The sequence below is a fragment of the Pseudanabaena biceps PCC 7429 genome (genome assembly GCF_000332215.1).
Taxonomy (GTDB): domain Bacteria; phylum Cyanobacteriota; class Cyanobacteriia; order Pseudanabaenales; family Pseudanabaenaceae; genus Pseudanabaena; species Pseudanabaena biceps.
In genome coordinates this window covers 1-42,340 of the sequence record NZ_ALWB01000013.1, presented here as the reverse complement: position 1 = coordinate 42,340, position 42,340 = coordinate 1, and the positions used below count along the sequence as shown (strand labels likewise).

41 protein-coding genes and 2 pseudogenes are annotated in these 42,340 nt (G+C 43.3%); 13 read left to right on the top strand and 30 right to left on the bottom strand.

What is annotated here, in order from left to right; translation table 11 throughout:
- Window positions 1-64 precede the first annotated feature (64 nt).
- Together PSE7429_RS02995 and cysE are read right to left on the bottom strand one after the other, a co-directional pair.
- A complete protein-coding gene (locus PSE7429_RS02995) occupies window positions 65-1,792 on the bottom strand; it encodes an iron uptake porin (protein WP_009625571.1) in 1,728 nt (575 codons plus the stop codon).
- A gap of 277 nt (window positions 1,793-2,069) precedes the next feature.
- The gene (gene cysE, locus PSE7429_RS02990) at window positions 2,070-2,867 is read right to left on the bottom strand and encodes a serine O-acetyltransferase (protein WP_009625570.1); all 798 of its coding nucleotides are present in this window, start codon (window positions 2,865-2,867) and stop codon (window positions 2,070-2,072) included.
- Window positions 2,868-3,450: 583 nt separating this feature from the next.
- On the opposite strand from cysE, the gene PSE7429_RS02985 reads away from it, so the two are divergent.
- Entirely contained in the window at window positions 3,451-4,722 is a 1,272-nt protein-coding gene (locus tag PSE7429_RS02985; protein WP_009625569.1) for a tetratricopeptide repeat protein, read from the top strand.
- Here PSE7429_RS02985 and PSE7429_RS02980 read toward each other — a convergent pair.
- The 9 genes from PSE7429_RS02980 to PSE7429_RS02940 all read right to left on the bottom strand — a co-directional run bounded on the left by PSE7429_RS02980 (window position 4,704) and on the right by PSE7429_RS02940 (window position 13,000).
- Window positions 4,704-5,507 (bottom strand): phosphate/phosphite/phosphonate ABC transporter substrate-binding protein, encoded by an 804-nt coding sequence (locus PSE7429_RS02980; RefSeq protein WP_009625568.1) that lies wholly within the window; start codon window positions 5,505-5,507, stop codon window positions 4,704-4,706. The two genes, PSE7429_RS02985 and PSE7429_RS02980, sit on opposite strands and share 19 nt — an antisense overlap.
- Before the next feature lie 30 nt (window positions 5,508-5,537).
- The gene (locus PSE7429_RS02975; RefSeq protein ID WP_009625567.1) at window positions 5,538-6,116 is read right to left on the bottom strand and encodes a TetR/AcrR family transcriptional regulator; all 579 of its coding nucleotides are present in this window, start codon (window positions 6,114-6,116) and stop codon (window positions 5,538-5,540) included.
- Between the two features lie 134 nt (window positions 6,117-6,250).
- Entirely contained in the window at window positions 6,251-7,033 is a 783-nt protein-coding gene (locus PSE7429_RS02970) for an ABC transporter permease (RefSeq protein WP_009625566.1), read from the bottom strand.
- Window positions 7,034-7,167: 134 nt separating this feature from the next.
- Complete coding sequence (locus tag PSE7429_RS02965) at window positions 7,168-8,439, bottom strand: ABC transporter substrate-binding protein (protein ID WP_009625565.1); 1,272 nt, start codon at window positions 8,437-8,439, stop codon at window positions 7,168-7,170.
- Window positions 8,440-8,459: 20 nt separating this feature from the next.
- Window positions 8,460-9,296 carry an ABC transporter ATP-binding protein gene (locus tag PSE7429_RS02960; protein ID WP_009625564.1) on the bottom strand — a complete coding sequence of 279 codons (837 nt, stop codon included), beginning with the start codon at window positions 9,294-9,296 and terminating at the stop codon, window positions 8,460-8,462.
- Entirely contained in the window at window positions 9,289-10,497 is a 1,209-nt protein-coding gene (locus PSE7429_RS02955; RefSeq protein ID WP_009625563.1) for an acyl-CoA dehydrogenase family protein, read from the bottom strand. The genes PSE7429_RS02960 and PSE7429_RS02955 overlap by 8 nt, the downstream gene beginning before the upstream one ends.
- A gap of 97 nt (window positions 10,498-10,594) precedes the next feature.
- Window positions 10,595-11,134 carry an OsmC family protein gene (locus tag PSE7429_RS02950; RefSeq protein WP_009625562.1) on the bottom strand — a complete coding sequence of 180 codons (540 nt, stop codon included), beginning with the start codon at window positions 11,132-11,134 and terminating at the stop codon, window positions 10,595-10,597.
- Window positions 11,135-11,462: 328 nt separating this feature from the next.
- Window positions 11,463-12,263, bottom strand: coding sequence for an SDR family oxidoreductase (locus PSE7429_RS02945; RefSeq protein WP_009625561.1), 801 nt, complete (start codon window positions 12,261-12,263; stop codon window positions 11,463-11,465).
- A gap of 62 nt (window positions 12,264-12,325) precedes the next feature.
- Complete coding sequence (locus PSE7429_RS02940) at window positions 12,326-13,000, bottom strand: glutathione S-transferase family protein (protein WP_009625560.1); 675 nt, start codon at window positions 12,998-13,000, stop codon at window positions 12,326-12,328.
- 660 nt (window positions 13,001-13,660) lie between these two features.
- On the opposite strand from PSE7429_RS02940, the gene PSE7429_RS02935 reads away from it, so the two are divergent.
- Window positions 13,661-14,014: a hypothetical protein gene (locus PSE7429_RS02935; protein WP_009625559.1), complete on the top strand. Its 354-nt coding sequence runs from the start codon at window positions 13,661-13,663 to the stop codon at window positions 14,012-14,014.
- Window positions 14,015-14,416: 402 nt separating this feature from the next.
- On the top strand, window positions 14,417-14,716 hold the full coding sequence (locus PSE7429_RS02930; RefSeq protein ID WP_052017636.1) for an MbtH family protein: 300 nt from the start codon (window positions 14,417-14,419) through the stop codon (window positions 14,714-14,716).
- Between the two features lie 75 nt (window positions 14,717-14,791).
- On the opposite strand, the gene PSE7429_RS26190 is transcribed toward PSE7429_RS02930, so the two are convergent.
- The 16 genes from PSE7429_RS26190 to PSE7429_RS02860 all read right to left on the bottom strand — a co-directional run bounded on the left by PSE7429_RS26190 (window position 14,792) and on the right by PSE7429_RS02860 (window position 30,616).
- Window positions 14,792-14,947: a hypothetical protein gene (locus tag PSE7429_RS26190; RefSeq protein ID WP_158467607.1), complete on the bottom strand. Its 156-nt coding sequence runs from the start codon at window positions 14,945-14,947 to the stop codon at window positions 14,792-14,794.
- A gap of 135 nt (window positions 14,948-15,082) precedes the next feature.
- Window positions 15,083-15,556 (bottom strand): GNAT family N-acetyltransferase, encoded by a 474-nt coding sequence (locus tag PSE7429_RS02925; protein ID WP_009625557.1) that lies wholly within the window; start codon window positions 15,554-15,556, stop codon window positions 15,083-15,085.
- Window positions 15,535-16,335, bottom strand: coding sequence for a class I SAM-dependent methyltransferase (locus PSE7429_RS02920; RefSeq protein ID WP_009625556.1), 801 nt, complete (start codon window positions 16,333-16,335; stop codon window positions 15,535-15,537). Before PSE7429_RS02920 ends, PSE7429_RS02925 begins: the two co-directional genes overlap by 22 nt.
- 41 nt (window positions 16,336-16,376) lie before the next feature.
- Window positions 16,377-16,727: a DOPA 4,5-dioxygenase family protein gene (locus PSE7429_RS02915; protein WP_009625555.1), complete on the bottom strand. Its 351-nt coding sequence runs from the start codon at window positions 16,725-16,727 to the stop codon at window positions 16,377-16,379.
- Between the two features lie 13 nt (window positions 16,728-16,740).
- Window positions 16,741-18,120: an MFS transporter gene (locus tag PSE7429_RS02910; RefSeq protein ID WP_009625554.1), complete on the bottom strand. Its 1,380-nt coding sequence runs from the start codon at window positions 18,118-18,120 to the stop codon at window positions 16,741-16,743.
- Window positions 18,121-18,541: 421 nt separating this feature from the next.
- Window positions 18,542-19,900 (bottom strand): LLM class flavin-dependent oxidoreductase, encoded by a 1,359-nt coding sequence (locus PSE7429_RS02905; RefSeq protein WP_040687085.1) that lies wholly within the window; start codon window positions 19,898-19,900, stop codon window positions 18,542-18,544.
- A gap of 4 nt (window positions 19,901-19,904) precedes the next feature.
- Entirely contained in the window at window positions 19,905-20,825 is a 921-nt protein-coding gene (locus tag PSE7429_RS02900; protein ID WP_009625552.1) for a TauD/TfdA dioxygenase family protein, read from the bottom strand.
- 153 nt (window positions 20,826-20,978) lie between these two features.
- Window positions 20,979-22,235 carry a glutathione S-transferase family protein gene (locus tag PSE7429_RS02895; RefSeq protein WP_009625551.1) on the bottom strand — a complete coding sequence of 419 codons (1,257 nt, stop codon included), beginning with the start codon at window positions 22,233-22,235 and terminating at the stop codon, window positions 20,979-20,981.
- Window positions 22,236-22,367: 132 nt separating this feature from the next.
- Window positions 22,368-23,333 carry a D-2-hydroxyacid dehydrogenase gene (locus PSE7429_RS02890; RefSeq protein WP_009625550.1) on the bottom strand — a complete coding sequence of 322 codons (966 nt, stop codon included), beginning with the start codon at window positions 23,331-23,333 and terminating at the stop codon, window positions 22,368-22,370.
- Between the two features lie 3 nt (window positions 23,334-23,336).
- Complete coding sequence (locus PSE7429_RS02885; RefSeq protein WP_009625549.1) at window positions 23,337-24,449, bottom strand: aliphatic sulfonate ABC transporter substrate-binding protein; 1,113 nt, start codon at window positions 24,447-24,449, stop codon at window positions 23,337-23,339.
- 24 nt (window positions 24,450-24,473) lie between these two features.
- Window positions 24,474-24,596 (bottom strand): hypothetical protein, encoded by a 123-nt coding sequence (locus PSE7429_RS27510; protein WP_009625548.1) that lies wholly within the window; start codon window positions 24,594-24,596, stop codon window positions 24,474-24,476.
- 55 nt (window positions 24,597-24,651) lie between these two features.
- Complete coding sequence (locus PSE7429_RS02880; protein ID WP_009625547.1) at window positions 24,652-25,782, bottom strand: aliphatic sulfonate ABC transporter substrate-binding protein; 1,131 nt, start codon at window positions 25,780-25,782, stop codon at window positions 24,652-24,654.
- A gap of 337 nt (window positions 25,783-26,119) precedes the next feature.
- On the bottom strand, window positions 26,120-27,292 hold the full coding sequence (locus PSE7429_RS02875; RefSeq protein WP_009625546.1) for an aryl-sulfate sulfotransferase: 1,173 nt from the start codon (window positions 27,290-27,292) through the stop codon (window positions 26,120-26,122).
- Between the two features lie 169 nt (window positions 27,293-27,461).
- Window positions 27,462-29,081 carry an FAD-dependent oxidoreductase gene (locus tag PSE7429_RS02870; protein WP_009625545.1) on the bottom strand — a complete coding sequence of 540 codons (1,620 nt, stop codon included), beginning with the start codon at window positions 29,079-29,081 and terminating at the stop codon, window positions 27,462-27,464.
- Between the two features lie 143 nt (window positions 29,082-29,224).
- Entirely contained in the window at window positions 29,225-30,274 is a 1,050-nt protein-coding gene (locus PSE7429_RS02865) for an ABC transporter substrate-binding protein (protein ID WP_009625544.1), read from the bottom strand.
- A gap of 42 nt (window positions 30,275-30,316) precedes the next feature.
- A complete protein-coding gene (locus PSE7429_RS02860) occupies window positions 30,317-30,616 on the bottom strand; it encodes a 4Fe-4S dicluster domain-containing protein (RefSeq protein ID WP_009625543.1) in 300 nt (99 codons plus the stop codon).
- 292 nt (window positions 30,617-30,908) lie between these two features.
- Here PSE7429_RS02860 and PSE7429_RS02855 point away from each other — a divergent pair, with 292 nt between their 5' ends.
- The 8 genes from PSE7429_RS02855 (at window position 30,909) to PSE7429_RS02825 (ending at window position 39,602) form a co-directional block, all read left to right on the top strand.
- On the top strand, window positions 30,909-31,658 hold the full coding sequence (locus tag PSE7429_RS02855) for an SDR family NAD(P)-dependent oxidoreductase (RefSeq protein WP_009625542.1): 750 nt from the start codon (window positions 30,909-30,911) through the stop codon (window positions 31,656-31,658).
- Window positions 31,659-31,798: 140 nt separating this feature from the next.
- On the top strand, window positions 31,799-32,002 hold the full coding sequence (locus PSE7429_RS26185; RefSeq protein ID WP_158467606.1) for a hypothetical protein: 204 nt from the start codon (window positions 31,799-31,801) through the stop codon (window positions 32,000-32,002).
- A gap of 203 nt (window positions 32,003-32,205) precedes the next feature.
- On the top strand, window positions 32,206-34,035 hold the full coding sequence (locus tag PSE7429_RS02850; RefSeq protein WP_009625540.1) for a hypothetical protein: 1,830 nt from the start codon (window positions 32,206-32,208) through the stop codon (window positions 34,033-34,035).
- A 249-nt stretch (window positions 34,036-34,284) separates the two neighbouring features.
- Entirely contained in the window at window positions 34,285-36,705 is a 2,421-nt protein-coding gene (locus tag PSE7429_RS02845; RefSeq protein WP_009625539.1) for an arylsulfatase, read from the top strand.
- Window positions 36,706-36,760: 55 nt separating this feature from the next.
- A complete protein-coding gene (locus tag PSE7429_RS02840) occupies window positions 36,761-37,150 on the top strand; it encodes a carboxymuconolactone decarboxylase family protein (RefSeq protein ID WP_009625538.1) in 390 nt (129 codons plus the stop codon).
- Window positions 37,151-37,223: 73 nt separating this feature from the next.
- A complete protein-coding gene (locus PSE7429_RS02835) occupies window positions 37,224-38,177 on the top strand; it encodes a bile acid:sodium symporter family protein (RefSeq protein WP_009625537.1) in 954 nt (317 codons plus the stop codon).
- A gap of 134 nt (window positions 38,178-38,311) precedes the next feature.
- A complete protein-coding gene (locus PSE7429_RS02830; RefSeq protein WP_009625536.1) occupies window positions 38,312-38,926 on the top strand; it encodes a Uma2 family endonuclease in 615 nt (204 codons plus the stop codon).
- Between the two features lie 19 nt (window positions 38,927-38,945).
- Window positions 38,946-39,602 carry a class I SAM-dependent methyltransferase gene (locus PSE7429_RS02825; protein WP_009625535.1) on the top strand — a complete coding sequence of 219 codons (657 nt, stop codon included), beginning with the start codon at window positions 38,946-38,948 and terminating at the stop codon, window positions 39,600-39,602.
- A 230-nt stretch (window positions 39,603-39,832) separates the two neighbouring features.
- Here PSE7429_RS02825 and PSE7429_RS27870 read toward each other — a convergent pair.
- Both PSE7429_RS27870 and PSE7429_RS02820 read right to left on the bottom strand, forming a co-directional pair.
- Window positions 39,833-39,916 (bottom strand): annotated as a pseudogene (locus PSE7429_RS27870) (Rpn family recombination-promoting nuclease/putative transposase); the annotation flags it as partial.
- Between the two features lie 71 nt (window positions 39,917-39,987).
- Window positions 39,988-40,455: a hypothetical protein gene (locus tag PSE7429_RS02820; RefSeq protein WP_009625533.1), complete on the bottom strand. Its 468-nt coding sequence runs from the start codon at window positions 40,453-40,455 to the stop codon at window positions 39,988-39,990.
- Window positions 40,456-40,946: 491 nt separating this feature from the next.
- On the opposite strand from PSE7429_RS02820, the gene PSE7429_RS02815 reads away from it, so the two are divergent.
- Entirely contained in the window at window positions 40,947-41,948 is a 1,002-nt protein-coding gene (locus tag PSE7429_RS02815; protein ID WP_009625532.1) for a phosphate ABC transporter substrate-binding protein, read from the top strand.
- Between the two features lie 50 nt (window positions 41,949-41,998).
- Window positions 41,999-42,228, top strand: a pseudogene (locus tag PSE7429_RS27030) (IS701 family transposase); the annotation flags it as partial.
- Here PSE7429_RS27030 and PSE7429_RS26175 read toward each other — a convergent pair.
- The coding region (locus PSE7429_RS26175; protein ID WP_009625531.1) for a hypothetical protein at window positions 42,145-42,340 on the bottom strand (196 nt) is incomplete at its 5' end. The pseudogene PSE7429_RS27030 and the gene PSE7429_RS26175 sit on opposite strands and share 84 nt — an antisense overlap.

Here is a 42,340-nt window from a genome sequence, read left to right as displayed (position 1 = left end):
CGTACCGCCCGCGTAGCGGGCGGTACGCTCTTCTAGGTTTTGTTTTTTAATTATGCAGAACTACTTAGAAAGTGAAGGTAGTACGAATTATACCGACTGTGGCAGTACCATTAGTTTTATCACTGTTAGGATTAAATACAAAATACACTGCGGGAGTAATACTAATATTCTTAGTAACGCGGAAACGATAGAGAGCTTCCAAATGGTAAGGAGTAGCATCATTAGCCGCAATTACACCTTTAGTTGCCGTGCCGCTTACACTATTTTTGTAGAGAGGTTGACCGAAAATAATCGCAGCAAGATCGCCTTCATTAAATACATCTTTGAATGACAATGCAGTCGCCCAACTTGTAAAAGTAGTCGAACCAGCAGAGCCCACAGCATCAGCAAAGACGTAAGAACCCCATGTGTTGAAAGTAATCTTGTTGGTAATATCCCAAACAAGACTACCCACAACCGTATTTGCTCTCGTACCAGTGATTGTGCCACCAGTAATTGAATCCTGATTGAGTCCAGAGTTGAGGCTAGCGGTTTGGTGATAGCTATTAGCATAGGCAATTCCTAATTTTAGGGCTTCGCTTGGCTTCCATACCAATTGAGCGATCGCCACAGTCGATCCCCCAAACAAACCACCCGCACCGCCTGCTGAAGCGGCGGAAGCATTATTGGCGGAATAGGCAACTTGTAAGTTTCCCTGAGGTGAGATTTTCCAATCAAACCCTAAAACCGCCACACTTCCTGTCGAACCATCAGCATTAGTACTGCCACCACTGCCAATTCGCAATAATGGACTCAACCGACCAAACCGAGAAACTGTTCCTTGACCGTCATTGGTGAGAGGATTGAGCTGATCGATAATATCCTCTGTCTGTCCAATTGGCGCAACATAGGCAGTAAAGTTATCGCCAATCGGGAAGCGATAATACAAACGATTTAGATCGAACTGGTTGGCAGTACCACCCGTATCAAAGGAGAGACGAGTAGTATTACCACTGGCTAAGGCAGGAGCAATCAAATTTTGAGTATTACTGGCTTGCAGGCGAGTTCTCAATAAATCTTTGCCCGTAAAACTAGTGTCGAGATTGAGTCGAGCCCGATAGCTGAACACGGTATTGGTGCGATCGCTACCCACAGGAACATTGCTACCATCAGAAGCAGCGGCAAGACTGAAGATTGCTTCTCCACGTAACTTAGTTGTCGTAGAGAATTGTTGTGCTTCTAACTTTACGGTTTTGGCATCAAGGGCATCAACGCGACCGCGCAGTGTGGCGAGTTCAGCGGCAAACTCAGTTTGCAGTTTTTGTAGGGTTGCAAGGTCTTCTTTACTTACCTTATCAGCTAAACCTGCGGAAATGATTTCATTGATTTTGTCTAGAGCCGAGTTGAGCCCTGCCGCAAATTCATAGCGGGAAAGGGATTGCTTACCGCGAAAAGTGCGATCGGGATAGCCCGCGATTACACCATAACGTTCTACTAAAGATTGCAATGAGACAAAAGCCCAGTCTGTCGAACGAACATCGCTAAGTTGAGATACTGAAGTGACATTTTGGGACAATGTATAGGGGTATGTATAGGGATATGTATTGGGGTACAATTGTCCCCTTTCAACTAGGTTAGGATTGCTCGTAGAGCCTACTATATCTGCATCTGACACAATGCGATCGCTTAGTGGAGCGCGTTGATTGGCAATAGATTTTGTCTCAGCATTGGCACTACCACACAGAAAAGTAGACGCAGCAAAACTCGCAGTAATTACTTTTGGAGCGAGAAAAAATAATTTTCTCGCGTTCATTCTGTTCAGTTTCGACATATAAATTTTTTGTTCCTCACACTGGAGCAATTAGCCCTTAACTTGCAGCAATTTCCGATCAAACGAACGACAAGAAATTTTTTGAAAGTATTGCAATGCAGCACTTTCAAAAAATTTTTTGGTTCAAGTTTGAGCGCAAAGCGCTGTAAACTAACAGTAGCAAGAAAGATAATGTGGATGTAAGTATACTGTGAGACATTAGTTATCTTTTTTGATGATCAACTCCCACATTCATAATCAACCTGACAGGATATTTCTATTAAATCCCTGCTCCATCAAGAAATTCTTGAATGAGATAGTTTGAGGAGTAAATAGAGTTATGTCGTTCTAAATCTTGGAGATTAATATGAGAATTGGCGTGAGATACTTCGGATAAGCGCATTGATGTACTTAGAGGTTCGTAAACAGCGGTGCTATGTCTAATTCGATCAATTTCATCTTCTAAGGATTTAATCCTTTCAAATAAAGCTTTAATTGCCTCTGCTTCAGGATCGGGCAAATGTTCGCGATTAGTTTGCTGTTCTGTATCTTTGATAGATTGACCGCGATGGCGTACGATTCTCGCGGGAATGCCCACAACCGTGCAGTCATCGGGGACATCTCGTAACACAATTGAGCCAGCTCCAATATTGACTCGATCGCCAATGGATATATTTCCTAAGATTTTTGCCCCTGCTCCTACGACAATCTCGCGACCGAGCGTGGGATGTCTTTTTCCTGTTTCTTTTCCTGTGCCACCGAGGGTAACCCCTTGATAAATCGTGACATAATCACCGATGATTGCCGTCTCGCCGATGACTACACCCATGCCATGATCGATAAATACGCCTCTACCAATTTGAGCGCTGGGATGGATTTCAACTCCTGTAAACAGACGGGCAAGATTAGAGATCAAGCGTGGCAAGAAGGGAATTTTGATCTGTTGGAAGCTATGGGCGATCCGATGAAAAACTAGGGCGTGCCAACCAGGATAACAGAGAAAAACCTCCAACCAGTTACGAGCCGCAGGATCGCGTTCAAAGATAACTTGAAAGTCAGTGACAAGGGTATTCCACATAAATTTAGTTAATTGCAGGTAGGTAATAGCAGTGAACGATATGGCTATGCAGGCTGGGAGCAAAGGCTGGATGGCAATCGTTTAAGGAGTATTTAGTAAACTAAAATATTAAATACGGTATCCCTACCAAGATACCGTATTTAATACGATACAATACTTTCTAATTCATTACAAACAAAATTCAGGGGTTGCCGACAGAGTAATACCAATTTCCAAAATGATGTCACCATTTTGGAAATCTCAAAACCTTGTTGGGTTTGTTTTTTAATTCACTGAAGTGTTGGCTCACTTCAGTGAATTGGTATAGCTATAGTCCGTAATGTTAGGACAAAAATCAAACCCAATAGAGAGTTGCGGCGCTTCGCGCCGCAACTCTCTATTGGGTTTGATGTCCTGACTTAAGTGAATATAGCTATATAAGTGATGATAAGTGATGATTTGTCGCAAATTTGCTTATGTCTTCTACATTACTTGACTTTCATTATTGACTTACCCTAATCTACTGCAAACACGGCAAAATACCGTAGATTGTTTTGGTAATTACATTTAATCGTGACTTCAACCTTAGAGGTTGACAATAATTATGTTCAAAGATGCTCAAGGACTTGATATAACCACTGTTTCTGAAATAGCGATCGCGGCGATTAATCAATATACAGAACAGTGCTTATGCTATGGCAATCAAGCTGAGTCGAGCATCTTGACAGCAGTAGCCGCAGATTCGCAATCTGTTTTGGCAAATACATTTGCGGCAGCTTATTATCTCACTCAAGAAAATGCGAGTGATGCTCAGCAAGCAATTCCCTATTTAGAACAAGCTAGAAATAATATTGCAAATGCCAACGAACGCGAAAGATTACATTTTTTAGCAACGGAAGCATGGGCCCAGAAAAAAATAGATCGGGCGATCGCCTATTGCGAAGAAATAGTTACTCGCTATCCTCAAGATCTGTTAGCTGTGCAGCAGGGACAATATCATTACTTTTATATGGGTGACAAATCGGGTTTAACTTGCATTGCTGGTAGCGTACTCAATGCCAATGCGGGTAATCATTATTTAATGGGAATGCTTGCTTTTGGGCTAGAACAAAGCGATCGCCTTGATGAAGCAGAACGCCTTGCCAGATTTGCTTTAGATATCAATCGCTATGATCCTTGGGCACAACATGCCGTTGCCCATGTGATGGAAACTCGCGGACGTTATCAAGAGGGCATTGAATGGATGGAAAGTTTTGCTGATACTTGGGAAAATTGTAATTCGATGCTCTATACCCATAATTGGTGGCATATTGCACTCTTCTATCTATCACGAGGTGAGATTAATCGGGTTTTATCCATTTATGATCATCATATTTGGGGTAAGGCGCGTAAATCGACTCCCAAGGATCAAGTAGGAGCGATTTCTCTATTGCTGCGTTTAGAGCTATTAGGAATTGATGTTGTTGAGCGTTGGCAACAAATTGCTCCTTATTTACGCGATCGCCTCCATGAACATGCACTTCCATTTCAAGATTTGCACTATATCTATGCTCTTGCTCGTGCTAATCGTCTTGACTTTGCAAGAGAAATGCTCTTTAGCATGGAAGCCTATGCCCATAGAGTCCAACCCTACTTACAAAAGACTTGGCAAGAAGTGGCTCTACCTGCGGCTAGGGGACTTATTGCCTATGCGCTCTATGACTGGAAAAAAACTACTAAAGAATTAAAGCCCTTGCTACATCGCTTGCATGAGGTGGGTGGTAGTAATACGCAAAGAAAGCTATTTGTGCAGATTTATGAGGATGCCCATCGAGAAGCCTTGATCCAGCAGGATCGCTACTCGCGCTATCACCATTCTCAAGCGATCGCTTCATAGCCTAACTGCATAGCTGCATCAAAAGTAACAGCAATAGGTTCATAATCCTGTGCTGTTACTTTTGCATAGCGCTTTACTTGAGCCATTGCCATGACTGCCTGTAGATCTGAATCGGGATTGAATAAAGTATTTTGCAACTGTGCGATTAAACTGGGCTCTAAGCGTGATGATACAGCGATCGGAGGTATTGGCGATCGCATTGATTCAATAATTCGGAAGGATTGTCTTAATTCCGGGAATTGGCGTAGCTCTGCCTCCATCACCACGCTATCAATAGCAGCACAGTCAGCTAATCCATTAGCAATCCACTGAAGCGATCGCTGATGGGAACCAGATTGTCGAACATGACTAAAATAAGATGTTTCTTTGTGATGTAAGTGTTGTAATAAGCGATAACGTAACAGATTGTATCCACTGTTAGAACCCTGATCGTTATAACAAAATCTTGTTCCTGCCAAATCCTCAAACCGCTTAAAATTACTAGCTGCATTCACAACAATGTCGGCAAAGTAAATGGGCTGATTTTCATAGCGATCGCCTAACATCACTGGCGCAGCTAATAACTGCAATGGTTTTACTACTCGGCGATTATGACGAATTAGGGGCAGTCCGCAGATAAATATGAGATCCCATTGATCATTCTGTAATAATTGGTCATCCAGTGGATCGGTTGTTGCTTCTATTAGTTCTATGGTCAGACCACAGTTGCGTGCAATAGCCTCGGTAATCGCTTGGTAATACCAAAATAGATTCGGTGATAGATAAGAAATGGCTTTCAGAATCATGGATTTTCACAAAATCATTTCACAAAATCATTATCGCAGTGATGCTGTTAATAGATCACGGCAGCCATCAAGATAATGCTGTAAACGTTCAGGATTATTATATAAACGTCCCAAAAGTAATGCTCCCTCGATCGCACTGAGTAGTTGTTGCGCTAAGCGATCGGGATCAACTTTCGGTTTAAGCTGTGAACTACCCGCATGGAGTAATCGTGCAATTTCCTGCTGCCATTCATCAAATACTTTGATTAAATGCGGACGAAAGCTAGCATCATGTTCCACTAATTCCACGATGAGATTACCAAGAAAACAACCTGCACAGGGTTGTTCGGCTTGGTGGATTTTTTCGAGTTGGTCAATCATGGCAAAAAGTTGGGCGATCGCATCGGGCTGTGGAATTCCAAATAGTGCCGATTTGAGTTTATGCCACTTAAAGTCAATCAGAGCGTGACCTAACTCATCCTTGGAATGAAAGTAATTATAGAAGCTCCCCGATGAAACGCCGCTACTGGAGAGTAATTCCTTCAATCCAGTGGAGTGAAAGCCTTGGCGGTGAACTAAATCAATTACGTTATAAAGAACATCTTCACGGGTACGTTTTAGATTCACCATAAAATACAAGATTTTTCTATAGAGTTAAGTGGCTAGCAATAGACAAAGTTTAGATCCCCCCCTGCCCCCCTTGTAAAGGGGGGAGAATTTTCTTCTTCCCCCTTTACAAGGAGGATTGATGGGGATTGGATATTTTAGTTGCGATGCGTCCATTGCTGATAAGCAAACCGTAGCACACTATCTAGGGCATAGCCAATTAGTCCAATAATTAAGATGACGGCAACTAGTTCTGAATAGGATAGGCGATCGCGAGTATCAAGAATGTAATAGCCCAAACCTGCACTCACTCCTAGCATTTCCGCAGGAACCAGCACCAACCAGATAATCCCGATCGCTAAACGTACTCCCGTTAACAAATGGGGAATAATCGCAGGAATAATGATCTGCGTTAGAGTTTCCCATCTTGTGGCACAAAGACTTTGGGAGAGGAGCAACCAGCGCTGATTAACTGCAAGTACCCCTGCAGAAGCGTTTAATACAAGGGGCCATACCGCCGCGATCGATAGCAGGAAATATACAGGCAGATCGCCAATACCTAAAACCATGACCGCCACAGGCATCCAAGATAATGGCGAAATCATCCGAATAAATTGGAATAGGGCGGAGGTGGTTTCTTCTAAGGGGCGGGATACACCCACTAAGATTCCTAACGGTACGCCAATAGCGATCGCTACAGTCAATCCCACAAATACCCGCCGTAGACTGGTGAGAATGTGGGGAATGATTGTTCCTTTGCTGAATAGGAGGACTAGGGCGGCAAAGGTGCGTTCGGGGGAGAAATCAGCGAGGGTTGGATCGCTATGCCAGAGTGGAGTTGTCCATAGCCACCAGATTAGGGATGCGATCGCTAAACCCAAGAGAGGCAAAGGTAATTTAATCCACGATGCGGATTTTGTGAGTTGGATAGTGGAAGTCATAGGAAGAAAAAAGGGGGGAGAATCTAGGAATCTATGCAGAGATTGTCTAGATCCCCCCCAGCCCCCCTTTGCAAGGGGGGCTGGGGGGGATCTCTTAGAGCTTTTGAACCCAGAAAGTAATTCTTAAATCGTTTCTAAATAGAAATCGTTTCCAAACGCGAGAAATCTTCTTTTAGTCCGAAAGCTTTTAATCCGCCGACCTGTTGAAGTGCATTTTTTACGAAGGAATCATCGATTAGATCCTTTGCAACTTCCTTGGGATCGAGATTTTGCAAAAAGGCAACATCTCCTTCCACTTGCGTTTCCTTCAGCAAGCGCACTAGTTCTTCCGTATAGGATGGGAAGGGATAGGGCTGGAAATCGATGCGATTATTGTTCCAGTCGGGATGTTTAATTGCGCCTTGTTTGCCATAGACTTCTTTGTCGTAATAGGTGAGGGTACGCTTGAGGGCAGGCAATGGATGGGGCGTATATTTGCCAGTTCCTTCCTTCGATAAAACCTGGGCGGTTTCTTCACGATTATCCCGAATCCAAAGTTGTGCCTTCACGATCGCATTGACTACTTTTTGCGACCATTCTTTCTTTTGGGTCGTATCTTCCTCATGGAGCGCTACTACGCAGCAAGCATGATCTTGCCATACGTCTCCCGTAAATCGCAGTATTTTACCAGTTTTCAGATTTTCGGCTGCCGCATTAAATGGCTCAGCAACGATATAACCGCCGATAGACTTATTTGCTAGAGCCGACACCATGTCTGAGGGTGGCAATACTACGAGATTTACTTCATCATCAGCGATCGCTGTATCCTGTGCTTTGCGCGTAATTTTCAATCCTTCTTTTTTCAATACCTGTTGCAATACCACGTTATGAATGGAATACCAAAAGGGAACAGCAATGGTGCGTCCGCCCAAATTCTTGACGGTTTCGATTTCTGGTAAGACGGTCAGTGCCGAACCATTGGTATGATTCCAAGCCACGACTTTAGTAGGGAATTTACGTCCATAACGTAGGGATATGGGAATTGGTGAGAGGACATGAATTACATTCACCTGACGGGCAAGGAATGCTTCCACTACTTGCGCCCAAGAGCGGAATAGGCGAGGTTGTTCTACGGTTAAGCCTTCTGCTTCATAGAGTTTACGCGCATGGGCAATCAGTAAAGGCGAAGCATCGGTAATCGGTAAATAGCCAATCTTGACGGGTTGATCGCTTCCGCTAGCATTGGTAGGACTGGTAGCAACTTTGCTAGAAGTGGGCGTAGAACTACTGGAAGCTGTGGAAGTTAGATTAGACTGACAGCCTCCTGTGGCTAAGGTTACTCCCATGGAAGTAGAAAATAAACCTGTCAGTTTCAAAAAATCACGCCGACTCATGCCACAGCAATCACAAATATTATTCCAAGTCATTGTTAAATCTCCTATGAAAGTTACAAATATGGGCTACCCATTACTGTGGATAGGGATTCTAAAATCTCGAAGCGAATTTCTGAGAGGAGATGCGCCTGTTGTACACGAGGCTTTGGTTGAGTAATCGACCATTCCTGATGGATATGGTGATGCGCCATCAATAACACCCGGTCGCCTACTAAAAGAGCTTCATCAATGTCATGGGTTACCATCAGCACCGTTGTTTGTTGCTGGGAAATGATTTGCAGCAGCAAATTCTGCATATCGAGGCGGGTAATCGCATCAAGGGCGCTGAAGGGTTCATCAAGTAGCAGTAATTGAGGACGACGGGCTAAAGTTCTCGCTAGAGAAACCCTTTGCGCCATGCCTCCTGAAAGTTGATGGGGATAACTGCGCTCAAAACCTTGCAAACCCACTTGAGCGATCGCTTCGGAAATACGGTTTCTTAGCTCAGGTTTCGTCAACTTGGGCATCTGCTTCAGCTTTAGCCCAAAGGCAATATTTTGAGCTACATTCAGCCAAGGCAGGAGACAAGGATCTTGAAAAACCATGCCCACTTGCGGATGACTGCTCTGTAAGCGATCGCCTTGTAAGTAAATTTCACCGCGATCAGCTTGCTGTAAACCTGCGATCGCTGCTAGTAGTGATGACTTACCGCAACCACTGGCTCCTAGTAAACAGACCACCTCGCCCAGTCCCACGTTTAAGCTAATATCGGCAAAGGCAGTTAGGGAAGCACGCCGCGTCTGATATTGCTTATGCAAATTCTGAACTGAGAGAAGTGGCAGATCGGAACCTGTTAAATTTCCATTACTCAATGTTCCATTACTTAATGATGCAGTGAATATATTACTCATAGGGCATCTCCAGCAATTTGCCAGCAACTTGTAAATTTCCTTGCTCCAAACGATGCAACATCTTTTTCAGTTGTTTAATCGCAGGGGTGACGATCGCTACAAAATAAGCTTCCCGCAATCGTCTCGCAGGACGAGAACCATGCAGATATGCCCTCGCACCTGCATGGAGCATGGCAGCATTGGCGGCTTTTAATGATAGTTCCGAACCTGCAATTCTGATCTTGATTACTTCCCTTAGTAGATCAGGCGTAATCTTTACATTGGGCTGACTTAGCTCATCTGCCAAATCATAGGTCTGACGACGGGCGATCGCTAATTCGGCAGCCAAATCCTCAGCTTGATCATCCAGAAAAGCATTCACATGACCTAATCGCGATTGATAGCGTTCAATCATAGTGATGCAGTCAGCAATTAAACCCAAGCCCATACCCACCTGCGTCAAAATAAAGGCTGGACGAATTCTATTTACATAGTCTTCGCAGGGTTCTGCTAAAATCCATTCATCGGGAATAAATACATCGTTGAAATGACAGCTAAACGTCCCACTGCCTTCTAAAGCAATGAAGTGGGCATTCTGTCGGAGCGTTAATCCATCGAATTGATCGGAAGCGATCGCCATTAAATAACCATCGCGATCGGCTAACTTCGCCGCAATGCCAAAGGGATGCCCAGAGCCAATATTAGAAACCCAAGGCAATAGCCCATTGAGAACATAACCACCCGATTTTCGTTCGGCATTCAGTGCAATCTTCTCAATATCCGCAAAGTGTTTCATCGGATTTGATAGCCCTGTACCACCCAATATTTCTCCCTTCGCTACTAGTGGTAGAACCTGCGTCTGCAAATAGGAATTATCACTATTCTGCATATACCAAGTACAGGCGATCTGACACCAAGCCATAAATCCTGTACATAGACATTCTGCGGAAATAGCCTCAATGACTTGAATTGCGGATTTCAATCCATGCCCTGTTCCTCCAAACTCAGTCGAAACAGCCTGCCCAAATCCCTGCAACGCACCGACGTGCTGCATAAACTCGCGAGGATATAATCCTTCTTGATCGATACGCTGTACCAGTGGTGCAAGTTCTTGGGTGATGATTGCTTGCAGTTTCGTAAGCAAAGGACTAGGGGCTATGCTTTCGGGAAAGCTAGGTGGACTGGAAACCTTTTCAAACGCTAGCGGTAAAGTAGCCTGCATAGGTCAAATATTTAGCAAAGAAGTTAGGATGGAATATGGCGATCGACAGAAAATTCTTGGCAGCAAGTTCTTAATAGCAAGTTCTTAATAGTAAGTTCTATTCAGCTAGAGCTACATCAAGATTTACGGGATTACGAAGCGTATTGGCAACTGGCGACCAGAGATTAGAATGGGCAACCAAATCTTCTAATTCAGCACGACTAACGTTGCCTTCTAGATTCACCTTGGCACGGATATCGGTAAAGCCCAAGCGCTTTTCGCTAAGATCGCCAATACCCCAAACTCCCGTGATATTAATATCACCTTCGAGTTCCAATTCTAATTTAGTTAGAGTAATTCCGCGCACGATCGCATTGGCATGAATGCCTACTGACAAACAAGATCCTAGCGCCGCTAACACAGCTTCCGAAGGATTAGGGGCAGTATCTTGACCAAGTAAGCTAGGTGGTTCATCGATCACATGTTCGGGCAAGTCACGCACATAGGTTAAATTGCGAAATTGACCTTCACAAACGGTTTTAACCTTGATCGATTTAATGACATTTGGATTTGCTTTCGCATTTGCTGCCAAATTTTCTAAGCCTGTCTTGCTGACTGGGCGTAGGACATTTTGAGTGATAGTTAAGGTTTCAGTCATAAATTTTAAGTGGTATCTAAATAGAACAATCTATCTAATTTAAGAAAAATTAAAAAACTAATCTACCTACTGTTAGCCTAAAACCATTAAAAATAATGGGACTTTAATGAAACTACGGTAAGTCGATTGGCTTATGAGGTTTAAGCTAACATGGATTCTAGAAAAGATCAACCATCGAGTAATACCAATTCTAAAAATGGCTACGCCATTTTTAGAATTAAAAAACCTTGCTGGGTTTGGGTTTTAATTCCCAGAAGTGTAACTACACTTCTGGGAATTGGTATAAAAAGTAAGGAAGTGTAGTATTTCCCTACTTTTTACTTGATGACTAAACTCCTGATGTTTGTCCACCATCAACTAGAATTTCTGTACCAGTAATCGAAGCAGCTAAATCTGATACTAGGAATAAAGCCAAGTTCGCAATATCCTCTGGTTGGGCGATTCGACCTAAAGGAATTAACTTCACAGCTTGCGCTCTATATTCTTCAACGGAAATATTAGCGAGTTTTGCGTGCTGTTCAGCGAGATCCTTCGCACGATCTGTTTCCGTCAAGCCGGGGGAGATGGCATTGATGCGAATATTATGCTGAGCTAGTTCCTTAGAAATGCCACGGGTAAAGTTGAGCAAAGCCGCATTGGTTGTACCACCAGGGAGAAAATTCGGACGAGCAGTTCGACCTGTTCCACCGATGATATTGACGATTCGACCATCACGGCGCTTAATTTGGTCGGGAATTACGGCTCTCACAAGGCGGATATATCCCAGTAATTTGAGATTCCACGCATCTAAAAACACATCATCACCGATGTCTAGTAAATTTCCCGCTTTAGCGGAACCTGCATTGTTGATCAAGATATCGATTTGTCCAAAGGTTTCGAGTGTAGTGGCGACGACTTTATCAACACCTTCGGCTTGGCTGATGTCAGCCGCGATCGCGATGACTTTATTGCCAGCATTGGAAAGTGCGCTAATTTCCTGAACTGCTTTGTCCAGCTTTTCAGGATTACGGGCGGCGATCGCCACATTCACACCTTCTTTAAATAGTCCCTTTGCTGTAGCTAATCCGATACCTGCACTACCGCCAGTGACGATCGCCGTTTTACCAGTGAGATGTAATTCTAAGCTCATGGTTGATATTCCTAATAATATTCTTGTTCCCCTCTCCTGCGGGAGAAGGGTGAGGGCAATGATTATTTACCAGTAGGAAGAGGTTCGCCGAGAACTTTGGCAAATCTCTCTAGATAGAATTCCTTAGAATTAGCAACTGCTTTAATAGACTCGCGATCGCGTAAAGCTGCCCACCATTTTTGAATGCGAGGAGTTTCGGCGGGAAGTTCAAATTTGCGGAAATGCTCGATGACTGGTAAGCGCTCAAACCAAGGATAGAAGCTGATATCAACTAAGCTCAACTGCTCGCCAAAGAAGTAATCGCCATTCCCTGAGAATTTACCAAAACCTTCTTGTTCGATGAAAAGCAAAGCTTCGATAAATTCTCTTCGTCCTTGCTCTTGCTCTTCTACGGTTTTACCGCGCAATAATTTCACAAAGGCTGGGACAAAGCGATTGTTGGCGTAATCAATCCAAATTCTCGCGATCGCCTTTTGACCAGCATCTTTAGGTAAGAGAGCAGGTTCGGGGAATACTTCTTCTAAATATTCATTGATGATTGCCGATTCATAGATTTCAAAACCGTTATGGACAATAGCAGGGACTTTACCATAGCGAGAAACCTTGAGAAATTCTGCGGATTTATTCTGGAAATCAACGTCAGTTGAAGTGAATTCAATTCCTTTTTCTAGTAGAACTACGCGAGTGCGCTGAGCAAAGGTAGAGGCTTTGGCAAAATAAAGATGTAATGCAGTCATGGAGGATTCTTAGCGTATTGTAAATGTCTTATACAGGCATACTACGGTTAATTTGTCGAATTACCGTAGATTATATGTAATGATTATTACATATAGGTTTTCCCTAATGATGTCTCCTGAATAACAAAGATTTGTTTGCATACAAAGTTTTTTTGTATCGGGCTGATTTTGCTAATAAATCTTCCCAAAAGTTCTATTTGCTGAGGCGATCGCCATATACAGTTTTATGGTTTTCCTATTTCCGATTCTTTCTGATTCTATTTTTAATGTAATGTGCAACCAATCGATCGCGTTGATATATGTAAATAAAAATATTTTTTGCTTTTCCCTAAATGAATATTGTCTAAAAAATTCTGGCTAATCTGCCTATTTAGATAATTAGATGGAAAATCCCTGTCTAATTAACCCCAAAATAGGCTCTTAGAGCGTGTTTGAGAAGTTTTTTACCCCCTCTAACTCCCCCTTAAAAGGGGGAGGATTCAAGTTTCTCCCCTTTAAAAAGGGGGGATTAAGGGGGGGAAGCAGAAATTTATGTTAGATAGGAGACTTCTCAAACACGCTCTTAGGCAGAATTTTTCTGTATAGTTTATTCTTATAGAGTGATTAGATAGAAATTTTCCGTCTAATACATAGTTAACCTGCTTAATTTGAGTAGTTGTCATGAAAATCAAACAGTTAATTATTGTTGGCTTCAGTTTTGCTTTACCGATTAGTATTTGCCTAGCACCTCAAAAATTGCAAGCTCAAGAAGTTTGCGGTGTTAATGATTCAAGGCAAGGTAAACGTGGAGTTCCAGAATACTATTACATCCCCGATCCTAAACGTTCGGGTACAGGAAGCGGATGTTCGCCCCGTTTTGGAGGACAGTGGCATAGATACAATGGCAATCCTAATTCTGGGGGAGTTTTTGGAATAGCTAATACGGGTGTATTGCTTCGGAGTATTTACGGGGGATACAGCGAAATTCGCCCTGTTGGAGTTGTAGACGTAATTCCTATTCGTGTGTCTAGGTAATTAGTGCGATCGCCAATATTGTAGTTTGGGTTGAGGTGACGAAAGCCAACATTGCCTTTATTCCTTACCTTAATATTTCCTCGCTAATAAAATCGGAGTTCTCACTTCGTCAGACTTCGTCAGAGAGAGAGATTGCAGTGACTCGACAATGAGGTTATCATTTCTCATGGTTGGGTTAAGGAACGCAACCCAACCTACAAGATCTGCGATCGCACTTAGAATACACCTAGTTTTGATCTTGATTTGATACGGTTAGGTTAAAATTCTAAGAATAAACCTATTAAAAACAGACCTATGAACACCATGAAAACACTAACAAAGAGATTCCTTACCACCTGTCTTACCTCAATGTTAATGCTCGGCTTATTCCTCGGTTTAGACCTTGGCAATACCTCCTCTTCAATGGCAGCACTTTTGAAATCATCGAACGATTCAGTTCACATTTCCCACGCCATTATTGCTTATAGCGATGGTTCTGAGAATAACACAATTTATAAAGTTGTTGTCAATTACGAAGAACAATACTCGATCTGGCCTGCTCATAGAGAAAACCCTTCTGGCTGGCGAGATGCTGGCAAAACTGGAACCAAGCAAGAAGTTCTTGAATACATTAAGCAAGTATGGACAGATATGCGTCCCTTGAGCCTACGCAAAAAGATGGAAGAGTTAGCTAAAAATCAATCAGATCTCTCGCAAAATTAAGGGTTTTTGAGATTGTTAACCTATCGCAAGTCTCAAAACTTGATTATGTTTCCAAAGAACTGATCACATTTCGGGCTATCTGGGCATATTTTCTAACTGTCTCGTAGGGCATATCCAAATCGCGATCGCGATCGCTTTCAAACTTTCCCCAATTAATGCCTTGTCAAGATAGGTTGGTTTGAGTGCGATCGCCGATCTTGTAGGTTGGGTTGAGGTGACGAAACCCAACATTGCCTTATAAACCTTTATCTACGAGACTGTATGCGATTGCAAAAGAGGTGGTCATTAGACTGGGTGTAAATTTTGACGGGACAGAGAAATTTCTCCTGATTTCTCGCGAACCTTAGCGATCGCCTAGTTATGTTGTTATTGCCTAGGTTTCCAAATATATTCAACATTGGGTTGACCGTTAAAGGTATTAACTGATAACTCACTAGCAATAAAGCCATTGCGTTCATAAAAAACTCTGGCTCTAGTATTTTCCCTAAGTGTATAGAGCCTTAATCCTTGAGGATGTAATGATTTTGCATGATCAAGAAATTGTGCACCAATGCCATGACTCTGATAACGGCGATCGACAAATAGCTGATCGATATAGCTCTTTTCAGGAAAGATCAGCATAAATCCCGCAATTTGTTGCTCAACTTCGGCGATCCAAGTACTGCCCTGTGGAATCAGTTTTGTGAGCAGTAGTTCTCTCCATTCAGGGTAGGGATGCGGATGTTGTAAATTGGGGAAAGTCTCATGCCAAGTGTTGTACCAAAGTTGAGCGATCGCATCGAGATCGGCATCTTGATAAGCACGAATAAGAGGTTGCGTTAAAGTCTTTGGTATGCCCATATTTCAAATTTGGCTGTTGATGATAATTCTATGTCTAGAGAGCCATATTGCTTGATGCAAAAATTTTCAAATTCAGCGATCGCCTGTTCAAAAATCTCTTCGGATACGCGCCAACAGAATCCATAGGCTCGTAATTTAAAGAAACTTAATAGTTCTCTAACTGTATTACTAACTTTCCATTCTTTCGCTATTAAGTAATTGGATTGATAGCCTTTGTTGAGGAAATATTGGTCTATGTCTATGTTGATTTTAGCGATTGGCTTAGGTTCAGGCTGAGAATCCTGAGCTTCATACTTTGCCAAGATTGCTCGAAAATAGTTCTCAAATTCCAGTCTTGCAGGGGGCGTAATGCATTGAGCATTGAGATAAAAACCGTTGGGTTTTAACACGCGAATAATCTCATCAAGAAACCTTTGCCAATTAGCGACAGCATGAATCATATGCACAGTTAAAACTACATCAAAACTCCAATCTGGAAAATCTAATTGAGAAGCATCTGTGCAGATTAAATTCAGATTTGATGGAACTTCTGACAATTTTTGACGAAACTGATTGAGCATTTCTTGAGAAACATCAATTCCTGTCACCGCATAGCCACGCTTGACTAAAGGTAAAACATTTACACCAGTACCAACCCCTGCTTCTAACAAAGAAGTGTCAGGATTTGCCTCAACTAAATTCACCATAAAATCGGCGACCACTTCGGCAATTGGTTCTGTTAACCAGCGTGTTTGGTCGTAGTTCTGAGCTATGCGATCGTAATAATTGAATTTTGCCATTTAATTGCTAGTTCCTTATTTTCGGGGCTATCAGATTCTGATTAATTGTTAACCCGACGCAATGGTTCTAGATTGACTTCTAGCTTCTCTCCTAGCCATAACGCATGATCTGTGTGATCGGCGATCGCATTGCCAGTATTGGGATGTAGCAAAACCGCTAAACCTTGACGATTCAGCAATAACCAAGGAACAAGGCGATCGAATTGGTCATTAGCAAAAGCAACCTGATACATCGATCGCGTATGGGGACCCACTAATTGATCGTGCCAACGTCCTAACTGCACCTCAAAGCGATCGCCTAATTCTTGACGCACTTGCTCAGCAGCATCGCGGGTTTCAGGATGATAATAGACATGGGCATGGTAGCTAGTAATTATGTTTGTTTCAGTCATGAATTTTTTGGATTTAGGCTTTTGAGAATGAGAATATCTTGAAATGAATGATCGCCGCAAGCCCAATCAGGGTGATGGCGACAGCACAAACACCATGCCATTGCCACAGGCTCCAACCGACCGCACCGAGAAAAGAACCGATCGCACCGCCAGTATAGTTTGTCACCATATAGACTGTATTCAAACGACTTTCGGCATTGGGAACGAGGCTGTAAATGCGGATTTGATTGAGAATGAAGGAGGCGTGCATCCCTAAGAATAGGAAGAGAACGCCAATGATTAAACCTGAAAGATAGGTTCCTGCGATCGCTAAAATTGTAAAGGCTGTTAATGCTAAGGCGATCGCATAACTGAGGATTTTTCGAGGTGTATGTTCATCGGCAAGTCTGCCAATCAAAGGTGTGACCAAAGCACCGACAATACCCACTAAGCCGAATAGTCCTGCGACTTTGCCATCGTAATGATAGTTTGATTCCAAAAAGAAGATCATCGTTGACCAAAAGGCATTGAACGAACCAAAAATAAGAGCGATATTTAGGGAAGCTTCTCGTAATATGGGTTGCTCGCGAATCAATTGCAAAATACTTCCCATTAACTTGACATAGGACAATTGGGAAGCGGGAGGCACAATGGGAAGTTTGCCACGCACAGTAATGGCTAAGGTGACGATTAATCCTGCTGAGAGCCAATAGATTGATCGCCAGCCAAAGGTTTCGCCGATAAAGCCACTGATGGTACGGGCAAAGACGAGACTGAAGGATAAGCCGCTCATCAAGAGTCCTAGAGTTTTCCCGCGATCTAAGGGGCTGGACATTTGCGCGACCATGGGGATGATTAACTGGGCGACAATGCTGAGACAACCGAGAGCGAGGCTGGCGATGGTGAGGGTGGTGAGGTTTGGAGAAATGGCGATACCGATAATTGCGAAGACTAACAAGCTCAAAACGGTGACGATTAATTTACGCCGTTCGAGGCGATCGCCTAGGGGAACGAGTAGTAATAAGCCGATGGAATAGCCAACTTGAGTTACCGCAGGAACAATGCCAATCTGACTTTCGGAAACTTGAAGATTGCGCCCGATTTGGGCTAGTAATGGCTGATTGTAATAAACATTAGAGATCGCTAGTCCACTCACAATCGATAGCAATAAAATCAAGTTGCGATCGCTAGTGAAGTTCTCTTCAATTACTTCGGAATTTGGTGATGAGATTTTCTTAGGAGACTCGACAGAATGGGATTGGGACATTGAATCAGGCGAATAAGTGGGGTTTGGCAATTTGCGATCGCGCTCTAGATCTTCTTCGTTGGGGTTGAAGTCCAGTAGCGATAGCGATGGATAATGGAGCGACCAGAGATCTTCTAAACCAGTACGTTCAAAGTTTCTAAAGTTCATAATTAAAGAATCTCCTGTAGGGGCAAAGCATTCCCGCCATAATCTCTAAATTTTGAGATGCCCTTAATTTGGGAATGCTTTGCCCAACACCTCAAAACGTAGGGACAATTTAATGCGGGGACAATTTATTGGTAATAGCGAAGAGGGTAGAGCATTTGCGAATTAAGTTTTGTGGCAAGAGTTGATAGATAATGACGCAAATGTTCTACTTCTACGAATGCAACAATAAAAATGGAAAATGTAGGAGCAATTCATGAATTGCTCCTACATTGTTATACCAATTCCCAAAATGGCAACGCTATTTTGGAAATCTCAAAACCTTACTGGGCTTGTTTTTTAATTCACTGAAGTGTTGGCTCACTTCAGTGAATTGGTATTATTCTCAAAATCGAAATTTTACCTTTGGTAAAATTTCGATTTATTATGCAGCTACCAATTCCTTCTCAACCACAAATTGATTAGTTGGACGAGGCAAACCGAGATTTTCACGAAGAGTTTTTCCTTCGTACTCAGTGCGGAACAGCCCGCGCTCTTGCAAGATCGGAATTACCAGATCCACAAACTCTTCTAATCCACTGGGCAAATAGGGAGGCATGATATTAAAGCCATCAGCAGCATCATTGACAAACCATTCCTCAAGATGATCGGCAATCTGTTCGGGAGTACCGACAAGTTGATAATGACCTCTCGCCCCTGCAATCCATTGATAGAGTTGACGGATAGTGAGATTTTCCCGTCTTGCTAATCTAATCAACAAATCTTGACGACTCTGGTGTAACTCTGTTTCAGGCAAATCAGGCAGAGGTTCATCAAGGGGATATCCCGACAAATCAACATTGCCCAACATACTACCCAACAAAGCCAAACCAACTTTAGGATCGATACCATCCTGTAGCTTTTGGAACTTCTCTTGCGCTTCCTCTTCGGTGCGACCAATCACAGGAAAGATTCCTGGCATAATTTTAATATGATCGGGATTGCGACCAATTTTTGCTGCCCGTTCCTTCACATCTGCATAAAAAGTTTTAGCATCCGCAAGGGTTTGGTGCGCCGTGAAAATCACTTCCGCAGTTTCCGCAGCCAAGTTTTTGCCATCTTCCGATGAACCTGCTTGCACGATTACAGGATAGCCTTGAATGGGACGCGCCACATTTAGAGGTCCCCGTACGGAGAAATATTCGCCTTTATGATTGGGAACATGGAACTTATCTGGATCAAAAAAGATGCCCGATTCCTTGTCACGAATGAACGCATCATCTTCCCAACTATCCCATAGTCCTTTGACGACATCAACGAATTCGCGAGCGCGTTGATAGCGTGGCGTGTGGTCAGGATGTTTGTCCAGATTGAAGTTTTTCGCTTCACTATCGGTTGCCGATGTCACCAAATTCCATCCAGCCCGACCACCACTCAGGTAATCAAGAGAAGCGAATTTACGGGCAAGATGATAGGTTTCGTTATAGGTAGTGGAAACCGTGGCGATCAAACCAATATGTTCCGTAACGACAGATAATGCCGAAAGCAGAGTGATTGGTTCAAAATGCGCGACGTGACCTGCACGGCTGATGATGTCTTTGTCCTGACCGCGATCGCGTACTGATACACCATCAGCAAAGAAGATCGTATCAAATTTACCGCGTTCGGCAGCTTGAGCGATTTGACGGAAGTGGTTAAAATCTAAACCACCTTCAGCATTAGCATCAGGATAGCGCCAAGCTGCCACATGATGTCCTGAACTCATCAGGAATGCACCAAGTCTTATTTTACGTTTTTCAGTCATAGTTTTATACCACACCTACAGCAGCTAGAGCAGGAGTATAGGCGGAAGAATCACCCTTAACGGCTTGGCTAGGCGTGCCATCAATGCTAACGGGAAGATCGCCAGCAATGGTTACGCGCTGGACTCGGCGGGGTTGAGTGCCATAATCAGCGATCGCATAATGTTGAGTAGCGCGGTTATCCCAAAAGGCAACATCGCCTTCTTTCCATTTCCAACGCACGGTATTTTCTAGACGAGTAACATAGGATTGCAACAAGCGAATAATGTCATTGGATTCGGTCTGAGAGAGTCCCTTAATCTGACGCACAAAGCCGCCAATAAATAGACCACGTTCGCCCGATTCAGGATGCACACGCACAATAGGATGCAGGGTTTCATAAACTGTAGAAGTGAAAGTCTTGCGATATTCTTTCTGTTGTTCAGAAAGTTCTACCGCAGCTTCAGCATAGTCATACTTATTGCTATGGACTGCCCAGAGAGTATCGGCGAGATCGCGCAAATGAACAGGTAAATCTTGATAGGCGGTTACAGAATTTGCCCAAACCGTATCACCACCAATGGGAGGAATAGTGACAGCACGAAGTACTGAGCCTAGAGGTGGTCTGTCAACAAAGGTGACATCAGTATGCCAATTGTTCGCACGACTTTCAGTTCGGCTGTAATCGAGATCGAGAACATGGGGCTGATTAGCCAGTGATGGAACTGTGGGATGAGCGGTAGTGGTTTCACCAAAGCGACGGGCAAAGGCTAGTTGTCCATCGGCATCTAGATTTTGATTGCGGAAGAAGATGACTTTATAGAATACAAGGGCTTTGCGAATGTCGGCAATGACTTCATCACTAAGATTGCTGCTGAGGTCAACACCAATCAATTTAGCGCCAATGCGCCCTGCAACGGGTTTGATTTCAAAATGTTTGGAACTCATTTTTCTCTCCTAAAGGTTAAATGTTTCGATCCCCCTAAATCCCCCTTGTAAAGGGGGACTTTTTTAATCTTTCCCCCCTTTCGTAAGGGGGGTTAGGGGGGATCAATTAGAAATATGTGCGAAAGATATAAAGCCTTAAAATGAATGCACAATTTAATACAATGAAGCCAAAACTTTATCTATTGCGAAACGTATCGCCGTAGCTGCACCCGCACTCAAATCACGCGGCGCACAGAGGCGATTACGAAGGTAGGCAAAGGTAATCGCCCCGATCGCAGCTTCGGGTGTGCCAGTCCCTTCCTTACCGCCAGTATTGCCACCAGCGAGGATTTCACTATTGCCATAGAGCAGATAGTTGGCAAGGAATCGCAAATGGCGATCGACGATTTCTTGAACTGCATCAAGATTGTTGTCCACTGCTAAAGCGGCGACACCTGAGTTTTTGAGAATATCTGCGATCGCTAATTCGTGGTTATCGCTCAGACGTTCAGCGGCTTCCGCACGATTGGCTAAGAGATTGGCTCTATCAATATCAAGAGGAGCAGGATTACCAATTGGCTCAATCCCAAAGCGGCGGCGTAATAGCAAATTGTTGGTGGTGTTATCGGAGGCGGAGCGTTGGTAGGCAGGACGTTGGGCGATCGCCTCAAACCAAGCATTGATTCTGGGAAATCGTGAATTACCCCTAATGTGATAGCCACGATAAACGGGTAGATTGGCAGCTAAGCGATCGAGGTGAGGGCTATAGAGAATATCGACAATGCTAAATTCCGAAAGAAAGAAGGGGCTGGGATATTTGCCAAGATTGGCTTCGAGAATATCTAGTTGCGCTTCAAACTTCGCTCTTAATTCCTCTAATTTCTGTGGATCTTCGGGAGCATTTCGCAATAACTGATAGGCAAGATCGCGAAATCCGTTAGTTTCTGATTCTTCAACCCAGCGATCGGCGACGGCTCTTTCTTCAGGATCGCTAGGCAGTAAAGGCACTTCAGGAAAACGTTTTTCTAAAGCCAATAGAATATCTTTGGATTCGTAAACCAGTTCGCCTTCAATCTTTGCCGCAGGTACTAGGGTTGTCGGTACGAGATCGGTGTACCATTTGGGCTTGTCGCTAAGATTGATAAATTCCGTTGTAAAGGGAATGCCTTTTTCTTCGAGGGCAAACCAAACTCTTTCGCAAAAAGGACACCAAGAGTTTGAGTCACGATAGAGTAATACTGGGGCAATGCCATTGGCGGGTAATTTATCCCAACTGCTAGGAATTGGCTGTGTAGATGGATGTTGACCAACGCGACGAATTCGTCTTGCATCGGTATATTTACGGGCAGTTTCTAAGAGATATTCCCAACTAGGAAAAGTGGTAATTGGTAATTGGTGATTGGGAGGAGAGATAACAGTTGCAGTTGACATGGATTGGCTCCTTTGAATGATGGTAGAGCTTAGTGAGAGGCTTGATCCCCCTCAATCCCCCTTGTAAAGGGGGAAGAAGATAATAATTAATTCTCCCCCCTTTACAAGGGGGGCTGGGGGGATCTCTTGCAATCAATATCCTGTAGACTTATCCACTACATTTCGTAAAGGCTGACCTGTGCGATAGCGTTGTAGATTATCGAGAAAGAGATTGACAATGCGATCGATCGCTCTTGGTGAAGAAGCGGAAGTATGGGGTGTGATGAACACATTCGGCAAAGTCCAGAGGGGACTCTCTTGAGGCAAAGGCTCGACGGTAAAGGTATCAAGTGCCGCACCTGCGATTTTTTCTTCCTTGAGAGCCTTAATCAATGCATCCTCATCCACGATCGCACCTCTAGCAATGTTGATTACAAAGGCTTCAGGACGCAAAGCATTAATTGCTGCTTCGTCAAAAAGCTTGGTGGTTTCAGGGGTAAGCGGCGTGGCTATGACCACATAATCGACTTCAGGCAATAGCGATCGCCATTCATCTTTACCGACAATCAAATCGAAATTCTCAAGGGGTTGAGGATTACTACGCGAACCGATTACTTTTAGTCCAAAGGCTTTGGCGCGTTGAGCGATCGCCTGACCAATCTTGCCAGCACCGATAATCAGGATTGTTTTCCTATAAATTTCACCAAGCTGTAGCTCAAACCCACGCTTCCAGCCACGTTGTTGACGTAGCTCTAGTAAGGTATCGATTTTCTTGGCATGGTAGAGAATGTAGGTCAGCACGAATTCAGAAATCGGAATTGCAGAATTGCCTGCACCATTGGTGAGGATAATATCGCGCTCTAAATATTTCGGCGTGAGAATATGATTTACCCCAGCACTAGGGGTTTGATGCCAACGGATTTTTGGGGCAACATCGAGGACTTTATGCAGAGTCGGAGGTTTAAGATAGAACCAATTAAAATAGACCTCGGCATCCGTAGGATCGCCTTCAATCTTGCCAGTTGAGTCTACCCATGCTTTTTCGAGATCGGGATAGCGATCGCTAGTTAAATGTGGTTCTAAGCGATCGGCAAATTCTTTAGGAAGTAATGCTTTCATATTCTAAGATTCTTTTAAAATTTCTGGAGGTGTAATTGCAGCGTAGACTTCCACAGGTAAGAGGGCTCCTTGAATATCAACTTTCTTGGGAATCACCTTTTCATCAAAGAATAAATCTGCTACTCTCTGCTGCTCTTTAATTAACTGCGGAGTCAGTCCTCTGCGTCCTGCAAAGGTACGCCGTCCAATGACTTTTTCGGCAACACTGGATTTAAGCTTTAACTCCCTTGCGTAAATTTCCGTAACTTCTGTGCGATTTGCTTCTGACCATTTATCTAGTTCATGCAGTTCCTCAATTACCGCCTTGAGTAGTCCCAAGTTCTCCAAAGCAAAGGGCTTACGGGCGACGTAATAGGCTCCAGGAGAGTCCAAACCAACTGCATCTTTGATGACCCGAATTCGACCTAAATCTTCAGCGATCGCATAATGAGGGTCGCCAGATACCCAGACAGGAATTTTTCCTTCAATAAATGCTCCTCTAGTTTCTACTGTGGGCGCACTCTTAACCTTGATATCTTTAATTGTTAAGCCAACTTCCTGTAAAGCTCTGACGATAAAATAGTGGGAAGCAGAACCCTTTTGAAAATAAACCTCTTGACCTTTAATATCTTCGATCTTTTGAATTGTCGATTCAGGCGGCACAGCAATGACGCTTGCACGACCAGTCAGAGGGGTGTTTTTCGTGCCAACTACATAAACGATATCGGCTCCTGCGGCTTGAGCAAAAATGGGAGGGCTTTCACCAACTGCGCCAAAATCAATCTTTCCAACATTCATCGCTTCCATTAGTTGCGGACCTTGAGCAAATTGCGCCCATTCCACAGTTACGCCAAGAGGTTCTAGCCGTTTTTCAAGAACTTTTCGTGCTCTTACTAAGTCACCTGCGGATTGATATCCTACGCGAAAGACTTTAGTTTTGATGCCAAGATCAATTGCCGCAGTGGGACTTGTACTCCTTGGGCTATTGCTAGCTGCGGGGCTAGGTGTTGTACTGGATGTTGTACTTGGCGTTTGGCTACCACAACTTCCTAAAAACAGAGCCGTAGATAGTCCTGTTAAACCCTGAGCAGTTAATGACAGAAAGCGACGACGGGGTAAATACAATGGGGAAGTCATAGTTGAAATCCTAAAGACCTAAATTTAGATTAGTGTTTCCAAGCTACCAATGCAGATGCATACAAAGCGCGATCGATAGCGGACATAGTAAGGGGCTGCGCCCTGAAATAATGTAGGATCGTAGGTAGGAATTGCTGTAGCAGTCATTGACGTATCTCCTATAAATTTGTGAATTTGCGTTAAATTTGCGTTGAATTAAGTCCTAAGACTTCTTCTCTTTTGCGAGAGCAAGTACATTTTTAGGGAGCAAATACTCATATTCTTCAGGCTTTAGAAAGCCTTCCCGCACATTGGGTTTATTGGGAATCAACTTGTACTTAAACCAAAACTCTGCTACCCGTTCTTGGCTCTTGATCGTTTCTTCGGTGATTGGACGCAATCCATATTCATACTTTGTATGGACTTTCTCCAAAACTGGCACTTCAATTTTGGCGACATCAGTTAAAAGCTCTGCGGCTTCCTTAGGATTAGCACCTACCCATGCATCAGCTTTTTCAACTTCTTCAAAGAGAACTTTAATGGCTTCCTTATTCTCTTCGTAGAATTTGCGATTTGTGGAAATGTAATTAGGAACATCTTGAAGCTTTTCGCCATCGGTGAGGACACGCCCAATACCAGCGATTTCTGCTCTAGTAACAAAAGGTTCCCAGATATACCAAGCGTCAATCTTACCCTGTGTAAGCGCGGTAACGGCATCGGCAGGAGGCAAAAAGACGGATTCAAAATCATTAATGGTTAGTCCTGCATCTTCAAAGGCTCTTACCGCTAAGTAATGCCCAATGGAAGCTTTTTGAAAGGCAACCTTCTTCCCTTTGAGATCGGCAATGGTCTTGGCTGGGGAATCCTTGGGAACCAAGAGGGATATACCTTTGCCATTCGTGGGTGAGGCGGCGAGGTATACCAGTGGTCCCCCTGCGGCTTGAGCAAATACAGGAGGATGAGCCGCAGTGGAAGCAATATCCAGACCATTAGCATTGAGGACTGCTTCTAACTGTTGAGGACCTGCGGCAAATTCTAGCCATTTGACTTCATAGCCAATCTTTTCTAATTCCTTAGCTAATGTACCCTTCTTCTCTAGTACAGCCAAGCCTCCAAGCCCTCTAGATCTGATGATCCGAATTACCTTTTTGCTACCACTAGGGGTTGGTTTGCTAGCTTCAGTCGTTTTGGTATCCGCAGGTTTTGAGGTATTGGTAGTCGAATTAGATATGGGAGTATTAGAACCGCAACCAAGTAAAGATGTTGATAGGACGATGCTGTAAGCCGCCGAAAATAATAGCGATCGCCTTCCTAATTTACGACTGAGATAGCGATCCTTCAAAGCATTAAGCATATATAAATAAATGTCCGATTTCGATTTGTCTATGAGGCGGATAAAATTAATTTAGTTGTGAAAATTAGAGTTGTCTAAAAGTTTTCTTGAAAATAATTGAATGCAATTGATCTATCGACAATAACAACTTTGTCGAGGAAAATCTTTAATTAAACTTGTCATTTTTATCTTTATATAAGTTTTTAGACTTAATCTACTTAAACTACATGTAAATACCGTAGTTAACTTAAATCATGGTGACATATGCTTATCTTAAAAGCAAGTTACATGGAATACAAAAAAGAGTTGATATAAAGTATCAACTCTTTTTTGTGATTTTTAAGTTTGCCTAATCACTTTATTTCTTCAACCAAGGAATTTCTTTCGCCGCATATCTAAAAGCACGAAAGACAGCATTGTTTTCTCCTTGAGCAAGGGGAGGAATATCGCCCGAATTCCGTCTCGCAAAATAGGGGTTGATATATTCCCATACAATTTCACCGTCACTAGTTACTTCAAAGAAGCGCCCAAAGTTACCTTCCGTAATCAAAGTATTGCCATTGGGTAAGCGCTGAGCCCCTGAAATATAAGGGCTGAAGAAGTTCTGAGCAGGTTTATCGTGATATTGCCAGACAATTTCCTTAGTGGCGCGATTTACTTCGATGACACGAGAGTATGGTAGCGCCACATTTTGACGATGGGTTCCATTATCGAAAATGAGAATATTACCATTCTCTAATTCATGGGGATAATGTTGATGGGCTAAAACATCGGCCCCCAAGCGCCAGATAATTTCGCTGGTTTGGCGATCGATAATTGCAACTGTGGAAATATTACGGAAACTGACGATAATATTGCCATCGGCTAGTTCGCCGACTGTGTTGCCATGACTCCATTCATGGCGCGAGTCCTGCTTGGTGATGATGTCAGTTTCAGGATCGAGATGTTCGTGGGCGTGCCATGTCCAGACAATCTCGCCCGTAGGAGTGACTTCGTAAAGCACATCAGAGTAAATATCTGTGCCATTGACTTCGCTATTGGGAACGCCACCTTGGATTTTGGGAACTAGCTCGGCAGGAACCTTCTCGATCGCCAAAATGATTGTATTACCATTTTTCAAGCGTCGCGCGTCATGATGATGATCGGGATGTTGATATTCCCAAACGATTTTGCCTGAAGGCTCAATTTCGGTAACTACACCACCCTTAAAGTTTTGCCATGCAGGAAACCTTGGTGGATTTTCTACGATTTTGCCGTTATAGAACAGATTTCCATTAGGTAAAAAATAGGCATAGAGTCCAGGAGCATAGGGTAATTTCCATTCATGGACAAGATTGCCTTCAATATCAATCAAATAGATTTCACCTTGTCCTGTTAAGGGAGTGAATAGGGTATAGCCCTTGAAAGCCTTAGTAGGATTGTAAGCCCGAAGCCCTGTCCCACGACGGCGAACGGTATTTTGATCGACGGGTTGATTAATTTCAGTTTGTTGATTGGGCTGTTGACTAGGTTTTTCGATTGCGATCATCATTTTTGTCTCTTTTATTCTCTCTGTCTACGTTTCAACGTGAAGATCCCCCGAGCCCCCCTTAAAAAGGGGGGAGAATTTTCTTTTCTCCCCCTTTTTAAGGGGGGCTCGGGGGGATCTTCAATAACTCATGAGCCTTACAGGGAAGCTATGGGTGAGGTGGTGAGGGAACTTAAACTGTTAATAATTCTTTCTTCTCAACCTTGACCGACTCAACATCAGGTTTGACCCAAACTTGATCGAGACCGCCGCTAAGCAGACGGTAATGCTGATTAGCATCTTGCTTGTTGAAATCAGTCCGACGGTGCATTCCACGGCTTTCGGTGCGGGCTAAGCCACTGTTATACATCCATCTCGCTGTCGCCACCATTGAAGCAGCTTCACGGGCACGGACAATTTGCTCCTTTGTCTGTGCGCCACTGTTGCGGATTTCATTCCATAGATGGTCGAGATTTTGGAGAGAAGCTTTGAGAGTGGTTTCCGAACGGAACCAGTTGCGATCGTAGGGGAAGACTTCGCCTTGGGTGGTGGCGATCGCTTCTTCAGGATTAAAGGCTTTGCGTCCATCCTGTTGTAGCCCTGCATCACCAACCGCACGCACTTGGCGATCGCTAACTTTTGCTCCTAAACGCACTGCATATTCCGCCGCCGATTGACCTGCCCAATAGCCTGAAGAAGTCGCCCAAGCTGCATTATGGCTACCACCACCAGTGAAGCCTCCGCAAATTAATTCGCGAGTGGCTGCGTCCCCTGCGGCGTAGAGCCCTGCTACGGAAGTAGCGCAGGAGTAATCAGCTATGCGAATGCCACCAGTACCGCGTACAGTGCCTTCTAGACGTAGGGTGATTGGGAAGCGATCAGTAAAGGGATCAATGCCAGCACGATCGAAATAGATAAAGAAATTGGGTTGAGAAGCCCGCATCCAATCTCTGATCTCGTCAGTGACTTCGTTATCGAGACGAGCATAGACGGGCTGATCGATCAGAGTCTTGGCAATCACAGAACGACCCTTTGCCGATCCTGCTCCATCAATGAGCGTGCCATCTTCGTAGGTAAAGGAAGCCCATGAATAGAAGCGAGTTTTGGTAACCGATGAATCTCTAGGGGCGATCGCATAGGCATTGGAAAATTCCATCCCTGAGAAATCGGCTCCTGCTTCAGCAGCCATTAAGTAGCCATCGCCAGTCAGCACATTGCAACCGAGGGATTTGCTCAAGAAAGCGCAACCACCTGTGGCAATAATTACCGCCGATGATTTCACAGTCCAGCTTTCACCAGCCTGACGATTAACTCCTCTTGCGCCAGCAACTGCACCTTCGTTATCAACCAGCAATTCCAAGGCAGGACTGTTATCCAGAATTTCCACACCTGCTTTGCGAATCTTTTTCCGCATTAGGCGCAGGTATTCGGGACCTTGCAGCGATCGCTTAATGGGTTGACCATCGTTATCGATTTGGAAAGGATAGCCCCAGTCAGCCAAGGTATTTACATTGTCATAGGTGCGATCGAGTACGCGCTGCATCCAATTGCGATCGGCTAAGAAACCGCCCATTGCTTCCCGACTTGCCATTGCTTGTTCGCGCTGTTCTGGATCGGGGGGAATGTACCATACGCCATTGCCTGCGGCGGCGGCAGCACCACTGGTTCCACAATAGCCCTTATCTACGAGAATCACCTTTGAGCCACTTTGAGCAGCACTCCATGCTGACCAAGTACCTGCGGGACCACCACCGATAACTAATACATCTGCTTCTAAATTTAGTTCAGAGAGAGAGCTTGATTGGCGAGACATAATGTTTTCCTCAATTAATAATTTGGCGATAAGTTTGAGATCTGTCTACGGTTTAAGGTTTCGATCCCCCTCAATCCCCCTAAAAAAGGGGGAAGAAGATAGAAAAAATTCTCCCCCCTTTTTTAGGGGGGCTGGGGGGATCTCTAAGAACTAGGCGACTGCCATTCTTTAATCTCAAAGTTGGTTTTTAACAACTTCTGATCGGCGAGAAACTGCTTAGTGGAATTGAGTAGTTGCAAACCTTCCGTAGGAAAGGCTTCTTTCGTGAATAGCTCAATGGGATAAGCCTGTTTGATGACTTCCTCAGAATATCCACTTACCCTAGATGCAAACTTATAGAAAGCATCAGGGTTTGCTTTGATATCCTCCAGCGCTTTGAGACGAATCTTTTCCCATTTCTCGGCAAACCGAGGATTCTTTTTTAAGAAATCCTCAGTTATCACCGTGACACCTGAACCAACCAGTTCCTTATGATTTTTGGCTTGATCGATCGCAGGATATCCCTGAGCGATCAACTCCAATCCGATCGCGATCGTAAATGGATAAGCCGCAATGTCACCACGTTCTAGTGCTGCTTTAGAATCCGCAGTGGAAACCTGAACGAGCTTGACATCCTTAGCAATACCCGCTTTTTCTAATCGACCAAGTAAATAACGATGTAAATAGGTTCCTTTGGTAACACCAACCTTTTCGCCTTTTAACTCTTCTACAGTTTTCGCGCCATTTTTCTTAGTAATTAAATAGGCATCATTACCAACACGATTTTGATTGATAATGACAGTCTTCAAACCTGCCGATCTCCCAGCTAATGCAGGAGTATCACCATACATTCCTAAATCAAGACGATTTCCTGCGATCGCTTCATTCAGAGGGGGACCTCCGACAAAAGGCACAAATTTTACTTCGCTAATTCCAAATTCCTTGAGTTCAGGAACTAGCCAATTTTTTTCTAAAGCCCAACCTTCAGGACCAATGGGAACCTTGCTTTCAGAGCTAATAAATCCAACTCGAAGTACCAAGGATTCCGTAGGTGTTTGCTTGGCGGCGACCTTGGTTGCCTCAGTATCTTTAGTTGCTTGCACCGTGCCTGTGCTACAGCCACTTGTAGCTAGGGTCAAAGAAAGGATGGCGATCGCCGCGATCGCTGATTTTGTCCATTTAGGTAAAATTCTATGTCCAGATTTGGGTTGCATTACCCACACCTCTTAAATTTTTGCTCAACTGTTCTACTAAACTCATGATGTTGCTAAAGCAGGAACCTTCTCTTTGCTCCAGCCCACACTCCTGCGATAGCTGCCGAGAACTCCCGATGCAATGAGAGTCTTTTCATCCACAACTACATGCTCATTGGCATTCGAGTCTACATACAGAGCATCCACAGGACAATACAACTCGCACATAAAGCAGGTTTGGCAATTGCTTTGTCGCGCGATCACAGGAGGAGCATCGGCAACACGATCAAAAACATTGGTGGGACATACAGAGACACAAATATTACATTGGATACAACGGGTAGCACTGACAAGCTCAATCACAGTTTTCTTATCTCCTTATTACCGATAATACTCTCGTTTCCCGACTGACTTACCGTAGATTATTTGTATCAGTCTGCCACAGCCCTATTCAAAACAAATGTCGTCCAGACTACAATTTTCTGAAAATCTAATTATTAGTTTAACTAAATATTCTGCTGTCTAAACTTTTATTGTTTTTTGATTGTTTTTTGATTGTTTGTTGATTGCTCTTTGTCACCCCTAGTGACATACTAAATCCCAAATACTACGGCATTAATATGTAGATACCGTAAATTATAAGCAAGGATTTCCCATGACCAAAAAATTAGCAGGTAAAGTTGCAATTATCACAGGTGCTTCCGCAGGTATTGGTGCGGCTACGGCGATCGCCTTGGCTGCGGAGGGTGCATATGTAGTGATCGCTGCTAGACGCGCCGATAAGCTCAATGAAGTTGCTCAAAAAATTGAAGCATCGGGCGGTAAAGTTCTCCAAGTAATTACCGATATCACCGATGAGGCGCAAGTACAGAACTTAATTGCTAAGACCAAAGAAACCTTTGGGCGGATTGATATTCTGGTAAACAATGCAGGGATTGCGATCGCAGGACAAATCGCTAATGCGAATACCGATGATTGGCGCAAAATGATTGATGTGAATATCTTTGGGGTTTTATATGCCACTCACGCAGTCTTGCCAACGCTTTTAGAACAGAAGTCTGGACATATTGTCAATGTCTCCTCCGTAGCTGGTCGAACTGTCCGCGCAGGAATTGGGCTTTATAACTTAACGAAATGGGGTGTGAATGCCTTTTCTGAAGCATTGCGATTGGAAGTGACACCACAAAATATTCGCGTCACGGTTGTGGAACCCGGAATGGTGAATACAGAAATCGATCAGCATATTTCCGATCCCGTTGCCTACGAAAAGAGTCAAGCACTTCGCAAATCAATTACGCCTCTAGAAGCAGAAGATATTGCCAATGCGATCGCCTATGCTGTCAGTCAACCAGAACGTGTGGATGTGAATGAGATTTTGATTCGTCCGACGACGCAGTATTGGTAATTGGCTTTTGTCTTTTGTCTTTTGTCTTTTGGGTGATTGGTGATTGGTGATTGGTGATTGGTGATTGGTGATTGGTGATTGGTGATTGGTGATTGGTGATTGGTGATTGGTGATTGGTGATTGGTGATTGGTGATTGGTGATGCAAAATAGGTTTTTACTTGTCTGCCTTTTCGCGATCGCGCTGCTAGTTTTTGAGGCTCCTATCTCTACACTCTCAATTACTTTAGTCGCTATCGTCTTGCGGCGCGTGAGTCGGAGTCTCCTGATACAGGAACTACTCATATTGGATTTCGCTTGGTTCTTGCTACTGAATAATATTGCGATCGCTAGCAGAGCCTTGTAGACAAAAATAATCGCCTCAAACATCAAAAGTTGAGTAAGGAAGAAATAGGTGATCGCCTTTTGTCATCATCAAGCGCGATCGCTTTGTCACCGATAGTAAGATGTTTACTATGCCATCACAAGCTAGATAGCTGAGTTAGAATAATTAAATTGTTAAAATATTTTTTAGCTAGTTAATTTTTTTGTAATTGGATATAGTTACTAGTGCTACAAAAGATCTATTGGTTAAAATATATTCAAAGTGAGATTCAAAGTGAGAATATCCAAGATACTCAAGAGTTTAGGACTATTTTTTGTAACCATGAATTTCCACATCTGACATTCTTGAGTCCAGCTTTTCTTATTGTTGGTGGAGGGATAATCTCTAATACTTATGCTTGGACATTAGCCATTAATAATTACTCGATTTTTGTTGGCGCTGGTTCATCTCCAACACCTGTAGATGCAATATGTAAGCAAATTAGGCTCCTCTTGATCCTACGAATGAATTTGTTTTTTGCTCAGTCCCCAGAAGAAGTTGACCAACACTGTAATAAAAAACACTCGGCAGGAAAGAGAATCTTACCTGATATGTTCAGGGATACATCAAATTTACGACATGAAGAGATAGAAGCACTTAATTCTTGGCTTCAGAAAACTTTATCAATACCTCGAAAACAATACCTTGCAATCTGTCAAGCTCTTACTGCATATGAACGTGCTCTTCATGTTCTCTCCAGTGATCCTACACTTTCATACTCATTACTTGTGTTTGCACTTGAAGCATTAGCAAATGGTCATCCAGCTTATCAAGCTACTTGGGATAATGTGTCTAATGCATCAAGAGATAAGATTGATAATCTTTTACAAGATGAACGTATTTCTCCACTCGATGAGACTTGGGCTGATGATCTACGCAGAGTTTTGGTGGATATCGTACAGCCAAAGGCTACAAAAAGATTTACTGATTTTGCACTCGATCATATTCCCCCAGATCTGTACAAAGCATCAAATAGTAATTCAAAATCACAATTACGACGTTCACGAATTCGCAAAAACATTGAAAATGCTTATGATTTAAGATCTTCGTTTTCTCATGCCTTAAAACTACTCCCCCAATTCCTGATCGATGAATCGGAGCGATCTGAAGAGGTTGAATCGATTGACATAAAGGATGAAAAGGTTAAAACATCATATTTAACTTTAAGAGGGTTATTTCGAGTAGTCCGTTCTATTATACTAGAGTTTATTGAGAAACAAGAAGCCATCGATCTTCGTTCTCATCCTTGGATAGAGGAATCAGATGATAGCATAATCAGATTAAATCGTAATCCAGCCTACCTCCGCATGAAAAGTTCTGATGGCAATCTTTTTAGTATTACATCTCAGTATGCACAAAACTGGTTTGAAGACATCCTTGTTATTTACCAAGATAACTACATTGAAAAACTTCATGAACAGATATCAAAAAATCAAACAGACTTAGATTTGATTATGGGTATAGCAACCTCAGGTTCTATGGCAGGTAGGGCAGTCTTTCGCTTTGATCCCAATCCATCTTATGACTGGAAAGCTCTTAAAGAACAAGCTCTAAGTCTAATTAGTAGCTCTAAGAAATCTGAAAAGGAATATCTTCAAGCCATTACTCTACTTTGTACTCATCTCGAAATGATAAATAGTGACGAAGAAGTTTGGGATACTATTTTAAAGAAAAGCACTTTTGGAGATAGAATGCAAGGACTTCAGCGTTTCGTTGTGGATGTTATTCATGACAAGACACAGGATTGGAAAGGAAAACAAGCTGAAGCCCTTGTTGAACAACACTTCAAGACAACCAAATTTTTTATCCCAATTCGTATAGAAATAGCATGTATGCTTGAAATTGCTAGACTATTCCAAAACGAAGGAGCAGATGAAGAACGAAAAAAGTGGCTAAATGCTGCATATGAAGATGCATCATTATATCCAAGTCTTCAAACTTCAATACAAAGTGCACTAGAGTCTGACAACCTTGAAATTAGTCCACAAGAAATCTTATTTATTCCTAATATGTAAATCAATTATTCTCAAAGTTTTTTTGTAGTTGTTTGCACTTGCCCTCTTTTGGAGGCATAAACTATTCAGAAAATATGGCTGAAACAGTTGTTTTGCAAATGCCAGAAGGATTGTATCAAAGACTAGAGATCGCGGTAGGAGCAACCCAGCGATCGCAACTTAACCCAGATCAGATGATGTCTTCTTGACGACCGACTTTTGCTAAAGCCTCGTGATAACAGTAACTATCGGTCTTTGTTTGAGACAATAATGACAAAAGTTACAAATTCTTCAAAGAGAGATTTTTGGAAAAGCTCTCTTCAGTTTATTTTGCAATGGGAAACTAAAAAAGCGATCGCCCAAAAAATCAGTTTTTTAACTGCGATCGCCTTAATGTTTTCCAGCCTCCTCCCTTTACCTGCCTTAGCGGACTATGGCGATGTTTTGCCATTGCCCCAACCACCTTTCAAGGGCAAAATTGGCACGACTTACAAGGAATCTCAACCTGACTTTCCTAAACCTATTAAAGCCCCTGCCAAAGCTCCCAATGTATTATTAGTTCTTCTTGATGACGTAGGTTTCGGACAAACTAGTGCTTTCGGTGGATTGATTGAAACTCCAAACTTAGATCGCTTAGCGGCGCGAGGATTACGTTACAACCAATTCCATACTACAGCGCTCTGCTCTCCCACTAGAGCCGCCTTGCTGACAGGACGCAATCACCATTCTGTCAGCACAGGTGTGATTACAGAACTTGCCTCTGGTTTCCCTGGGTATACTGCGATCCTTCCTCGCAGTGCCGCCACGATCGCCGAAGTATTACGCAGCAATGGCTATAATACCGCCGCCTTTGGCAAATGGCACAATACTCCTGATTACGAAACTAGTGCCGTTGGACCCTTTGATCGCTGGCCGACTAGTTTGGGATTTGATTATTTCTATGGATTTCTGGGCGGTGATACCAATCAATGGAGTCCTAACTTGGTGGAGAATACGCAACATATTCAGAAGCCTTTAGATGATCCCAATTATCACCTCACTCCCGATCTTGCTGACCATGCGATTAAATGGATTCGTACCCAGCAATCGATCGCTCCTGATAAGCCCTTCTTTACTTACCTTGCCACAGGTGCAACCCATGCGCCCCACCACGCACCGAAGGAATGGATTGAGAAATACAAAGGCAAGTTCGATCAAGGTTGGGATAAATTACGCGCTGATATTTTTGAGCGTCAGCTTAAACTGGGCATCATTCCTGCGGATACGAAACTCACGCCCCGTCCTGCGGAAATTCCCGCTTGGGATTCCCTCTCCTCTACGGAGCAGAAGGTTTACGCGCACCAATTTGAAGTATTTGCAGGTTTCCTCAGCCATACCGATGCCGAAGTTGGTCGCGTGATTGAGGCGATCGATCAGCTAGGTGAATTGGATAATACCCTAGTCTTTTTTATAGCTGGCGACAATGGTGCGAGTGCAGAAGGTGGTTTAACAGGTAGTGTTAACGAGTTCAAGGTCTTTAATGGTGTTGAAGAAAGTCCTCAAGAAGTTCTCGCCGCCCTAGGTGATTTGGGTAGTCCCAAGACTTTTAATCATTTCCATGCCGCTTGGGCTTGGGCAGTGGATAGCCCTTTCCAATGGACTAAGCAAATCGCTTCGCACTTCGGCGGTACTCGTAATGGTCTAGTTGTCGCTTGGGGCGATCGCATTAAGGATAAAGGTGCTATTCGCAGCCAGTTCCATCATGTGATTGATATTGCACCAACGATTCTGGAAGCGGCTGGCATTACGGAGCCAGAAGTAGTTAATGGCGCAAAACAGCAACCGATTGAGGGAACCAGTCTTGTGTATTCCTTTGACGATTCTGCGGTGGCTTCCAAACATAAAACCCAGTACTTTGAGATGTTTGGAAACCGTGCTATTTACGATCAAGGCTGGGTAGCCGCGGCGCGTCATGGTCGTTTGCCTTGGGAGCGATTCTCTAAAACTACTTTCGAGCAGGATAATTGGGAGCTATACAATGTTGCCCAAGACTTTAGCGAATCTCAGGATTTAGCTAAAGATAATCCTCAAAAGTTGGCGGAATTGCAAAATCTCTTTCTGAAGGAAGCCAAGAAATATAAGGTTCTGCCCTTAGACGATCGCACAATTCAGCGCTTTGATATTAATACTCGTCCCAGCATCACAAATGGGCGCAATAGCTTTAGTTACTACACATCAGTTGTTGGCATTCCTGAAGGGAGCGCTCCTAACACCAAAAATCGTTCCTTCAGTATTACTGCGGATTTAGATGTGGCTAAAGCTGGCGCAGAAGGAGTATTAGTGACTCAAGGCGGACGTTTTGCGGGTTGGAGTTTCTTTCTGCAAGATGGCAAACCTACCTATGCCTATAACTTCCTGAATAGCGATCGCACGATTATTCAATCCGCTGAACCCGTAGCGATCGGCAAATCTAAAGTTAGATTCGACTTTGCCTACGATGGCGGCGGGCTTGGTGCAGGTGGCACTGGCAAGCTATTTATCAATGATAAACAGGTTGCTGAAGGTCGCATTGAGAAAACCGTCGGCTTCCGCATTGGCTTAGATGAAACCTTTGATGTTGGTCAAGATACAGGTAGCGCTGTGGTTGATAGCTATCAAGTCCCCTTTAAATTCACTGGCAATTTAGAGCAGGTCAAACTTGATTTATTGTAAACAAAACCACTAAATCAGGGAATGAGTAAATCCCATTCCCTAAATCATATTTACTATGACTAACCTAATCGAATACGCAGCCGCTAGTGATGAAGTACGCGCAGTTTATGACGATATTCGCACCACTCGCCAAACCGAATATATCAACAATTTCTGGAAAGCTCTTGCCAATCATCCCCCCACCCTCCGTCGCACATGGGAAACCCTCAAGGAGGTCATGGGTGGTGAAGGCGATATTGATCCCCTGACAAGGGAATTGATTTACATCGCCGTTAGCGTCACCAATGGCTGTGAATACTGTATCGCTTCCCATACTGCTGCCGCCCGTGCAAAAGGATTAACCGAAAAAGTTCGAGGCGAGTTACTAGCGATCGTCGCTACGGCAAATTCCACTAATCGTCTTGCTAATGGCTATCAAGTGCCTATTGACGAGCAGTTTAGATAGCTAGGCTGGGCTAGGCGGCACTTTACGCCGTCTAGCCTAGCAGTTTAAATTGTACAATCTTCTCAAATTCACTATGAATGAATTATTATCCCATCTCAATCCTAATCTGCTCCAACAACTAGACTTCTATTTTTACAAAATTGACTTTATCTTCCTTAATCGACTTTCCTTTTTGCTATTTATTCTAGCGATGTTACTAGCTACAGGATTAAGTCTCACCGTGCCGCAGATTATCGAGCCTCTTCGCAATTGGCGACTAGTCATTCGCTCTCTGATCGCAAACCTTGTAATTGTACCGATTTTAGTTTTGGGATTGCTACACTTTGTACCTGTGAGTGAACCGATGAGGATTGGCTTTACAATCCTTGCAGTCGCGGCGGGTCCCCCTGTGTTACCGAAGTTAGCGCAAATGGTAAATGGGAACCTTGCCTTTGCCGCAGGATTGATGATGGTATTGATGCTTGCCTCCGCCATCTTTATGCCGATTGTATTGCCCCTAGTTTTAGATGGTGTACAGATTAGCCCTTGGCAAGTTGCTAAGCCCCTATTTGTTTCCCTATTACCTCCCTTAGCGATCGGGCTATTGATTAGAGCACGCTTTGAGGCGATCGCCATCAGTGTTATTCCATTTCTGCGTCGAGTCAATAGCTTTGCCCTCATCTTGGGTTTAACTTCATCCCTCGCCTTGCAATTTAATAGTCTGATCGTCTTAGCCCAAAGCGGTATTGTTTTAGCGATCGCTATTTTTATCATCGTCGCTTTTGCCGTAGGATATCTGCTTGGGGGACCGAATCTCGGCACAAGGTTAACCCTTGGCGTAGGCACAGCTCAGCGCAATATTGCAGGAGCATTAATCGTTGCTGGCACAAACTTTGAAGATCCTGCAATTATCAGTGTCATTGTGGTGACGAGTTTATCTTTATTTGTGGTAATCCGATTGATTGCCAGATTCTCAGTAAATCAATCAATAAGTCAACAGGTTCCATCGACTGAAGTAAACACCTCTTCACTAGGTAATCCGCAATAACCAATCAATAGAGAACTTACGCGAGAACTGTAAGGGCAATTCATGAATTGCCCTTACTACGGAATATGATTTTCGAGTCATTTTGCGTAAATCGTAAATGTGCTATTTTAAGTAAAGGTTACAGGGAAAAATTGATGATTGCTAATCTTAAAAAGCAGTTCTTCACACCTGAAGAATATCTTGTATGGGAAGCAGAACAGCAAGTTCGTTATGAATACATCGATGGTGAAGTCTATGCAATGGCTGGTGGAACTTTACCCCATAATGATATCGCCGTAAACTTAACGACCATTTTGAAGCCATTCTTACGCGAAAAAGGCTGCAAAGTGAGAATGTCTGATGCCAAGGTCAAGATTTCAGAAAATGGTCCGTATTTCTATCCAGATATAGTGGTGAGTTGTAATGAGCAAGATCGGCGATCGCGTGAAGCAATCTTCTTTCCAAAAATAATTGTAGAAGTTTTATCACCAAGTACCGCAGGCTTTGATCGTGGTGATAAGTTCAAATATTATCGCCGTTTTCCCACCTTGCTAGAGTATGTCCTGATTGATGCTGAGAAAATTAGTATTGATGTTTATCGGCGGGGAAATGCTGGCAAATGGGAATTAACTAGCTACCCAGAGGATCTTGCTGAAACTGCTAATCCTGACATTTTTGAGTTAACTAGTATTGACTTTCAATGTCCCTTATCGCTGATTTATGAAGATGTGGAATTATCCGCAACACCAGAATTAGAAAGCCTTTTGTAGTATTTTTATCAGCAAGTTTATGAAATTTACCGCCTTAAACGATCGCCTGCATAACTATCTTTTGTCTGTTACCTTAAGAGAGCATCCTCTTCTCAAGGAACTACGACATGAAACTGCAAACCATGCTAGAGGCAATATGCAGATTGCCCCAGAGCAAGGTCAGTTAATGGCTTTATTGATTCAACTGATTGGGGCTAAGAAAACCTTAGAGGTGGGCGTATTTACGGGTTATAGTTCTCTTTCCGTTGCTCTAGCTTTACCTGAAGATGGGAAAGTCATTGCCTGTGATGTCAACGAAGAATATACCAGCATTGCCAGACGCTATTGGGAAAAGGCAGAGGTTGCTCATAAAATCGATTTACATATTGCACCTGCAATTCAGACACTCGATCGCTTACTTGCCGAGGGTCAAGCAAACACCTTTGATTTTGCTTTCATTGATGCGGATAAAGAGAATTATGATGGCTACTACGAGCGATCGCTACAATTAGTGCGGAAAGGTGGCTTAATTGCGATCGATAATGTCTTGTGGAGCGGACGAGTGATTGATCCAGAGTTTCAAGATGCTGACACTTTAGCAATTCGCGCCCTCAATGAGAAGTTACATCAAGATCAACGGATTTCTCTATCGCTATTGCCTGTCTCTGATGGTTTGACCCTTGCTTTCAAGCGTTAGATTTCAACGAAATAAGCGATCGCCTTTTGCTGGCATTAAGTGCGATCGCTGATCTTATCGGTTGGGTTGAGATGACGAAACCCAACATTGCCTTTATTTCTTACCTTAATATTTCCTCGCTAATAAAATCAGAGTTCTCACTTCGTCAGAGAGATATATAGCAGCAACTCGACAATGAGATTATCATTTCTCATGGTTGGGTTGCGATCCTTAACCCAACGTACAATATCAGCGATCGCACTTCCCAAGAGCCAACTGGCGAAGTCGCTGGGGAAGGTTTCGGCGAGGAATTTGCAGGTGTTGTCAAAGCTCATTGTTGGATTTTAGCATTTTGAGCTTTTTTTGAATGATTTTTGCGGTCGGGTTCTTTCCTAAAAACCGAGCACTAATCACGAGGACGATGTGGTTCACGAGGACGATGTGGTGGGTAAAGGGATGCAGGTGGGTAAATATTACGGGATGTTTCTTTCTCTTTTTCTCCTCCCCAATAAGTCTTTACCCACTTATCGGAAACTCTTTCCCAAAAAAATATCCGACCATCTTCATAGTTATAAGCCCAAACTCTATCATTTGCATCCCAAACTACACTGACAGAATTAAGAACACCAGTAAAATTAGCTCCATCATCTTTATATACAGTATTATTGTGTTCATCAAATATTGTTATAACCCAAGTATATCGGTATCGGTCTTCTCCTACTAGCTCTTTTTCTTGTTTTACAAGTGTCAAGAATTTCCCCGATGGTGAGGGCAACATTAATTCTGTTGACCCGAATAGAGCGAAAAATACATAAGAGCTAACTTGAAAAATTACAAATATTAAAACCAGTGATTTAAGAATATTTTTAAGCATAAATCCTTTAAACCTATGTTCAATTTAACAGCTCGACTGTTTGATAATATCTTCTTGTGATTAATGCGGGAGCAGCCAAACTTCATCATCTTGCGTTCATCAAAGTGCGATCGCCAATATTGTAGGTTGGGTTGAGGCGACGAAACCCAACATTGCCTTTATTCCTTACCTTAATATTTCCTCACTAATAAAATTGGAGTTCTCACTTCGTCAGAGAGAGCGCGCGCGCAGTAAGTTGATAATGAGGTTATCATTTCCCATAGTTGGGTTGCGTTCCTTAACCCAACCTTCTGAATATATATTGACAAGAAATCGATAAGCGATCCAGACTAAGTAGTTCGGCATAATTAAAAAACAAAACCAGAGAGCATACCGCCCGCGCAGCGGGTGGTATGCTCTTCTAGGTTTTAGTTTACTTATGCCTAGCTGCTTACCTGCTAGGACGGTACATTTTCTGGTTGTATTTTTCAACTATTGAGGAACTTAGGAATATGTCACAGGGTAAAGAAACCACGGTTTTATTTTTATCATTGCTGATAACTGCGGGACTTGCTGGAGGGGGATATCTATTCTTTACCCAACAAGGAAAATCATCGCTATCAAATATCTCTAGTAATTCTTCTAGTTCATCATCTTCTTCGCCTAATGGAAATGCAGCTAATCCACCCTCCTCACCATCAACGGACTTAAAGATCGATACATCTTTACCCAATCCTAATGTTTTAGAAATGGATGGCAGCACAACAATGGTTGCCATGATCAAAGAACTGCGTAATGCCTTTAGCCAAGTTAATCCCAATATTCCCACTACTTTTGGCTTGCCTGACGGCAAGCCCACAGGATCTAGTCAGGGGTTAAAAAATTTGATGGAGGGAACGGTCACGATCGCCGCTTCTTCCCGCCCGCTCAAGCCCGAAGAAGCCAAGTCGGAGATCCAATTAGTCCCGATCGCCAAAGATGCGATCACGATCGTCGTGGGTATTAATAACCCCTTTAAAGGAAATTTGACTAAAGAACAGTTACGCGATATTTACCAAGGTAAGATCTCCAACTGGTCACAGGTTGGGGGCTCCAATCAACCGATTAAAGTGATCAATCGCGCTCTTTCGAGTGGGACGAGAGGAACCTTTCAAGATATAGTTTTGCTCGGTCAAGACTTTGTGCCTGATAGCCCAAATTTCATCACATGGAAACAAGATGAAACAACGGCAATCCTGCGCGAATTGGGCGATACCGGCATTAGTTATGCCACCGTCTCGCAGGTGGAAAAGCAGGAAATCGTCAGAATCATAGCGATCGATGGGGTAAATCCCACCGATATTGTCGCCGTTAAAGAAGGAAAATATCCGCTGAGCCGCAGTTTATTTTTAGCGATCAAAAAGAAAACGAGCCCCATTGCCAAACAATTCATCGAGTTTGCCATCTCACCCCAAGGACAACAAATCGTCCAAAGATTAGGATTTATTCCTATACAGTTAGAAGTTACGCATTGACAAAAGGGAGAAAATAGGCATTGAGTTAGCCAGCAATAGCCATAGCAAAAATGAGGGAAATCAGCAAACCATCAACGGCAAAATGTGACTTGAACAAGTACATCTTGTTTTACTGTCAGAACCAAAACAGGTAAGTTGTGTGAGGTTAGGCGAGATCCTCAAAGAAGTGTCTCATGATAGTGTGAACCGATTTTTGCTACGGGAAAGCTATACAGGAAAAGACCTCTACCAAAGCGTAGAGCCAAACATCAAGAAAGAGGGAGGAGTACTGAGTGTCGATAAGATGAAACTTTTGCCAATGGGAGCGATCGATCGCGGCCTCGACAGGTACATCGGCAACATTAGGAATATTCACAATTTGGCGTTGTAGGAGTTGGGTATGAGACCAAGGG

Coding starts and splice junctions, on each gene's coding strand:
- PSE7429_RS02930 (WP_052017636.1), top strand. CDS start 14,417: ATGGCAGCACTTTTGAAATCATCGAACGATTCAGTTCACATTTCCCAC.
- PSE7429_RS02885 (WP_009625549.1), bottom strand. CDS start 24,449: ATGACTTCCCCATTGTATTTACCCCGTCGTCGCTTTCTGTCATTAACT.
- PSE7429_RS02940 (WP_009625560.1), bottom strand. CDS start 13,000: ATGACTGCATTACATCTTTATTTTGCCAAAGCCTCTACCTTTGCTCAG.
- PSE7429_RS02875 (WP_009625546.1), bottom strand. CDS start 27,292: ATGATGATCGCAATCGAAAAACCTAGTCAACAGCCCAATCAACAAACT.
- PSE7429_RS02830 (WP_009625536.1), top strand. CDS start 38,312: ATGATTGCTAATCTTAAAAAGCAGTTCTTCACACCTGAAGAATATCTT.
- PSE7429_RS02920 (WP_009625556.1), bottom strand. CDS start 16,335: ATGGCAAAATTCAATTATTACGATCGCATAGCTCAGAACTACGACCAA.
- PSE7429_RS02970 (WP_009625566.1), bottom strand. CDS start 7,033: ATGACTTCCACTATCCAACTCACAAAATCCGCATCGTGGATTAAATTA.
- PSE7429_RS02870 (WP_009625545.1), bottom strand. CDS start 29,081: ATGTCTCGCCAATCAAGCTCTCTCTCTGAACTAAATTTAGAAGCAGAT.
- PSE7429_RS02880 (WP_009625547.1), bottom strand. CDS start 25,782: ATGCTTAATGCTTTGAAGGATCGCTATCTCAGTCGTAAATTAGGAAGG.
- PSE7429_RS02895 (WP_009625551.1), bottom strand. CDS start 22,235: ATGTCAACTGCAACTGTTATCTCTCCTCCCAATCACCAATTACCAATT.
- PSE7429_RS02910 (WP_009625554.1), bottom strand. CDS start 18,120: ATGAACTTTAGAAACTTTGAACGTACTGGTTTAGAAGATCTCTGGTCG.
- PSE7429_RS02995 (WP_009625571.1), bottom strand. CDS start 1,792: ATGAACGCGAGAAAATTATTTTTTCTCGCTCCAAAAGTAATTACTGCG.
- PSE7429_RS26185 (WP_158467606.1), top strand. CDS start 31,799: ATGCAAAATAGGTTTTTACTTGTCTGCCTTTTCGCGATCGCGCTGCTA.
- cysE (WP_009625570.1), bottom strand. CDS start 2,867: ATGTGGAATACCCTTGTCACTGACTTTCAAGTTATCTTTGAACGCGAT.
- PSE7429_RS02925 (WP_009625557.1), bottom strand. CDS start 15,556: ATGGGCATACCAAAGACTTTAACGCAACCTCTTATTCGTGCTTATCAA.
- PSE7429_RS02855 (WP_009625542.1), top strand. CDS start 30,909: ATGACCAAAAAATTAGCAGGTAAAGTTGCAATTATCACAGGTGCTTCC.
- PSE7429_RS02955 (WP_009625563.1), bottom strand. CDS start 10,497: ATGCAGGCTACTTTACCGCTAGCGTTTGAAAAGGTTTCCAGTCCACCT.
- PSE7429_RS02905 (WP_040687085.1), bottom strand. CDS start 19,900: ATGACTGAAAAACGTAAAATAAGACTTGGTGCATTCCTGATGAGTTCA.
- PSE7429_RS02865 (WP_009625544.1), bottom strand. CDS start 30,274: ATGCAACCCAAATCTGGACATAGAATTTTACCTAAATGGACAAAATCA.
- PSE7429_RS02975 (WP_009625567.1), bottom strand. CDS start 6,116: ATGGTGAATCTAAAACGTACCCGTGAAGATGTTCTTTATAACGTAATT.
- PSE7429_RS02890 (WP_009625550.1), bottom strand. CDS start 23,333: ATGAAAGCATTACTTCCTAAAGAATTTGCCGATCGCTTAGAACCACAT.
- PSE7429_RS26190 (WP_158467607.1), bottom strand. CDS start 14,947: ATGTTGGGTTTCGTCACCTCAACCCAACCTACAAGATCGGCGATCGCA.
- PSE7429_RS02945 (WP_009625561.1), bottom strand. CDS start 12,263: ATGAGCTTAGAATTACATCTCACTGGTAAAACGGCGATCGTCACTGGC.
- PSE7429_RS02900 (WP_009625552.1), bottom strand. CDS start 20,825: ATGAGTTCCAAACATTTTGAAATCAAACCCGTTGCAGGGCGCATTGGC.
- PSE7429_RS02965 (WP_009625565.1), bottom strand. CDS start 8,439: ATGACTTGGAATAATATTTGTGATTGCTGTGGCATGAGTCGGCGTGAT.
- PSE7429_RS02915 (WP_009625555.1), bottom strand. CDS start 16,727: ATGACTGAAACAAACATAATTACTAGCTACCATGCCCATGTCTATTAT.
- PSE7429_RS02980 (WP_009625568.1), bottom strand. CDS start 5,507: ATGATTCTGAAAGCCATTTCTTATCTATCACCGAATCTATTTTGGTAT.
- PSE7429_RS02845 (WP_009625539.1), top strand. CDS start 34,285: ATGACAAAAGTTACAAATTCTTCAAAGAGAGATTTTTGGAAAAGCTCT.
- PSE7429_RS02825 (WP_009625535.1), top strand. CDS start 38,946: ATGAAATTTACCGCCTTAAACGATCGCCTGCATAACTATCTTTTGTCT.
- PSE7429_RS02960 (WP_009625564.1), bottom strand. CDS start 9,296: ATGAGTAATATATTCACTGCATCATTAAGTAATGGAACATTGAGTAAT.
- PSE7429_RS27510 (WP_009625548.1), bottom strand. CDS start 24,596: ATGACTGCTACAGCAATTCCTACCTACGATCCTACATTATTTCAGGGC.
- PSE7429_RS02820 (WP_009625533.1), bottom strand. CDS start 40,455: ATGCTTAAAAATATTCTTAAATCACTGGTTTTAATATTTGTAATTTTT.
- PSE7429_RS02815 (WP_009625532.1), top strand. CDS start 40,947: ATGTCACAGGGTAAAGAAACCACGGTTTTATTTTTATCATTGCTGATA.
- PSE7429_RS02835 (WP_009625537.1), top strand. CDS start 37,224: ATGAATGAATTATTATCCCATCTCAATCCTAATCTGCTCCAACAACTA.
- PSE7429_RS02985 (WP_009625569.1), top strand. CDS start 3,451: ATGTTCAAAGATGCTCAAGGACTTGATATAACCACTGTTTCTGAAATA.
- PSE7429_RS02950 (WP_009625562.1), bottom strand. CDS start 11,134: ATGACTGAAACCTTAACTATCACTCAAAATGTCCTACGCCCAGTCAGC.
- PSE7429_RS02935 (WP_009625559.1), top strand. CDS start 13,661: ATGAAAATCAAACAGTTAATTATTGTTGGCTTCAGTTTTGCTTTACCG.
- PSE7429_RS02840 (WP_009625538.1), top strand. CDS start 36,761: ATGACTAACCTAATCGAATACGCAGCCGCTAGTGATGAAGTACGCGCA.